The sequence below is a fragment of the Sodalinema sp. genome, assembly GCF_046483825.1.
Lineage (GTDB): Bacteria > Cyanobacteriota > Cyanobacteriia > Cyanobacteriales > Geitlerinemataceae > Sodalinema.
In genome coordinates this window covers 1-54,201 of sequence record NZ_JAWOCL010000138.1, presented here as the reverse complement: position 1 = coordinate 54,201, position 54,201 = coordinate 1, and the positions used below count along the sequence as shown (strand labels likewise).

Here is a 54,201-nt window from a genome sequence, read left to right as displayed (position 1 = left end):
GGTTTGATAGTAGCCATAAAGGCCCGCGAGTTGGGCGGGGGTTTCGGTGGAGAAGGCGTAGTCGTTGCACAGTTGTCGTTGCGCCCGGGCCAGTTCCAGGGCCTCGACGGGGATTTCGCGTAATTGATGAATTTGATGCAAACTGGCTTGTTCGACGGCTTCGAGGAAGGGGACCTCCAGCCAAGCACTGATGGTAAAGAGGCTGGAGTCTCGTTGCAGGGAGAAATAGCTAGTAATGCCCTGGACCCATTGACGCTGTTCCCGCAGTTCGCGCACGAGACGGGAGGAACGACCGCTGGCGAGAATCATGGAGAGGAGATCTAAGCCATAGGCATCGTCGAGATGGTCAATACCGGGACCGGTCCAGGTGAGGTTGAGGCGGGCTAATTCTAGGCGTGGAAAGGCCAGTTCCCGCCGCCGTACGCCGTGAATGGGCGGTTCTGGGGGAATGATGACTTGGGGACAGCCAGGATTGGGCAGAAAGTCTTGGAAACAGTGATCGATGCGATCGAGGGCTTCGAGTTCGGAGATGCCCCCTACGACAGCGATGGTGAGGTTTTGGGGTTGGTAATGGCTGCGATGGAATTGCCGTAAGTCGGCCGGCGATCGCCCTAAAAGGCTTTCTTGAGTTCCCAAGACGGGACGGCGATAGGGATGATGCTGATAAACGGTGTCGAGGGTGGCCTCAAATAGCAAGTCATCAGGATTATCCTGACTTTGGCGGATTTCCTCAAAGACCACCTCCCGTTCCCGGAAAAACTCATCCTCTGGGATAGCGGCATGAAGGAGAAGTTCTGAGAGGAGGGGTAGGGTGTCGCTAAAGTAGGGGCTGGCTGTGGTGATAAAGAAATGGGCGTAGTCGTAACTGGTGGCGGCGTTGGTCAGTCCGCCACAGCCTTCGATGGCGGCGTCAAAGTAACCGGGGGCGAGGCGATCGGTTCCCTTAAAGATGGCGTGTTCGAGAAAATGGGCCATCCCGGACCACTCATCGGGTTCGACTCTGGCCCCGGCCTTAACCCAGACATCGGTCACGACGACGGGACTATGGGGGACATACTGATGCACAACGGTGAGACCATCGTGACGTTCAAAGGTGCGGGCAGGACAGTTACTATCACTGACTACTCGGGAAATGCTGGAAGTTTGAGTTTGGGGCATGGTTCGCAAGCGCCTTATCGCCAATACGCGGGCTGTGGGACGACACACCTGGGAGTGCACTCTCATCGTCGTTCATCGCGAAACCCAACGTTTTTATTTACCCTAACTCGTTTTTGTGCCTCAGTTAGCTATTTTAACTACAAATGATGTAATTCTTTAGGGAAGAAGGGGAAGAAGGCAAGAGGCAAGAGGCAAGAGGCAAAAGAAGGGAATAGGGAATAGGGAAGGGGTATAATAACCCCCCTCTTGCTTCTTGGGAGGGGAGGGTAAGGGGCAAGAGGGGGGTGTTGGGCTTAATGTTAGAGTTTGAGCATGGCCATGAAGGCTTCTTGGGGAACGTCTACGGTACCGATCGCCTTCATGCGTTTCTTCCCTTTGGCTTGTTTCTTCAAGAGTTTCTTCTTGCGAGAAATATCGCCGCCGTAGCATTTGGCTAAGACATCTTTGCGAAGGGCGGGGATGCGTTCGCTGGCGATGATGCGGCTACCAATGGAGGCTTGTAGGGGAACTTTGAACTGATGGCGGGGAATCAACTCTTTGAGTTTTTCGACTAAGGCCCGCCCAACAGGATAGGCTTTATCTCGGTGGACGATGACGGCTAGGGCATCGACGGGATCGCTGTTGACCATGACATCGAGACGCACCAGGTCGTTTTCACGGTAGCCAATCATCTGATATTCCATGCTGGCGTAGCCGCGCGATCGCGATTTGACTTGATCGAAAAAGTCCGTCACCACTTCGGCGAGGGGCAATTCATAAATCAATGTGGTACGGGTGGGGGTGAGGTATTTCATGTTTTTGAACTCGCCGCGACGACCTTGGCAGAGTTCCATGAGGGTCCCGACGTACTCTTCGGGGGTAATCAAATCTACGCGAACGTAGGGTTCTTCGATTTTCTCGCGCTGGACGGGATCGGGCATCAAACTGGGGTTGTCGATGTTGATCATGTCGCCGTCGGTGGTGGTGACGTGATAGACCACGGAGGGGGCGGTGGTGATTAAATCCAGGTTATACTCCCGTTCGAGGCGTTCCTGGATAATTTCCATATGGAGGAGGCCGAGGAAACCGCAGCGGAAGCCGAATCCCATGGCGCTGGAGGTTTCGGGTTCGTAGTTGAGGGAGGCGTCGTTGAGTTTGAGTTTTTCGAGGGCGTCCCGCAGGTCTTCAAATTGGTCGGAGTCGGTGGGGAAGAGGCCACAGAAGACCATGGGTTTGGCTTCGGTGTAGCCGGGGAGGGGGCTGTCGGCGGGGGCTTTGGCGAGGGTGATGGTATCGCCGACGCGGGCATCTTCGACGGCTTTGATGGCGGCGGATAGATAGCCGACTTCTCCGGCGTGGAGGCTGTCGACTTGTTGTTGGGTGGGGCAGAGAATCCCGATTTCGTCGAGGTCAAATTCTTTTTTGGAAGCCATGAAGCGGACGCGATCGCCCTGATTGAGGGTTCCGTCCATGATGCGGAAATAGACGATGACGCCGCGATAGGGGTCGTAGTAACTGTCAAAAATCAAGGCCCGCAGGGGTTCGTCAACGGTATCCTGAGGCGGTGGCACTTGATGAACTAGGTATTCGAGGATTTCGGGGATGCCGATTCCTTCTTTGGCGGAGGCGTGGATGGCTTCGGAACAGTCGAGGCCGACGACTTCTTCGATTTCTTCGATGACGCGATCGGGTTCGGCCCCAGGGAGGTCAATTTTGTTGAGAACGGGGATGATTTCTAGGTCGTTTTCCAGGGCGAGATAGACGTTCGCCAGGGTTTGGGCTTCGACGCCTTGGGAGGCGTCGACGACCAGCAATGCCCCTTCACAGGCGGCGAGGGATCGGGAGACTTCGTAGGAGAAGTCCACATGCCCAGGGGTGTCGATGAGGTTGAGGACGTAGCTTTGGCCATCTTTGGCGGTGTAGTTCATCCGGGCCGCCTGAAGTTTAATGGTGATGCCCCGTTCCCGTTCCAAGTCCATGTTGTCCAGGAACTGTTCTTTCATTTTCCGCTGTTCTACGGTTCCGGTGTAGGACAGCAGGCGATCGGCCAGGGTGGATTTGCCGTGGTCGATGTGGGCAATAATTGAGAAGTTGCGGATGCGGGAAACGGGTACGTCGGTCATATAGGTGTTGGAGTAGCAGAGTTAGGATGAGGACGCAGAACCGGTGGTGTGACCGATTGCTTTACATATTTTAGTCGGTTGCTGGGGCTGTGGGAAATTGGGGCATGAGATCGCGGCTGAGATCATGGCAAAATGAGCTTGAAGAGTTTTGGGGCGATCGCCGCCGGCTCTTTGACCCCTTCATGGTTTCACACGCTTTTACATCATCATTATGACAGGACTCGACGGAGAACTACGCACGACTCAAGAACTCCTCAAACGCTACGCTGCGGGGGAACGCGAGTTTGAGCAGGTACGGCTCAGTGGTGCGGATTTACACAATACGATTTTGCATGGCATTGATTTAAGTGAGGCCATTCTCAATCAGGCGAATCTCAGCCGCGCGGATTTGCGGGGGGCGGATTTGAGTTGGGTGGATTTGAGTGGGGCCGATTTACGGGGGGCGGATTTGCGCGGCGCGATTCTGACTCGGGCGGATTTGAGTGGGGCCAATCTCAGTCATGCGAATTTGTTGCGGGCGGATCTGAGTTTGGCGAATCTTGAGGAGGCGAATTTGAGTGAGGCGATTCTCCCCGATGGCACGATTCAAGGGATGATTACGCCGTTGGAGGAGGAGGACAGCGAGGATACGAGCAGTACGGTCTTGCGGTTGTACTATAACCCGGTGTCTTGGAATGCGCGTCGGGTTTGGATCGCGCTGCTGGAGAAGGGTATTTCCTTTGAGTTGGTGCGTCTGAATTTAGATGGGGATCAGCGATCGCCCCAGTTCCTGGAGGTCAACCCCTTTGGCCAAGTTCCGGTTTTGGTCGATGGTGAGTTTAGGGTCCTCGAATCGTTGGCGATTCTGGATTACGTTGAGGCGATCGCCCCCTATCCTCCCTTATTACCCCGAGAACCGAAAGCGTTGGCGACGGTACGGATGATTGAGATGTTGACGGTGAATGAGTTGTTACCGCGACTGATGCCGCTGATGCGTCATGAGTTTGGGGAAACCCGCCTAGATTCGTCGGCGCTAATGGGCGTGCATGAATCCCTAGATGAGGTGCTAAGGGTCTTTGAAGAGACGTTACAGGGACGACCCTATTTTGGGGGAATTGCTCTGAGTATGGCGGATATTGTGGCGGGTACGGTGATTCCTTGGTTGCCCCGTTTGGGCCATCTGTTACCGAAGTTCCCCCAGTTACAAGGCTGGTGCGATTTATTGCACCAACGGCAAACTTGGACTCAAACGGAACCGACGGAGGGGGAACTGGCTGCGGCTGAGTCTCATCTCCGGCAACTCTTGGCCGCGACCTAGCCGGAAGAGGGCGATCTTAAAGGCACGCCCCCATTTTGTTTCTTCCCCTCTTGGGAGGGGTTAACGGTGGGTTGTCCGGTGTTGGGGGGTTCCCTATCTATTCCCTTTTGCCTCTTGCCTCTTGCCCCTTGCCTCTTGCCCTTCCCCTTCCCCCCATCGGTCCTAAATAGTTCTGGAGGTAGGGGGAAAAGACTTCGTAGATGAGGGTTAGGGGTTGTCCGTGATGCCAAAAGAGGTAGTGACGACCCCAGAAGGGGCCAGACTCGTTAAAGGCCTGTTCTAAGGGCTGGGAATGCCCGTAATAGATGCCTTGCACGTCGCGATAGAGTTCGGCATGGATGCGGGAGAGGTTTTCCCAGATGGGGAGGGAGCGGTTTTGTAGGTAGTCGTCGATATGACGGGTTTCCCACCAGGAGGTGGCGTAGGCTAGTCGTTGCCCGGAGGCGGTGCGTAGCCAAACTTGTCGCCGCAGTCGGGGACTGGGAACGGCTTGGATGAGATCGGGGGCGCCATCTGCGTCTGTGCCAATGGCGGACATATCAATGACATCAACTTCTGTGGGTTCTCCGGTGAGGAGCCGTAGGTGACGGGTGGGGGAGCCGTCGCCAAGGAGCAGCATTTGCCAGGCGGGGGCGAGTTGCTGGTGGGGTAGGCCATTGCGAACCGCGTCTTCTCCCCCATGCCAAATCAAATCAAGGGCGTTCCAAGTTCGGTAGGCATCGGCGCGATCGGGATACTCGAACGTCGCAGTCAATTTCCTTAACATAACTTAACTTGCAGTTTCTATCATAGCGTTGTTCGTTCGATCGCTCGGTGTGTGGCCAGGATAAGGGGCGAAATCTAGGTTAGGCTTAAAGGGGGCCGCCTTTCCTGAGCGCTGTTTTGAGCTGTGACACGGCAGCTGTTCTCGGGAAGTTTCCCCAAGTCATTGGCTTAATCAAAAAGTTCTGAATGTTTGACGCTGACTGGGTTCAACGTTTTTCTAAGTTGATTGCACGTCATACGGGGCTGCTGATGCGTCCCCAAGACGAGCGCAATTTGTGCAAGAAATTAGAGCAACGGCTAACGACGTTGGGATTTTCGTCTCCGTCGCCCTATTACGATTTGCTACGTTGCGCGGTGGAGAATCCCTTAACGGTGGATCGCCAGACGACGGCGAGTCGGCGAGAATGGACGCTTCTGATTCGGCGTTTGGTGGTGACGGAAAGTTATTTTTTTCGCGATCGCGGTCAGTTTGAGTTGTTGCGATCGCGTCTGCTGCCAGAAATTTTAGTCAAACAACGCAATATCGCGGCCCAAACGGGGGAACGTCCTCAGTTAAAAATTTGGAGTGCGGCTTGTGCGTCGGGGGAGGAACCCTATTCTCTGGCGATTGTGTTGTGGGAACTCCTCAATGATCGCGATCGCTGGGATTTACAGATTATCGGCAGTGATATTAATGATGAAAGTTTGGCCCAAGCCAAACGGGGTGAATATAGTGCTTGGTCATTTCGTCAGGTGGAGTCTTCGATCAAAACTCAGTATTTCCGCCAACAGGGCGATCGCTACATCCTCAACCCCGAGATTCGCCGCCTGGTGACGTTCAACCGGGTCAATCTCGTTAGTGATCCGCTACCGGATGCCAATCTAAATCTCTATGATCTCGACTTGATTCTCTGTCGTAATGTCTTTATCTACTTCGATCGCGCTTCGATTGAACGGGTCTTGGATAAGTTCTATCACAGTCTCGGCTTAGGGGGCTATCTGATTGCGGCTCATGCTGAACTCCAAGGTGCGGGCCACCATCAGTTTCATAGCCAGTTGTTTCCTCAATCGGTGGTCTATCAACGCTGCGATCGCCTCGAACGCAACCGCCTTCTCAACCGTCCTCCCAAAGCGACAACGGTATCACGTTGTCAATCGCCCCCCACTCCCACACCGTTGCCGATTCTCCCGAACTCTAGCCAACCTTCCAGCTTCAGAACAGCACCGTTGCCCGTCACCTCCCCCCCTTCCCCAGTGGTTCCCATCCCGCCACCCCGGCCAACTCCCGAGGTGAGTCATCCTCAGTGGCAAGATGCCCGACGCCATTTTCGCACCTCTGCCTATCACAAGGCCATTCACTGTGCTGAGAGGAGTCTCTCGGACAACCCCCGTCATATCGACGCCTATTTGCTGATTGCCCGGGCCTATGCCAATCTAGGAGAGTACCAAAAAGCGGTTTATTATTGCTTACAGGCTCTCGAAATTGATTCGTTGGCGATCGCGCCTCATTATCTCTTGGCTCATCTCTATGAGGCTCAAGGCAACATCAACCGCGCTAAACGCATTTTAAAGAAAATTGTTTATCTTGCTCCCAAAATGCCGTTAGCCTATTTAGAACTCGCGCAAATCTATCGCCTCGAAGGGGATACTCGACGAGCCGATCATATGGAAGGGAGTGCCATTCAAATTCTGCGATCGCTCCCTCCAAACACCCCCATGGACGTTGACTCAAAACTCACCGCTGGCGACCTGTTACAACAACTCAATATCTGTTAATTCCACCCCCCAGGCTCTTCCGATTTTCTGACACTTATGGATTTGTCTCCCTATTTATTATTTGACATTAATCGCAACCATTATGCGATTCACGCCAGTGTTGTCGAGGAAGTCTTTTTTCTCCCGGAACTGACTCCCATTGCCGAAGCTCCCCGAGACATTGTGGGAATGTTCAACCTGCGCGGAACCATTGTTCCGGTGTTCGATCTTCCCCGTCGTTTAGGACACCGCCGTCAGCGTTATCAGTTAAGCGACAGCTTAATCACCATTAACCAAGGAGACACAGTTTTAACCTTTCTCGTCAATCATGTCCGAGAAATTGTCCAAATCAATCCTAACGACATTACCCATAAATTTGCCTATCAGGATGCAGATGAGTCCTCAGGAAATCCAGATTCATCAACCGCTGAATCTTCAACTCTGCCAGCCAAGCATCTGCAACGCCATAAACGTTTTTTAAAAGGAGTCGTTGAATTTGAAAATCGTTTAGTTGCCATTCTCGATGAACAGGTCATTCTCCGCGAAGTCCGTCAAAAAATCCCCCAAGACGAAGAGTTGGCCGATGAATCTGGTAATATCCTTGAACCGGCCGAAGCTGAACCCGACCAGGTTCAATTTTGCCCCGAGGCCACGCTTGAAGAACAAGATATCTTCCGTCAACGGGCCAACAGCTTACGCATTCCCACTGAAACGGCAGACTTAAAACAAGTCTTGTCCTTAGCCGTGGTGGCATTAGAAGGGGAGTATTTTGGCATTGACTTACAGCTTGTGCGTGAGTTTACGGATTTGCGTAACGTGACACCCATCCCCTGCTGTCCCCCCCATGTGGTGGGGAATATGAATCTACGGGGTGAAATCCTCACGTTAGTCCGCATTAACGACTTTCTAAACCTTCAGCCAACGTTATCGGACGACGATCCCAGCCAAATGTCAAGCCAACGAGCGGTGGTGGTACAAGTTGAGGATATGGTGGTGGGGATTACCGTCGATGAAGTTTTCGATGTGACACCTGTTGATCCCACTCAAATCTCGCCGATGCCCACGGCCATTCGAGCGAGTTCGGATGAGTACTTGCAAGGTACAATTCTTTATGAGGCAACAGCCCTGACGATTTTAGATATCTGCAAACTACTCAGTCAGGGTAAATTAGTTGTGGATGAAGAACCCTAGTTGTTTAATTTAGTCGGTTCAGCGGACTATTTCAGCGAATGGGCAAGGCCCGTCTCTCTAGCGACTACCGTTTAAATACCTCAGTGCAGCATCGCCAAACCTATGGGCAATTCTTTACTCCCCCAGCTTTGGCAAAACTCATGTTGAAATGGGTAATTCAGCCGCAACCGCAAATCATCTTAGATCCTGCTTTTGGTTTGGGTATCTTTTACCGACAATTTTTGACGTTGCAAGGAGATAATCCGGCGTTATCTTCACAATTTTTTGGCTATGATATCGACCGGTTGATTCTGTCCTACTGCCAAGATATCGCATCGGACTTATCTTTAATACTTGTCAATGCGGATTATTTAACTGCGGATATTGCTGGGGTAGATGCTATTATTTGCAACCCACCTTATATGAGGTTTCAAAAGTTTTCTGATCGAACGTCGATTCTCGCTAATTTGGAGATGAAGCTGGGCTATAAACTCCCTGGTCATTCTAATCTTGCTTCCCTATTTCTTGTGAAGTCTTTGGCTGAACTCAATCCGGGAGGTCGCCTTGCTTTTTTGATGCCGTTTGAGTTTTTTAATACAGGATATGGAATCCCAGTCAAACAAAATTTAGTGGAAAATAATCTGCTAAAACATATTATTTTAATCAAGAATGAGCGAGATTTATTTCCTGATGCTTTGACGACAATTTGTCTTTTATTATGTGAAAATAATGGTCAAGATGAGTTGATTAAATTCAGTCATGTTACAACTCAGGAAAACCTCGATGAGATTGATGATCTAAGCCAGCTTGAGTACAGTCAACGTGCAGCGGCTCAGTTGCCCTCACAGCAAAAATGGTCACCGCTTTTGGAGTCTCCTCGGGATAGTCATATGATTCCGGAGGGGTTTTATGATTTGTCGAGTTATGGTGCATTTAAACGCGGAATTGCGACCGGAGCCAATGCTTTTTTTATTCTCAAACCTTCTCGGGTTAAAGAGCTTAATTTAGCGGCAGACTGTTGCTCTCCTTGTATTTCTAAAAGCCATCAAATTCAAGACTTTGTTTTAACAGATGATGGCTTTTTTCGGCTCGTTCAATCTGACCAAGCTGTCTATTGTTTGAATGTTCTAACGACGAGTCATCCTGAAGTTAAAGCCTATATTGAGTTTGGGGAACGCTGTCGGTTTCATCAGCGGTATCTGACGAAACGGCGACATCCTTGGTATAAATTGGAAACACGCCAGCCTGCTCCTTTATTAGTGGGCGTCTTTCATCGAGGTCGTTTTAAGGTGATTCGTAATTTTTCGGATGCCCTAAATTTAACCTGTTTTCATGGGTTTTATCCAAATCTGTTGGGACTGAATTGGCTTGATCACATTTTTGTCTATTTCATTAGTGATCTCGGCCAGAAGCTGGTTAAACTCAATCAACGTCAGTATGGGAATCGTTTAGATAAGTTTGAACCGGGAGATTTAAACCAAAGCCGGGTTCCGAACCCGGAGCAGTTGGGGAGTTTGGATAAGGCGGCGGTGGCCAGGGTTCTTAAGCTGGCTGAGGTGGATCGGTTTGGGGCGATCGCCTTAAGTAATCAGCTCATGGACACGATCTCTCGGGGCCATTAGTCAACAAACTTACGGGGACGGAGAATGGCACGACGCAGTAGTAACTTATACTCAGGATCATCAATAATGTGCGCGCCAAAACGAGAGAGATGGGGATTCATCAGTTGTGCGTCGAATAAGTCAAATTCCCGTTGACGCAGATGCTCAACTAATTTCACCATAGCAACTTTTGAGCCATCGGAAATGTTAAAAAACATGGATTCGCCAATAAAAGCGGCACCGATGGCGATGCCGAGGATTCCGCCGGCGAGGCGATCGCCCTGCCAGGTTTCAAAACTATGAGCCCAACCCACTTTATGGAGGGCCAGATAAATCTCTTTGAGTTCCGGGGAAATCCAGGTGGTTTCTCGGTTCGCACAGCCTTCGACGACGGCGGGAAAGTCTCGGTTAATGGCGACGCTGAACCGTTCTTGGTTGAGAACCCGTCGCAGGGATTTAGGATATCGGAAGCGAGAACCCAGGGGAATTAGGGTCCGTTCGTTGCTGCAATACCAACCGAGACGTCCGGCCGCTTCGTCATCGTCGTCATCGTTGGTCATGAGGAAATACCCTTGGGAGTAGCCTCGAATAATATGGGTTAAATCAGTGTTCATTGCTGTTTAGACAGACAGCAGCTAAGGCTTTGGCAAGAGGGGACTGGCTAGTCAGGGGAAACGCGCTACAATGTCTGGAATGATGTGGTCATAACGTCGAAAAAGACGTTCCCAAGCGTCGCTGAATACACAACACAAGTTTACAAATGGTATCAGATTCTCCGACCCCTCAACCAATCCGACCTGTCACGTTGCCGCCTGTGGAGAACCCAACTCAGGAAGGGCGATGGCTCAAAGATAGTCTACACCGCTGGCTCGATGAGGAGTTTATTCCTGAAGCGGTCAATGGTGAGATTGCTGAACGTGCTACTCGTGTGTATGTGCGACAGCGTATTGAGGGTGAGAATGATGTGGGGTCGTTGGTGTTGGCGATTGTGACGGAAATGCAGTCGTTTGATTTCTCGGAAAGCTTTTTTGGGGAGTTTGCGATCGCCAACGCGGTCAGTGATCTACTCCTCGATAGCTTAGGGGTCGATCGCTGTTGCGGTTCGTGAGTCTCGATGGCAAAACCGGGCAAGATTTGAGGTGATCTCAGCAAAAACGGCAAAAAAAACAGGGGTACGGCAGACGATATCAACGCCAGCGTCACCCCCATCTTGACGGTCAAACGATTACCAACTGGATTTGACGAGTCCGGGGAGGAGTCCTTCGTGGGCCATTTCCCGCAGTTGGTTGCGACAGAGACCAAAGTCCCGGTAGTAACCCCGAGGACGACCGGTGGCCCAGCAACGGTTACGAACCCGAGTGCGGGAACTGTTGCGAGGGAGCTGTTGTAGCTTGCGGTGAATTTCCATTTTCTCCCGCTGGTTGGGCGCGGTGCGGAACTGTTCTTTTAATTCAGCACGCAGGTCGGCGTATTTTTCGACGAGTTGTTTGCGCTTCTTGTGACGCTCGATGGAGCTTTTCTTAGCCATGAAAAAATTGTTCTCTGCTTCTGTGCAAGACACCAAACTACCATTATAGGCGATCGCCCCCGGAATGGGAATGGGAGCGCTCGCCTCTCGATCAGGTAATGATGGCTGAGTCACGACTCAAACGACTGACAGGAGTGAGGGCCTAGTCATAGAGACGCAAGCGGTCACAGCCAATCACTTGTCCAGTTTGGCCGTTTTCGTCTGCATAGGCCGTGACATTAAAGTTATAGGGGCCTGGCATTCTAGGATTGCGATCAGGACTCAGGGCCAGGGTGACTGTTTCTCCAGGGGAGACTGGGGTGTCAAAGACGACGCTAACCATCCCTTCATCGAGGTTGTGGGAGACGGAAGCCAGGTCAACGGAGTCACCGGGATTGTCCTGGGTTCCGAGGAAACTCTCAGTGTCATCGGTTTGATACTCCCAGGACATTTCGGGGGACATTTCGGGGCCTTGTAATTCGATGTCAACTCGGGCTAAGGGTTCCCCGGCGTCTTCAGGCAGGCGGATGGTGAAGAAATGGGTATCATGCCAACTGCCGGTTGTATGGGAACTGCTGCTAATGTTCTCTAAGGCCGGTGGATGCTCAAATTGGTGACTGCCATCACCGACTTCAACCGCTCGGGCCATACCGCCCAAGGCCATTGACCCCAGCCAAATCCCCGAAAGTCCTGCAATGATGATGTTTTTGGGGTTGTTGGGTTTGGTGAAAATCATATGGATAATTTATTGCTCGGTTGTATTCGCACTAATCCTAGTTTAGGTAAATCGAGCCGGCAGGACATCTTCCAAAATAGAGAGTTTAAACGGCGGATTAGAGAACCTTAACCTGGACTTTACCTAACGCTCGTCTCTCTAATCGTCTATCCAAAGTATGAACAAACGTATCTTAATCTAAAGCTTGATTGCGATTTGGGGCGGTAGAGCGGGATTGGGCAGAGGTGGATGATACCGTTGAATCCATGGTTAGCCGTCTCAACGGCGCCTCGGTTGCAAGCGGCGTTTTAATCATTCGGAATTATGTATAACAAAAACACGAAACAAGATCCCTTGGTGGCAGCAGTGACGGCAGCGTTGGGAGCGGGAGTAGCCACCTCATTTGCGGTCAGTCAAGGTCAAAGTCCCTGGCTGGCGTTGGGGATTACCCTTTTTGCAGCGGCTTTGGCGCTGGTTCTCGATCGCCTCGGTGTGGTGTAGCCTCGTGGTGTAGCCTCGTGGTGTCATCTCGGGGGTGTTATCTCGCGGATGGGCGATCGCTCTCAATCTTGTTCGATCAACCTTGCTAGGATGGAAAGATGTCAAATTCTGGATCTTCGCAGACGACGAGTTCGTCATCTGGATCTAGGATCTGACATCTTTCTACTTTGCTTTCGTCCTAGGATTTTCCCCTACAGCGTTCTCGGCGTGTCACCTCAAATCACCATGTCTCACTTTCCTCTCCTGAGTCACCGGTTCTCCTCGATACCGGGGCCAACGGTTATCGTCCTGATGAGTTTAATGCTTTGGGGGGGAACTGGCCGATCTCAGGTGGTACGAGCGTCGGTTCCTGGCCTGGATGGGTCGGATCTCGGACGCGAGGCGATCGCCCAACCCCTAGCCCAAACCACAGAGATTCTACAATTCGCCGATACTGGGGATGATGTGGCTGAAGTGCAACTGTTGCTGACCGAATTTGGTTACTTCACAGAACCCGTCAGTGGCTTCTTCGGTCGAGAAACCCGAACGGCGGTGGCGGACTTTCAGGAAGATGCGGGACTCCCCGTGAATGGACGTGTTGATCGCGAGACGCGACGAGCCTTATTTGGGGAGTCAGTCTCTGAGAGACTGTTTTCATCCAATCGCTGGTTGTCGTATGGAGATCCGGTTCTCATGCGCGGCGATGAGACCGCAATTGTGGCCGAGTTACAGGCCGCCCTCAATGAGATTGGTTTAGGACCGATTCCAGAAGATAGCGTTTATGGCAATCAAACGGCGGCGGCGGTGCGGGACTTTCAGCGTCGTTATGGGATTGATGCGCCGGTGTTGGGAGAACTCGATCGCCGCACCGCGTTGATTTTATCGGGAGTCCTCGAAGGTCGTATTCCCCCCCCTGAGGCTCGGATCGAACTGAGTCGGGGAGATATGGGCTTTGAGGTGCATGAGTTGCAACGGGTGTTGACTCAAACACGACGCCCTCAAGGAGATACCTATTTTGCGGACTCGCCAACGGGGTTTTATGGTTCGATTACGGAAGGGGCCGTCCGGGCCTATCAGCGGGATAATAATCTGGCGGCGACTGGGATCGCTACGGAACGGACGTTAGAGCGCTTGTTTGCGGGACATCGCTATGTGGTGGTGGTTCCTTTTCGTCCAAATCGCTCCCGGTTGGGAGAGATGAATCGGGTTCGCAGTGCGATCGCCCGTCTCGATGATTTACCGGGACTGCGGCCCCAGGCGTTGCGCTTCTATGATGATCGCCGGGGTCCCTATATTGATGCGGGTTGGTATCGTCAGCGAGATGAGGCTGAGGCCCGAGTGGCGGCATTGCGCGATCGTGGCCTGATGAATGCTCGGGTTGAACACTTTAATGATCTCTTTGCTCGGATGCGTTTGTCTCAGGCAGATTTGGGAACCCGATAGAGGAAATTGGATCGCAAGAGCTCGAAGGTAAGGAATTTGGCTGCTTTCGTACTACGTCTAAAGCCTGTGTCATGGCTGGAACGATGACACAGGCTTTGACATTTTAGGGATTTGAGGAATTGGCTTTTTTCGGGCGGCCGCCTTTTTTGCCATTTTCACGGGCGGCTTGGCGTTTAGCCGTAGAGGTGTTTTGACCACCTTTACGGCCCAGTTCGGCCATCCAGTTACGAGTCCCGAACATACCTTGAACCAGAGCAGGTAGGCTGAAGTCTGCATCCAGGCTCTCCCAATGCAAACTTTGACCATTACCGCCAAGCCATACATCGTCGAGTTGTTCCGGTGTGGCGGTGTCTAACCCTTGAGCCAAATGGGGCGGAAAAGCAAAAATTGCCCCATTTTTCAGGTGAACTTCCACGAGGTTACGCTCTCGGTTATATTTCACGCTCTCAGCACGAGGGCCGTCTTCCGCTAAGGCGGCCTCGGCTTCAGCTTCGGCAATTTCTGCGGCTAATGCCTCTTCGGTGAACTCAAAGTCCCAGGTTTGTTGCCATTGGTTAGCCATGGATATCCTCCCACCTGCTTAAAAATTCCTGTTGATGTTGGGCGACGAGTTTGAGGGCAGCGATCGCATCCTTATTCGTGATGCTGCGATCTTTTTTGATGAGTCTCGGGCGTTGCTCCTCATTTCCAATTGTGATTTTCATGTCTGGCTGATTCCCCTTCCGTCCGGGGAAGACGTGAACATGGGCTGGTTGATGGTCATTAGTATAGATATATACAGTGAACTTGGAGTCGTTATAGATTTTCGGCATAGTGTTTTAATTTTCATAGCTAGATAATCAATAAGTATTAGGTGCTTGGTTTAGCTTGGATATTGAGAAAAGCTTACTCAACACTTTAAATGAGCTTCCCCCGTAAACTATAACCCATCGCTTGGGTTTCTGTGACGGCCACAATCAGACGTGAACCCGGCTCGAATAATCCTGCCCACCCCCCCAACCCTCAATATGTCTTTGCTCGCAGGTCTTCGTCCCAGGTAGAGTTGAGACATCATTCATTTAACGGAAGAACCGTCACCATGTCTCGTGATTTAAATCCCGCAACTCCCTATCGAGGCGCTGAAGCCATCGAAGGCGCGATCGCCCGAGGAGTGGATCTCGATGGAACCCCCATTCCCAACTCCCAACTCGAACTGTATCGAACCGTCATGGAACTCGAAGCTGGGCGGCCTCGCAGTGGTGTCACCAAAACCCTGCGCGATCGCATCGTCCGCATCGGCTGTAAACACTTCCCTCCCAGGGAACTCAACCGACTCCTCCAGGATGCTGAGTTTGTCCCCCTCACCCCCCAAGAGACAGACTTTTTTTATCCCAATCATGCCAACTCACCCCAAAAAAGCTCTCTCTAAAGATGGAGTGAGACCTCGCTCGTCACTGATTAGGCTACAGGTGGCTTAATGATTCGTTAAGTTTCCAGTGTGATCGCGATCGCACCCTCCATTCAAATTCCTGACTTCGTTGATTTGTAAATTTTATTTGCGGTTTATGAAGTTAGGTTGCAAAATGGAACTAATCGGTTGACAAAAGTAGAGTAACTACCATGGCTTACGCCACTTCTTCCAACTTCACCTCAACTCAAGCCAACGCACTCTCGACCGTCGAACCCACCTCCCTTGTTCCGGAAGTGTCGGCTCGTATCCAACGCCTCACCACAGATGACCAGTTGGCACTCCTGTGGTTTATCTATCTCGAAATGGGTAAATCCATCACCCCCGCCGCTCCTGGGGCTGCCCGTCTTCAGCTTGCTGAAGGCCTCCTGGCCCAAGTCAAAGCCCTCAGTCCCGAGGAGCAGATGAGCTTCATGCGCGATCTCGTCGCCAAACGCAACAGCCCTCTCAGCCGCGCCTATGGGGTCTTCAACGCCAACACCAAACTCGGGTTCTGGTACTGTCTGGCCCAAGGTATGGATGAGGGAACCGTCGTGCGCGTCCCCCAAAGCTACAAACCCTCTCGTCCGGTTAAAGACTTGCTCAATGTCCTGATGACTCAGGCCAACTTCAGCCAACAAATCACCATTCTGCGTAACGCCGTGGTGAACATGGGCTTTGATGCGCTCCGCTAGAGTCCCCTAGGACAACACCAAACCCTAATCCTGAATCGAAACAGCGGAGTGGAGGTCAACTCAACCCCTTCACTCCGCCTTCCTTTTAGACTCATCGAAGTCAATTATGAGGTCAATCATGACAACCACGACCTATCAGACCCCCATTCTGCCCGAGCTAAATGTCCCTGTCGTGATGGGGTATTTCCAGTCTCTCAATGCTGGAGACTGTTCGCAGACGGCTCAATACTTTGCCCCTTACGGCGAACTGCACCCACCCTTCCAAGGGGGAATTGTCGGTGTTGACGCCATCAAGGGCTATCTCGAAGCCGAAGCCCAAAGCCTAACCTGTTTCCCTGAACAGGCCACGGTGCAAACCGCCAGCGATGGCTGTCAGCTTGTGCAAGTTCAGGGCCATGTCAAAACCCCTTACTTCTCGGTCCCCGTGGCTTGGACGTTTAACCTCAACAGCGAATCTCAAATTGAACGGGTTGAGATTCGTCTGTTAGCCTCTCCCCAGCAACTGCTGGAGTTGCAACAGTTCAGCTAGAGTCTCCAGCTACCCCCTAGACGGCGACAGAGTGGAGGAACATCTGTTCCATCCACTCTCGTCCTAAGTCCACATCCTTGGCGGAACATTGCCAGTCGGGATGGGCGGTCATGAGTAAACTTTCTAAGGTTTCGTGATCAAATAGATGCCAGACTGGAGCGTTTTTGTAGGTGGTGGCGATCGCATAACAGTTACTGCTAATGCAATAAATGCGGGGCGCGTCCACAATGCGACCTAATTCCAGACTATCCCCCGGTTGCAACCCCCGAAACCGCAAAATGGTCTGTTTGAAGTGATCAAAATCCGCTGGGGATAACCCCGGAACCGTCGTACACCAGTCTTGATCCCCATTGACCCATAACCAATACCGTCGGTTGGGATCAATTCCCCGTAACCAAGGCTGTTCATCATCGAGGCGATAGCGGGGGGCGAGGGGAAAATGGGCGTTTATCATGGGGATGACTGTTAGCTAGGCTACATTAACCAATTTGTCAAGTGATCCCCAAGCTTGTCAATTTAACGTTGAAAATCTTATAGATTATATGTATTTATGTAACATCGGGGGCGGCCTCACAGGGCTGTCCCCGATTTGTTTAGCCTGAACCGCGAATAAAGGTCGTTCCGCCAGGCTGATCGACCAGCGTTACATTCTGACGCTTCAACTCCTCCCGAATGCGATCGGCTTCACTAAAGTTTTTCGCCTTGCGGGCCGCCTGTCGTTCCTCAATCAAGGTCTGAATCGCCGCATCACTTAAACCATCGAGTCCAGAAGACTCCTCGGGGCTAGATTCCAATCCTAAGACCGCCGCTAACTCCACTAACGTGGTCCATTGTCGTTGCAGGTGTTGCGAGTCCTCCGAGATCTCACCAGCATGGGCCAAAATATTTCCCACCCGGCGTAACTCTTTGGCCAACTCAAACACCACCGCCAAGCCGCCCGAGGTATTAAAATCATCATCCATCGCCGTTTGGAAGGAGGCTTTAACCTGGGGAAGCGACTCAATGGGGGCGTCACTGGGCCAATTGAGTTGTTTCCCGAAGCGATCGCCAAACCGCAGGCCATCCTCAAGCGTCGCCCAGCTATTCTCAGCCGAGGCGATCGCCTCATCCGTGAAGTCCAACGGCTTACGATATTGGGCCTGAAGCACAAACAGCCGCAACACCATCGGGTCAATCTGCGTTAACAACTCGCGAATGGTGGTGAAATTGCCCAAAGACTTGGACATCTTCTCCCCATTGACGCGAACCATACCGTTATGAGTCCAGTATTTAGCCAAAGGTTGACCGTGAGCGCCCTCGGATTGGGCAATTTCGTTCTCATGGTGAGGAAAAACCAAATCCCCACCACCGCCATGAATATCAATCGTCTCGCCAAGCTGTGAACGAATCATGGCCGAACATTCAATATGCCAACCAGGACGACCTCGACCCCAGGGCGAGTTCCAGCCAGGTTCGTCCTCTTGGCTACCTTTCCACAAGGCAAAATCGAAGGGATGGCGTTTGCGGTCATCGGCACTCACGCGACCACTCGCCCCTGACTGCATATCCTCAGGTTTGCGTCCTGAGAGTTTACCGTAACTCGGGAAGCGTTCGACACTGTAATAGACATCCCCGGCTGCTGCATAGGCGAGATCGCGATCGATCAGAGTTTGGATGAGGTCACAGATTTCGGGGATATGGTCCGTGACGCGGGGATAATCATCGGCATCGGCCACATTGAGTTGGCGGATATCCCGGAAATAGGCCTCGATATATTGCCGCGAAATCTCCGCCATAGACACGCCGCGTTCCTTGGCCCGTTTGAGGATTTTGTCGTCAATGTCGGTGAAGTTTTGCAGATAGCGAACACGATAGCCGCGCCATTGCAGATACCGACGCACCGTATCCCAGACAATATAGGAGCGTGCATGACCCAGGTGGCAGTCGTCATAGACGGTGACACCACAGCAGTACATTTTGACCTCGCCGGGAACTGTCGGTTCAAAGGGTTCTTTGGTCCGGGTTTGAGTGTTGTAAATGCTGAGGGTCATTGGGGGCAAGCGGGTTGCATGAGTAAAGGTCTGAATGGTTTTAGTTTAGCGGATTGGGGGAGGAGGGGGGGGAAGGGAATAGGGAATAGGGAACACCGGAACTGGGAATAGGGAACAGGTTAGGCCCAGATGCGATCGAGGAGATCGTAGAAGGGTTGCCAATCATCGGCAGTGGTGATGGGGTCCCAAATGGCTTCAATTTCGGGACGGACGGGGATCAGGTTGGGGTTGGCGGCAGCGATCCGGGTTTGAATCTCTGTCAGTTCGCTGTTGGAGTAGGCTTGTAGGAGGCGATGATAAACACCAGTCCAGGGTTGGAGAACTTGGGGGGGATCGGCTTTGGCAAAGATGGCGTTTTGGTCATCTCGCCATTGGGGGGAGAATTGTTGACGCAGTTGGCTGAAGAAGTCATGATAGCCGACGTCGTTCTCTTGCAACAGTTCTACGGTGAGTTGGACCAGTTCTCGGCCCTCGGCTTCGTTGATATCAACCAATCCTAGGCGGCGTAGCATTCCTTGACGGTAATGTTGTTCGTAGTGGCGATCGAAGTCACTGAGGGCCTCGGTCATGGCTTCGGGGGTTAAGTCGGGGGTTACGCCGGCGAGGGGTTGTTGGAGGAGTTCTAGGTTGAGTTTACAAACTAAGGGCTGGTTGCCGTAGCTGTAACGGCCGTAATAGTCGAAATAGGCGGCGGTGAATTTGGGATCGTAGCTGGGGATGAAGGCGTAGGGGCCATAGTCGAAGCTTTCCCCAGTGATGGACATATTGTCGGTGTTGAGAACCGCATGACAGAAGCCAGCCACCATCCATTGGGCCGCGAGTTTGGCGGTGCGATGGACGAGATCTTGGTAAAACTGAAGGGAGGCGTTGGGTTGGCGGCGATCGATGTGAGGATAGTAGATCTCAATTACGTGATCGAGGAGGGTTTTGCTGAGATCTTTGCGGCGTAGGTAATGGAGGCGTTCAAAGGTGCCAAAGCGAATATGAGACTGACTCAGTCGTACCATGATGCAGGACCGAGTGGGGGAGGGTTCGTCTCCCCGCCAGAGTTGTTCGCCGGTTTCGATGACGGTCAGACAGCCGGAGGTGTTCACTCCGAGACGGGCCAGGGTTTCTGAGGCGATGACTTCTCGCACTCCTCCTTTGAGGGTGAGGCGGCCATCTCCTCCTCGTGAATAGGGGGTTCTGCCACTTCCTTTGGTGCCAAAATCGTAGAGTTGGCCATCGGTTCCTCGTACTTGTCCGTAGAGAAATCCTCGCCCATCGCCGAGTCGAGGGTTATACTCGCCAAATTGGTAGCCATGGTAACAGAGGGCAAGACAGGGGGCTGAGCCGCGAAATTTTGCGAAATATTCGATAAAATGGTCGTCAGACACCTGTTTGGGGTCAAGTCCGACCTTGGGAAGCAGGCGATCGCCGCGAAAGCGTAAGATATGGGTGGGAAAGTCCGCTGCTTCGACTCGGTCGTAGTAGTCGTCTCCCAAGGCTTCCAAGGCAGTTTCATACTCTAAGTTGAGAAACGGATTATGAGATAGATGGGACTGCGAACTTTCAGAAACGGTCATTCGGTAAGATATCGTGAAATTAGTTGGGACGGCTGCGTCCGTGAACGCACAGTTGCGCTTTCATTCTCGCAAACTTTGTTCAATGGATGCAAGCGAATTTTGTGACTGGTTTTGGGTATCGCTTCAATCCCGTCCGCCACGTGAACTGAGGAATGGCTGATGTTTGTGAGATGCGGTGAAGGCCTCGGCCATTTTTTTGACCTTATTTTTTAGTCTGAATTACTCAAACAATGCTAGATTATCTACCTGAATATTTGCCAAACACGTTGGATCTCAATGAGCTATTTCAATGGAGTTCAATGGTTGTTGGGGCGGGACTGACCTTAGTCCTAATTTTTGTCCTGCGTCCCATTGTTAATTTTTTGAGTCGCCCGCAAGAAAATTCATCTCAATTGTCCAGGCTTTATCAGGTTTTGTTGCAGCCGAATTTACAGCTTTTGGGGATTGTTCTGAGTTTAGGGACGTTGGAGTTTGCGGCGTTACGGTTTGAGGTTAGACCTTGGCTAGAAACTCCCTTAAGTCTGGCATTAACGGTGGCGATCGCCTGGTTTTTATCTCGGGTTGCGGCTCAGCTTTTTGATGTCTATTTGCTGGACATTGTTCTCAGGAAAGGCAGCAAAATCAATGAACTTTTAAATCTCGGAAAGCTGGTTTCTAATCTGGTGATTATTGTTGCCAGTATTTTTGTTTTTGCCCAAACCCATCAAGTCAATTTACTGGGATTACTAGCAAGCTTGGGAATTGGGGGTTTAGCCGTTGCCTTCGCCGCCCAAAAAACTCTGGAACAAATTTTAGGCGGAATTGTATTATATCTCGACAAACCCTTTACCATTGACGATTATGTTGGACTCCCCGACGGGACATTCGGACGAGTTGAATCCATTGGCTTACGCTCAACCAAAATCCGCTGTTCTGGCAAAGGAACCTTAATGATTATCCCAAACGGGAATCTCACCCAAATGACGGTGGAAAACTTCACCGGCGGTAAAAAAGTGATGGCGATTCTCTACCTCAACTTTGAACAAGAGATCCCCGAAGATGAGCGAGCCTTAATTCGTCAAGTGATTATCCGAGGAACCTCTGACATTTTTGGCATTGATTCTCGTAATACAGATGTCACATTCAAGTCAATACGAGAAAAAAGTAGCCCCATCAAAACTCAAGCCCAAACCACCTTTTTTATCCTGGGTTCAGGAAGCGTCTCGATGGAAATTCGCCGTCAAGTCCTCGATGTTGCCAACCAAAAAATCGCCAAACAACTGAAAGAGTACGGTGTTATTTTTGATATTGATGAGCCAACGATTTATGTTGATTCTCCCATCACAATTTAATATAAACATGAAGACCGTCCTGAATTCCCCCTAGTTTTAACCGAGCCACCCTAGAGTTGTCTAGGGTTAGCTAACCCGCTTCAATCACGACAACGTCAAGCCTAACACCAATGGATATTAGTAACGTTTTAGGACCCATTGAAACTGTAATTTCCTGGCTCGTAGAAGCCAATGTGCTACGTTTAATTATTTTTTTGGGATTTCTCTTAATCTCATTGCTACTCGGACAGTTTACTCCTCGCTTTGTTCGGTCTGTTATCCAACAGTTCTTGAGTGAATCAGCGGTTACAACCTACGATAGCTTGATTGAGCCTGTTAAGCAGCCTCTTCAAGTGTCAGGGACATTGCTCTTGATTTATTGGTCATCCATTTGGCTCAAAGGCTATGAGATTTTTTATGAGTTTTTCATTCCACTTTTAGACTTTGCTATTATTGTGAGTATCGCTTGGCTGGCGTCAAGGATATTCCGTCAGATTGTGCGGATTTATGGAATTGACCTATTAAAAAAAATGGGGTTAGAGGTTGATGAATTGCTACTCGTTTTTGAGACAATTGCTAATTTAATTATTGGTCTATTAGCCGTTTTTGCCTTTGCTCAAACTCGTGATTTTGACCTATTTGCGCTCTTTGCGGGTTTAGGGATTGGTGGTTTGGCGGTGGTTGCTGCGTCTCAGCGGATTTTGGAGCAATTCCTCAGTACCGTGGTGTTATACCTCGATCGCCCTTTTATCCCCGGTGACTATATCCGCCTCAAAGATGGTCAACTCGGACGGGTTGAATCCATTGGTTTACGCTCAACTAAAATCCGTACTTCAGCCAAAAGTACCTTATTTATTGTCCCGAACTCTATTTTGGTCAATGTCGAAGTCGAAAACCTAACGCGGGCCAAAAAAGTGATGTCGATGATTTATCTCGATTTTGCTAAACCTCTTGATGACCAAGATAAAGCTCTAGTGCGGGAAGTGGTCACCGAAAGCACCAACTCCGTGTTCGGGATTGACCCCGGAAGTACCAGTTTGAGTTTTAGCGAGAATGAAAATCGTCCAGGAACTCAGGCTCGGGTGACGTTCTTTATTTTAGGGTCTAATGAGAACTCGATTCAATTACGCAAACGCCTGTTGGAATTAGCCAATCAGACGATTTCTGGCAAACTGAGTCAGTTTGGGATTACCTTCTCGTCTCAGGAACCGACGGTGTATGTGGAATCGCCAATTACGCTATAAAGAACTATGATTTGGAGTACCCGTTAATTATGTCTGTTTGGCAACTCGATTTTTTCCGTCGTCCCCTGCGTAATGAGGAGGGAGAGGTGTTGTGGGAGTTACTGGGGTGCGATCGCGCCTTCGAGTTTCGTCTACAACGCTGGTGTCCTCAATCTCAGGCGAACTCCGACTGGATTGTCGAACAGTTGCAAAGTCTCGATCGCCCCCTCCCAGACTGTTTAGCGACGTTTCGGCCCGAATCCCTGAGTTTAATCCGTGAGGCGGCTAAAAAACTGGGGATTCAGGCCCTGGCGACGCGACGGACCGAAACTCTCAAACGCTGGTTGTTGCAACGAGCCGAGTTATATCAGCAGCTTCAGGGCTATACAGCGGATGCGTATCAACCGCTGGCGGTTCCTCGTCCGGCCCCGGTTCCCGTGTCTGAACAGTTATGGGGCGATCGCTGGCGCTTTGCAACCCTTCCTGTGGCTGAGTTAGATAGTTTTGCGGCTCATCCGATGCGGGTGCGATCGCTCCCCCGAGAACTCCATCCCCTAGAATTAGGATTAGCCTCAACCCAGTCTCTTCCCGGCTTAGTCATTGATGGAGGACGACAATCGTTGCAGTTGGCTCAATGGTTGGAGACGGTGACGCCTGTATCGGTCAATTATATCCCCGGAGCGCCTGACGGACTGATTTTAGAAGCGGGACTAGCGGATCGCTGGGTTCTGGCCACCTTTGATGATTCGGAAGTCCAAGCCGCTGCGCGACTCTATCATCAACGCCAACAGGAGGCGAAGGGACTGCATTTTCTCGTGATTCAGCCGGATGACTCGGGACGAACTTATACGGGATTGTGGCTGTTGCAACCGGCTTGAGGTTCACAACCCGTCACGATGGCTTGACGACTTAATTATCCATGATCCAAATATGACCCTCGTGAATTCCGTCGAAGACGCGGTCAACGAGGGTTTGTTCGCGCCGTCCGAAGTAGGAGCGGTTGCTGAGGATGTCATTGAGTAGATGGCGATCGAGGGGGGTGATTTGGCGAAACGTGCAGATCCGCTCAACCACGTTTTCGAGAGAATAACTCGGGGTGGGAGGGGCAAAAGACATCGTTTTTAAAGATTGTGTGAAGCCTACGCTCCAATTATAACTTTGTATATAAAGATTATGTAAAGTTACCGCGTGATTATTGACACAAGTACGTGTGATAGTGTAGTAATTTGTTGGTGATTTAGATCGTTGACAAATTGTCAATGTTTTTGCTAAGGACGCTATAGCAATCTCGATCGATTTGGCTAAACCGGCCAAAAAAAATCCCCAGTCAAAGATGGGGAAATCGGGGATGGATTCAGGCTTAGGGGCGATCGCCGTGGCGGTTACAGAGAATACACTTGACCATCAAAAAAGACGCGGGTAATCCCCTTAGCCTGTAAGTGGGACCCTGTTTTCTGCAACACCTGGCTGTCAGGAACCTTCATCACTCGCTGATTGCGATTAGCAAAGCGGCGGGCCACACGGTGATTATCAAACACAGGTAGCGTTTTCGAAGAAATCTCAGCAGCGGGAATCTCACCGAGATCATTAAACTCCCGTAGGGGGCGTGAAATCAGTTCAGAAGAGCGGTCTACCACCAGATAGCAGGTTTTGGGCATCAAGGCGTTGGCCAAGGGTTCAATCGTTAACAGACTGTTCTCAGCGCCATTCTCAGCGCCATTCTCAGCGCCATTCTTAGCGCCATTCTTAGCGCCATTCTTAGAGGACTTGGGCGAAGACTCGGCGAACTTGATATCGCTGCGAGGCCCTGAGTTCGTGGAGTCTTCGGATGTCTCCGAGGACTCCGAATCGGAACTAGGGGTTGAACCGACCGATTTACGTCGGCGGCGATTGGAGTTATCTTTCGGTAAATCGAGCTGTAACTGTTCCCCAGAATCGCTCGCTGACTCATCATTGGGTCCGGACGAGTCGCGCAAAATGGGCTTGCGTCGTTGAGATTGGCGATCGCGACTCCCCGAACGATTCGCCCGTTTCTGGTGTACGAGCTGATCATACTCCTGGGGAGAAAAGCTACTCTTGAGCAGGCGGCTAATCGTGGAATTACTCACCCCATAGCGTTGAGCCAAGGTTGAGGTGGTTTCACCGGGATGCCGGTACTGCTCAATGATCTCGAGTTTGTCGGCATCTGATAGTTTTTTAGCACTCATTCGAGGGTTGTGATCTTGCAGAAATTGAAAAACGGGGGCAACGAGTCAGTCCAACTAGGACGAGGAACCCCGACGGCGGCGACTTCCCCGAGAGACGGCGCGGGTTGACACATCAAATTCGAGTAATGCACCAATGGCAAAGAAGACCCCAGTGAAGGTGAAAAAGACTTCGAGTAAATCCCCACTTTCATAATTAGGGATATTCTTATCAGCATACTTAAACCACATATCGGCGATGTACTGAGAGAACGCCGCTGCGGCAATCATGCGCCAGGACTGAGAAAACCGTCCTCCCCAGAAGGCCAACAACAAGATGGCCGCAATAATCAACAGAAACACATCGAGGAGGACATAGAGTAGGTTCAGAAGCGGTCCTAGGGGTTCGAGTTGTCGTTCTAGGCTAATCACCCATTCAGGGGCAGGACGTGCCGTCTCAATCACCTCCGTGGTTTCAGCCGCCGCACTCGCACTCTCAAAATCGAAGCTAAGGTCAATGGGAGAGGAGAGCCAAAAGGCAAAGGCCAGGCCCGCCAACCCGATCGCCACGATAACACCCCATTGCCATAATTCCAGATTCAGTCGTCGCGACAGTACCGCTAAGACCATTCCCACAGTCAGACATAAATAGCTGGCCACATAAAACAGATCCCCAGGAGAGACCGCCGGGTCAAGTTCCCAGTAGAGTTCCCACCAACTAAAAAAGAGATTGCCGATAAAGAAGGAAATCATCCCAAAGCCGAGAGCCAGCCAGACATTACGACCACTAGCAATCTTGTTACTCAGGCCATTGCGTAAACAGAGGATTCCAGCAAAGGCGAACGCCACCTGTTCCGATAGCAACGTCCCAATCCCATACCAAAAGGGACGGCCTTCACCGGGAACCGTGACACTAAACAGCAAGAAAAACAGCAGGGCCAAAACACCCCACATGACGGACAGTAAAACTAAGTTCGAGGTTGAAAACCAGGATTTCAACCCATTCTTATTGGTTTTCTCAGAGGTGCTACTCATAAAACATTTCAGAGGCTAATAGCGTGCTGGCAGTGATCTAGGCAAGAATCCCCCGACGACCCTTATTAACCCAGAACGAAGAAGCGTACAACGGTTTCAGGACAAGGGGGGCCGCCAACGGTTACTCCCCGGACCAGAGTTTCCCGAGGGGGGATTGATTGATCCAAGTCATAAATTGGACGCGATCGCCATCGGGTAAGTCTTCGAGAGCATCAATGGCACGTCCGGCAAAGTTCGGATTGCCAAAATAGTCTTTCCCGATGCGATACAGTTCTTGAAGTAGGGTATTGAGGTGATGTTCCTGCCAAGGGGGAACCTTACCACCATCGAGGGGATCTTGTTCCAAGAGGTCTTCGACTTCCCCGGGGGCGATCGCCTGTGGAAAGTTCCATTGTTGGAACACCTTGGCAATTTCCTTTTCAAACGCACTGGCCTGTCGAGTCCCTAGGAGGTCTTCGACATCGAAGTAGACCGCTTGCAGGAGGAGCAAAGACGCTTGTGTGAAGGAGGTTGCCGCCGCAACGGAGACATCGTCGCTGGCGGACTCCCCACTGATTTGTTCCAAACGAACCTTGCCCCAAACACTATAGCGATCGGGTTCTTCGAGCAGAACACAGGCTTTGCCCCGATTGTCGGTCAAATCCCGCCAAAACGAGCGAGCCTCTTCAGCTTGATTGGCATTAAAAACACTAATCAGGCGAAAGGTTTGCCCTTGATATTTAAGAACCGGAACCGGTTGACCGGATTTAGGGTGCTGGACACTGGTAATTTCAACATCCTGCCTTTTTAGAATAAACATGACACTGCCAATTGACTCCGATCGGGGTCGATGGATGGTGTGGGACACGACAGGTGGGGTGTCGTCAGAGTCGCGACACAGCAAACCATCATATCAACGATGGTACTCGCGGACAGGCATCTGCCCCAAGGGGATCACAGGGACGACGCTTACGTCCCCCGACGTCAACCCTATCTCAACTACTGTCGGATGGTTTAGATTTTAGTGTACCCCGTAATTCGCCCTCAACGGACGCGGATGGCATTGTTCACTGTTTTTGCCCGGTCAGACTTTTCGATTCCGAGGGGGGTGTGATAGGCTGGGAAGATAGGTTTCCCGAGTTTTCAGGTCTTACAAACTGGGTGCGTAACTCAGGTGGATAGAGTAGCTGCCTTCTAAGCAGCGAGTCGTAGGTTCGAGTCCTACCGCACCCGTTCGGTCTTTACTACATGGCATCTGCGGGCCGTCAGCCCACTTCAGGGAATTTGAGGTGGGCGGCGGCCGCTTTTAGGGGAGCCAGCAGACTCATGGGCAAGGCAAAACTATTGAGGGCTTTGGCTCCCAGGCCTGGGCCGTGATAGTCTGTGCCGCCGGTGATGAGCAGTGAGTACTGTTGGCACAGTTGCTGTAACCGCTCCTGTTGCGATCGCCGATGATGAGGATGATACACCTCAACCCCCATCAGTCCGGCCTCAACCAAATGAGGCAAAACCTCCTCCACCGGTCCCCCAGCAAACAAATAGGGATGCGCCCAAACGGGAACCGCACCGCAAGAGCGCAACAGAGCAATCCCGTCCTCGGCGCTAAACTTGGCATAGCCAACATAAGCGGGCTTTCCCTCCCCGAGAAAGCGATCAAATGCCTCTTCCCAGGAATTGACATATCCGGCCGCCAACAAGGCCCGGGCTAAATGAGGGCGACTCGGGGCCACCCCTTCCCCCAACTGGGGCAGTTCCAGGGCATACCCCAATCGATGAAGTTTGTCAAGCATCTGTTGCGCCCGTTGCTTGCGGCCCTGCAAGCGTTCTCTCAGGGGAGCTTCGAGGCGATCGCCGTCAGGATAAAAGCCGAGAATATGCATCGATCGCCCCCGATACACCGTACTCAACTCCACCCCAGGCACAAGGGTCAAATCGTACCCCTGAGCCGTCTCAGCCGCCTCCAGACAACCCGACATCGTATCATGGTCGGTCAGGGCCAGGACTTTCACCCCAGCGGCCGCCGCCGTCTGGACCAGTTGCGTTGGGGTCAGGGTTCCGTCAGAATACTGACTGTGACAATGTAGTTCCAGCATGATGTAGGGGCCAACGCCAAATGTCCGTTGTTGTTTCTCTAGGGTAGCTCGATTTAGCCGTGGCACAGTCTTCACAACCATCCGCCTCCTGTATTATTTCCCCCAACCTTCCAGCAGCGCCATTGAGAGGGTCGAAACCCATACAATTAGGGGTTCTGGCTTCGGGGAATGGGAGTAACTTCGAGGCTCTCGTTCAGGCGATCGCCGACGGGAAACTGCGGGCTGAGATCCCCGTCCTGATTTACAATAATCCCGGAGCGGCTGTTGCTGCCCGCGCCCAGCGTTGGGGGATTCCGGCGGTTTTACTCAATCATCGCAACTATCACAGTCGCGAAGCCTTTGACTTTGATATCGCCCAAACCCTCCGCCAATCTGGGGTGGAATGGGTGGTGATGGCCGGCTGGATGCGCCGTGTCACCCAAGTCTTGATCGACCATTTTGGCGATCAGATGCTGAACATTCACCCGAGTCTGCTGCCGAGTTTCCCCGGACTCCATGCCATTGAACAGGCCTTAGCCGCTGGGGTCAAAATCACCGGCTGTACGGTCCATATTGTCCGTTTAAAGGTCGATAGTGGCCCGATTATCATCCAGGCCGCTGTTCGGGTCCTGCCCGATGATACCGCCGAGAGTCTGCACCAACGGGTACAGGTCCAAGAACATGAGATCTTACCCCGAGCCATTGACTTAGCGGTGCGACGACAGGCGCAACTGACGGCGGATAATTCCCCTCGTTCCTAATTTCTTCCCATGTTTTGCGACACTTTGCCCCTATGACCTCGTATTCTGTCTCCAAGACGCTGGCTAGCTGTGACCTAGCGCAACTCGAACACCATCTGCTCGGGCTTCTGGCTCGTTTAGCCTATCGCGAAGGGGATTTTGTTCTCTCCTCGGGCCAACGCAGTTCCTACTATATCAATGGGAAACTGGTCACCCTCGATCCTGAGGGGGCGTTATGTGTGGGCCGCTTGATGCGATCGCGGCTACCGGAGGATACGGCGGCGGTGGCCGGCTTAACCCTCGGGGCCGATCCCATTGTCAGTGCGGTTACCGTCGTCTCAGCCTATGAACAACGGCCGCTACCGGGCCTGATTGTCCGTAAAGAGGCCAAAGGCCATGGAACCCGAGCCTATATCGAGGGGCCGACGTTAGAGAAAGGGGCCAAGGTGGTGGTCTTAGAAGATGTGGTCACCACGGGCCAGTCGGCGATGAAGGCGGTGACACGGCTACGGGATGCTGGCTATACCGTTGAGCGTGTGGTGTCTCTGGTCGATCGCCAACAGGGTGGAGGTCAGTTTTATCAGGAGCGAGGGCTGGCCTTTGATGCCTTGTTTACAATTCCTGACATCCAAGCGATCGCCCGGCAACAGGACACCTAATTCCCTCTGGCTGAGGTTGGGGTCGTTTTGGGGTCGTCATGGGGTCGCTCTCTGGGTTAGGCTGGGGAGGATCCTCGTCTGAGGCTATTGATTATGACCGATCCCCGTTCTCAACGCGATCGCCCAACTGGGAAGGCGTCTGAGTCTCCCGAAGCCAAGGTGAATGTTGTCGAGGTTGATCCGGTGACCTTGTTTGCGATCGTGGCGGCACTGTTGATCGTGCCGGTCTTCCTCGCTGGCTTTTTCTTCCAATGACCGGTCTCGACCCCCACCTTCTCCCGGATGGCCCAGCCATGAATCGCGAAAACCTGCCCCTAGAGGCAGGTTTTGACGTGAAGGGGTTGACCGAGTTTAACCCCCCAAATTTGTAGATCATGCACCATGAACAAGCGAAAGTATGGTCAACCTTAACACGCACCGCTTCCTTTGAATACAACCAGAATCGTTTTCAGAATTAGTTGTAAATCATAGGTCACAGACCATTTTTCTTGATACTGAAGATCCATCTCAACGATGTCTTCAAAGTTTTTCACCGTGGAGCGTCCGTTCACTTGCCATTCCCCAGTTAAGCCGGGTTTGACATCGAGCCGCCGCCAATGGTGAGGGTTGTAGCGTGCCACTTCGTCAGGAGTTGGAGGACGAGTTCCCACCAGGCTCATATCACCTTTGAGAACATTCCAAAACTGAGGTAGTTCATCGAGACTGGTGCGACGGAGGAAACGACCGATCCGGGTAATCCGGGGGTCATTCTCATTTTTGAAGATGAAGCCGCTGGCTTGATTTTGTACTAAATGTTTTTTCTGATCAGCATCGGTCACCATGGAGCGGAACTTCCAGATCCGGAAGGGTTTTCCTTTATAGCCACAACGGATTTGGCTATAAAAGATACCGCCCGAGTCAGAAACCGAGGTGGCGATCGCCACGGGAATGGCCACCATCGCGGTGATACATAACCCGACGATGGCGCCGAGGATATCGATGATGCGTTTGACTCGGCTGTGAGCCGAGGGGTGGATTGGTTCGGAAAATACTGCTGCGGTATCAGATTGATACGGATTGAAGGCAGCAAATTGCGAAGTCAGTGTCGTAGTCACGGTTGGCACTCTTCGTTACATTACAGGTCAGCCCTTATGACCCTAATATAGTCAGACTGCCGGTGTCTGTGTAGATGTTCCCCCCCAAGTTTGCTTAATCTTCATCATTGAGGCGACTTTTTTAAAGTTACGATGAGGAAATGCCACAAAATGACGAGATTTCAGTGGTTTGAGAAGTGATATGGATCACGAACTGGGTCGGGTTTCCCGCTAATTTGCCGCGAATTTCAGTGATGGCGTGCCAACTGGCGGAATAAGTCTTCAACTTTATGTAAATCTTTGTCTCCTGGCGATCGCTCGACGCCACTGGAGAGATCAACACCGTCGGGATGAAGTTCAGCTAAGGCCTCGCCAATGTTCTCGGGGGTGAGGCCCCCAGCCAGAAACCAGGGAATGGCGGGATTGAACGCTTGTAACGCTTGCCAATCCAGGGTTTTACCGGTTCCCCCGAGTTGTTTGGGGTGATACGCATCTAAGAGTAGACCATCGATCGCATCGTGATAGCGATCACTCATTTCTAAGTCAGCGGTTTGGCGAATCCGCAAGGCTTTAATGAGTTCGAGTTCAGGTAGCGCGGCCCGCAACGCCTGACAAAAGGCGGGAGATTCGTCGCCGTGGAGTTGAATGCCGCTGAGGGGGGCAATCTCAAGCACGTGGCGGATCTCCTCGATGGAGGCATTCGCGACGACTCCGATGCGATCGCAGGGGGGAAGAGTCTGACAAATCTCGGCAATCTGTGCCGGCGTCACATAACGGGGAGAGGCTTTCACGCAAATAAACCCCAACGCCGTCGCGCCAGCTTGCACAATCGCGCGTCCCTGTTCAGCTTGGCTGATGCCACAAATTTTAACCCGCATTGGCGATCGTCCTGAACTAGCCGGGCGTTACAACGCCCTTCAAGTCGTTTAGCATATTTCAGCCGCATTGTCAACCCATCGTGATCCCAATTGAGCCTTAACCCTGAACCGCTCAACCCGCAGCACTTTGTTAACTATTTCAACGTTCACGAAGATTCCTAGGGATTTTTGCCTATAATCTAGCCCAATCCGCTACTTTTTTATCTTCATTTACAACCATGCTTTTTATCAACAGCACCTTAACTCTAGCTGCCTCGGGTTTGACAACGCCTTGGTCAACCGACGTTGCCATCATTATGGTCGCGTCTAACCTATTTGCCCTGGCCATCGGACGCTATGCCATTCAAAAACGGGGGGTTGGCCCAGCACTGCCAATCTCGGTTCCAGGGCTGTTTGAGGGCTTTGGTTGGTCGGAACTGCTGGCGACGGCGAGCTTTGGCCATATCCTCGGTGCCGGTATTATCCTGGGTCTGGGTGGTTCTGGGGCTTTATAGGCGTGAACAACAGTTGACGTTGACGGCGATGACGTTGACGGCGAACGAGTTAAAGTGGGCAACCTTAACGGGTTGCCCTTTTTGCTGGGAAGGCGGCTGGAAACGTTGCTAGGACCAGTGCCATTAACCCAAACGTTGGCGAATCCAGAGAGCGAATAGGGGCAAAGCGAGACGGTAGCCGAGATCGGGACCATAGATAAGGCCTTTATGTTGTAGGCCTGCGATCGCCCCTTGTAAAGAGCCACCCCGCGAGAGATGGTGTTTTTGGATATAGTCTCGGCTTTGCGGTTTATCGGTGGGATCGAGGGCCAAGGATTCGAGGAGTTGTAGTTGTGAGGCGGGTAAAAGCACCAACAAAGACTCAAAGATATTGCTTAAATCGGCCAATAGGTCTTGTAGCGTCTCTGCGATCGCCGCATCATCTAAACGACCGTGATCCCAGCGGCGTTGACGTAAACGACCCACCAACATCGACGCATCGCCGATATGCCCTTGAACCGCGTTGAGGAAGGTTTCTAGGGCCGGCGATCGCGGATCAAAACTCAAGCCAACTTGCTGTAAAACCAATTGCGCCCAAGCGGCCACCACATCATCGGCTAGGGGAGTCAGACAGATGGTTTCGAGGCAACGATGCTCGTCATACAGGGTGCGGCTTTCGGCGAGGGTGGCGATGAGGACATAGTTGGCGGTGGTGTGACGGGCGATCGCCTCCTGCAAACCCGTTTCCCATTGAGCCGTGCGATCCCAAGCTCGGATATGGGGAAATCCCTGAAAAATCAGGATCACCTGTCGTTCGATGGCGATGGCCAACTGTTGAGGAAGTTGCAACAGAACCTGATAGGCCTGCCAGAGTTGTTCAGCCGTGAGGACTGGCTCCCGTTGTAGTGATAACTTACGAGGGATTGTGGCATTGAACTCAAACCACGCTTGTCCCTCCCTCGCCGTCCAATCTTGCAAGAAGGCGATCGCCTCGGGGCTTCTGACACCCTGAGAAATGCCCTCACAGAGCAATTGCACAAACCGCCGTCCATCGGTGGCCCGAATACAATCAACTTCCATCACCTTTGCCCCCACATCCCGGGCCGCTCGTCGGACGAGGGTTCGACGGCCACTTCCGGGAACTCCCGCAATCAATAAATCGCGACCATTGGCTAGAGTCTGAGTAATCTGTTGAAACTGAGCCTGTCGGCCAAACAATTCCAGTACCGACTCTTTCTCTGGAGAGATCCTCGGTACTGTCTCACCTGGTGTTGGTCCTAGCATCCTTCAGTTCTTCGCTATTGCATCAACATCGACGTTGTCATCTCGCACGATAAGCCAGATCAGACCCAAGCACAACAAAAACTTATAGTGCTACATCGTGACAACACTAAAAAACCGTGCTAGTCTAATTCTAACACAAACAATTTCCAGTTCAGCCCTTAGCCCCTGACAACCTCCGTGTTAGAAGCCTGCATCTTAGCAACCGTCCTTATCGGATTCATCGGCATCATCGTCAAGCAAAACCTGTTGATGAAGATCATCGCCATGGATGTGATGAGTACAGGCGCGATCGCCTACTACGTCTTCATCTCCTCACGAGATGGACTCTCATCACCGATTTTCAATCAAGAGACTCCCCTCCAATATGCCGATCCAGTTCCTCAAGCCGTTATCCTAACTGCTATTGTCATTGGCTTTTCCATACAGGCGTTAATGCTCGTCAGTGCGATGAAACTCGCACATCATAACCCCACCTTAGAAACCAATGAAATCGAGGATCACAATACGCCATGATGTCTCTGACCATTATTTGGATTGCTCTACCACTATTTATTGGACTAACTATCTACCTGTTGCCCAAACTCGATCGCTATCTCGCCTTGGCAACTGTCCTGATGTCTTTCGGCTATGGACTGAATCTATTTTTAACAGCAGATTCTCAGGAATTTCAGCTTTTAGATAACTTTGGTGTCAGCTTTTGGGCAGATCAATTAAGTAGCCAGTTTATTCTCACCAATGCCTTAGTCACAGCGGCGGTTATTATCTATTCGTCTTTTCAGAACAAAACCGCGTTTTTTTACAGCCAAGCGGTCATCCTCCATGGAAGCGTCAATGCTGTTTTTATTTGCGCGGACTTTATGAGTTTATATGTTGCCCTAGAAGTCATTGGGGTTGCCGCGTTTTTATTGGTTTCATATCCAAGGAGCGATCGCGCCCTCTGGGTGGCCTTACGCTACTTATTTGTCAGCAACACCTCAATGCTGTTTTACCTCATTGGGGCAATTTTAGTCTATCAAGCGAATCATTCTTTTGCCTTTACAGGTTTATCCAATGCTCCTCCTGAAGCCATTACCCTAATTTTTCTGGGTTTGTTAAGTAAAGGTGGCGTGTTTGTCTCCGGGTTATGGTTACCTCTAACCCATTCCGAATCGGAAAGTCCCGTCTCGGCACTCCTATCAGGATCTGTCGTTAAAGCCGGTGTTTTCCCCCTATTGCGCTGTGCTTTACTCCTGGATGATTTGTTGCCCGTTGTGCAAATTTTAGGCATCAGCACCAGTTTTTTCGGCATTATCTATGCCCTGTTTGAGAAAGACGCAAAACGAATTTTAGCCCTGAGTACAATTTCTCAATTAGGTTGGATGATGGTTGCACCAATGGTGGCTGGAGTTTATGCCCTCGCTCACGGATTAGTCAAATCACTTCTATTTTTGGCCAGCGGTGCATTACCCACTCGAAATTTAGATGAACTTCAGGTCAAGCCAATGTACAGTGGATTGTGGCTAATTCTACTCGTCGGTGGTTTATCCATGTCTGGCTGTCCCGGCTTCCTGGGTTTTGCCGCCAAAGTGTCAACGCTCAAAAGCTTATCGGATTGGCCAGATATCTTAATGAATCTATCCTCAGTTGGCACGGCGCTAATTTTTGGTAAGTTCATTTTTCTTCCCCACAAATGGCAAGGAGGACATCTCAAGCCTGGTTTAGGCTTGGCGGCCTTGCTTTTAATCGTCAGCTTGTTAGTGGGGAATGTCTTGTATCTACAAGCCTATAGCTTAGCCAATGCCGGAAAAGCCTTGGCTGTGATTGGGCTAGGTTGGTTAGGATATTGGCTGTTCATTAAACGTCAGGACTGGAAATTTCCCCGAATGTTTGAACAGTTCGAGCATCTGATTGGAAGCATGAGTTTGGTGTTAATTCTCTTATTCTGGATGGTGTTTACATGATTGGCTATCTCAATCTAATCTTACGCTTAACGATTTGGTTTTTACTAACCGATGATTTCAGCCTCGCGAATATCGTGATTGGACTGGTGGTCTGTTTTTTTCTGCCTGGATTACACAAAACCTCCAGTTCACTCCAGGATTGGCTGCGCGTCTTCGGTGAAATCATCGTCGCAATCCCTCAAGCTTACTGGGAAGCCTTGGAAATGATTTTTAGTCCTCATATTGAGGAGGAATTTACGTTAGAACGAGTTAAGCCACAACGAACATCTGGCTTGATTTTTTTGGATATATTCTTAATTACCTTTACCCCGAAAACGATTGTCACCAAATACCATGAACATGGCTGGTATGAAGTTCATAAAATAAAACGGAGTTAACAGCGATGGATGGTTTAATTTTTGGGATGATTGTCTGTTTATTACTGCCCATTTATGAGGCGTGGAAAGCCGATGATATTTGGCAAAAAATGCTGGCATTTTCAAGCATTGAAACCAAATCATCAATTATCATTTTGGCGATTTCAGTCTCTCGTGATGATTGGATGATTGGTCTAGTTGGGGTAATTATTCTCAGTGTTGGCAATGCGGCCTTAATGCTATTAGCCAATGTTATAAAACGGGCAAATCGTGCATCAAGTCGAGGGTTTTATGGTTGATTTTTTGAGCTATTTCTGTCTTGGATTTGGACTTATTTTGTGGTTTTGGGGAACCTTTCCCCTTCTGGGTCGGCGCTCGGTACTCTTTAAACTCCATAATCTTTCTATCTCCGATATTCTGGGGTCAATGAGTATTGTTGTGGGACTGGCGTTAAAGATTCCTCGCGAGTTACCCCTGTTAATTTTAGCCCTACTTTCCTTGGCAATTTGGAATACAATTTTGGGCTATGTGTTGGCCTACTGCACTCGGAGGACTGTTGAGGATGATTGAGTGGTACATTTACATTATTGTGGCCTTGCTGCCGTTGACGGCGGTCATGTTGGTGCGATCGCAAAACCCCTATCACGCTCTCGTCATTCGAGGCATTTTAGGAGCGATCGCCGCTTTAGTCTATGCCGTTTTGGGAGCCGCCGATGTGGCTTTAACAGAAGCCTTAGTCGGGACAATGTTGGCGATTACCCTCTATGCGGTGGCGGTGCGTTCATCTCTGGTCTTGCGATTAGGGGTGCAGGAATCTGAGTTTCAAGGAGATAGCTGCGATCGCTTTTGGGGCTTACTCTGGCGTGAATTGAGCGGCATTTTTGACAGCTACTACTTACGATTAGAACTGGTCACCTATGCCAGTCCCGAAGAGTTACATCAAGCCTTGCACAATGAAGACATTCATGCGATCGCCGAAACCACCAACCCAGAACCTCCCGTCGAGGGGACCCTCGAAGCCGAAACCAAACCCTTCATTGTCACAACCCGAGTTCGCCGAATTTATGAGTTGATGCAAACCGATCTAGCCCTAACGAATCCTCGTTTGCTGTTGTCCTCTGACCGATCCGATGAGCGATCGGATGACCGATCTGATGTGGGAGTGAATCAAGTATGAAATGGCTCTACTTAGCCGCCGTGGCGGCGATTTATCTAAAGTTTTTACTACTCCCCAATCTCAGCTTAGACTCCCTAGACCCATCGGCAGTGGAGTTGGTTGTCGCTGATAGTGGCGTTCCCAACGCCGTAACGGGGATTATCTTCCGCAATCGTCTCTATGACACCATTTTTGAAGTGGTGGTGTTCACCATCGCCATTATGGGGTCAAAATTCCTGCTGGCCAACGAACATCCCCTGAGTGAAGTCCATCAATTTCGCGATCGCCCCTCCATCGTCTTAGCACGACTCGGCGCCCTCATTTCGGCCCTGGTGAGTATCGAGTTAGCGATTCGTGGACATCTCAGTCCCGGAGGCGGCTTTGCGGCCGGGGTCGCGGGAGGAACCGCCATCGGCTTGGTGGCCATTACCTCCAACGCCGAATGGATGGAAGGAATTTATAAACGCTGGCGAGCGGCCTTAGCTGAAAAACTCTCGGTCTTAGTGTTTATCCTCCTAGCGACACTCACCTTAGTCGGATTTGCACTCCCCCAAGGAGAATTAGGAGGCTTAATCAGTGGGGGAATTATCCCAATGATGAATCTCCTGGTGGCCTTTAAAGTGGCTCTCGGGTCTTGGGCCGCCATTTTACTGTTTATCCGCTACCGAGGCCTATTTTGAGGGTCAGGTTCAGACTGGACGACTGACCGGCCTAGGGCGGGTTACAACCGCTACAATGGAGAGGTGAGATCTTGGGTGAAGTTGTTTGTTGCCAGAGTTACAGGCGGTTCAGCCATCCACCAAAGCTGTTTAGCAGATTAAAGGGATAGTTTCATGCAATCAGGTGCGCGAATTGGCTCGCTGTTTGGGATTCCGCTCTACATTCATTCATCTTGGCTCCTGATTTTGGCCTTATTCACCATTGCCAAAGGCGTTGCTTGGCAAGAAACCTATAACTGGGGTGGAGCCATCCCCTTCGTAGCTGGCTTTATCAGTTCCCTGTTGCTGTTTGTCTCAGTGGTCCTGCATGAACTCGGCCATAGTTTAACGGCTCAAACTCAGGGCATCAAGGTCAACTCCATTACCCTGTTCCTATTTGGCGGAGTTGCGGCCATTGATCGGGAATCGAAAACCCCAGGACAAGCCTTTCAGGTGGCCATCGCCGGGCCAGCCGTGAGTTTTGCCCTCTTTGTGCTGCTGTCGCTCCTCGTCTCGATATTACCGAGTGGCTCAACACCAGCGGGAGTGTTGTTGGGCAATTTAGCCACAATCAACTTAGTGCTGTGTCTGTTTAATCTTATCCCTGGCTTACCTCTTGATGGGGGACAAGTGCTCAAAGCCGCCATTTGGAAAGCAACGGGCGATCGCTTCAAAGCCGTCCGTTGGGCTGCCCAATCCGGGGTTTTTCTGGGAACCGGGGCGATCGCCTTTGGTTTATTTGTGGCCCTAACCGTTCCCGGGTTCACCGGAGGCTTCTGGATGGCCCTGATTGGTTGGTTCATTCTGCAAAATGCCAACAACTATGGCCGCATCACCCGCTTACAAGAACTGTTGATCAATACTCCCGTCAGCGAAGCCATGACACGACAGTTTCGGGTGGTCGATGGCCAGATGACGATTCGTGAGTTTACGGATCGCTACCTGCTTTCGGAACTCTATGACGGACAATCTCAGCATCAACCCTATTTTGCCGCCTCCAATGGACGTTATCGTGGCGCGATTGACCCCCAAGATCTGCGGACGATTGAACGATCGCGCTGGGAGATGCAAACCTTGGAAACCATCGCTCATCCAATCTCGGAATTAGTGACCCTCCGCGAAACCGCAACGGTGTTGGATGCGATTTTGCAATTGGAGCGATCGCAGCTTCGGGAGTTGACCATTTTAACCCCAGCCGATGCCGTTGCTGGGGTCGTGGATCGAGCGGGGATTGTGCAGACGATCGCCCAGAAAACGGGTCTGGCGATTCCCAAGGCTGAGGTAGAACGGATTAAAACGGAAGCTCGTTATCCGGAGAATTTTCCCTTGGTGGCGATCGCCAAATCGATCCCCTTGGATTCCTAATCTTGGCTACCCTGTTTTGGACTCGTTATGACCTTTGAGCCGCTTGAGTCTAATCCGAAAAATGTGGACGAAGATGTAGACGACAATCTGGACGAAGGGGGAGACTCACCCGCCAGCCATCCTTGGTTTGAGGCGGGCCGCTTGTCCTCACCCGCGTCTCCACCCGCGTCTTCACCCGCGTCTGAGGCCACCTCCAAAGCCTCGCCACCGCCCGATGACTCCTTACGCCAACGGCTGACTCGCTGCTTATCCCTGGAGGCTGAGTTAGCCAATCTCGCCGCCTTGCGAGAACCGGCGCCCTTAGAGGGACGCACTCACTCGGCCGCCACAATCGCTCCGGCCTCGATCGCGGGCGATTTACAGGAGTTGGCCCGTCAGTCTCTTGAGGCTTCCTCACCGGAGAAGCATCAGGCCTTAGCGGCCGCCATTGCTCTCAAGGAAACGACTCTCGAACGTCAATTTTGGCATCAGGTTCCGCCGGCCTTGAGCCATCGCCGCTCTCTGGCCCCCCTGATCGAAGCGATGAGCGATCGCCAATTACAGCAAGAAGCGCAGATGCAGCAGGGGGCGATCGCCCTATTAGTCGAACAACTACCCCAAACAGGTCTCAACAGCCGCGAGTTTGACCTATTCAGCCATGAGGCCCAATCCCTCCTGGGAACGCTTCTGGAGATCGAACGCCGCCAGGGAGTGATTGAGTCGTTGCTGGTGCGCGATCGCACCCTCCCTGGGGCCATTATCACCTTCTCCATTCTCTACATCCTGGCCGCCGTAGCTCTCATTGTTCTCTTCGTCGTCTTTTGGGGCCATGGATTTGTCGTCGAGAGCGTGAGCCAGCAAACATTACCCCTGATTGGCATTCCCTGGCCCGTCTTTGTTTGGAGTTTATTCGGCAGTCTGGCGGCTATTCTGGCCCGTTTCCTCTATCATCCCTTTCGCCGCTTGCGTGAAATGACGCAATGGATGCTATTACGCCCCATTCAGGGGGTTGTCTTTGGGGGAGCGAGTTATTTTGTCTTGGATGCGCTCTTGTCGTTGCTGACGCCATTCGAGTCGGAAACCCCACTGTCAATGACGGATGAGGCGATTTTGCTCTTGTCATTTGGGGTGGGGTTCAGCGATCGCTTGGCGATGATTGTCTTCCGTTGGATGTCGCAGACAGAGGCTCAAACCCGCTGATTGTAGGGGAGTCTAGCCAGCAACCGGGCCATCATGCAGGTGTTGGAGACGCCCGCAAACAGCAATCCGGCCCCGACAAAACCACTGAGGAAGAGGAATCCCGGAGCGACAAACGCCCCGAGTAAGGTTCCAATCAGCACCAAGGAGCCGGCCACGATTTGCACCTGGCGCATGATGCTAATGGGGGCATTTTTGTTAACGAGGGTAGGATGTCCGGCTTGTTTCCAGGCGTTCAAGCCGCCATCGAGGTGGCTCACTTGCTCAAAGCCAGCCGCGAAGAGCTTTTGCGCCGCTTGAGCGGAACGATTGCCACTTTGGCAATATAAGACAAAGGCGCGATCGCCGGGAATGTCCGCTGGATTGAAGCGAGACAGCGGCATCAGTTGCGCACCGTCAATCTTCTCTCCGGCGTGTTCGGAGGGTTCACGGACATCAATTAAGAGGGTTTCGCCGGCCTCCAACTGCTGTTTGAGCTGGGTTGGATGGAGGGAATTGAGTTTATCGGTGGGGTTAGACGAGATGAAGGTCATAGATTTAAAGGCAATAGAGGGAACATTGAACAACAGGAAAACCCTGATCTTGATTGTCGTGGTTACCTGGGTCTGAAAGCATCTACCTACAGCTAGAACAACCGTTAGGCGATACAGCCACTCTAGCTCATTCTATCATATGGTAATAAAACTCCGCGACAAAACCCCTAACCGGCTGGTTAGGGGTTGACAAAGCATCGGAAGTGTGCTATAGGCTAGAGGGATCTAGTCAGCGGGAACCAAGAGGTCTTCTTGAGGTTCTTGGCTTTTGATCACCACTTTACCCTCATCATCCACATCCACGAGAGCGCCGTCGCCATCTTGAATCCGGCCCGAGAGGATTTCCTCCGCGAGACTGTCTTCGAGGAGGCGCATAATGGCCCGACGTAGGGGACGCGCACCGTAGCTGGGGTTGTAGCCTTCTTCGACGAGGCGATCTTTGAATTTCTCCGTCACCTTGAGATCAATGCCTTGTTCCAAGAGACGGGCAAAGACTTCCTTGAGGAGAATATCGCTGATTTCCTTGACTTCCTCTTTGGTGAGTTGACGGAAGACAATGATTTCATCGAGACGGTTGAGGAACTCGGGACGGAAGTATTGCTTGAGTTCTTCGTTGACGAGGTTGCGGATACGGTTGTATTGCGCTTCCGTCTTGTCGTCGTCGAACTCGAAGCCGAGACTGCCGCCACCTTTCTCGATGACCTTAGAGCCAATGTTGGAGGTGAGGATAATCAAGGTATTCTTGAAGTCCACCGTGCGCCCTTTGGCGTCGGTGAGGCGACCATCTTCAAGGATTTGCAGCAGCATATTGAAGACATCGGGGTGAGCCTTCTCAATCTCATCAAAGAGAATCACCGTGTAGGGACGACGGCGCACCGCTTCGGTGAGTTGTCCGCCTTCGTTGTAGCCTACATAGCCGGGAGGGGAGCCGATGAGTTTGGAGACGGTGTGACGTTCCATATACTCAGACATATCCAGGCGAATCATGGCTTCTTCTGAGCCGAAGAAGTAGGAGGCCAGGGCTTTGGTTAGCTCAGTTTTACCCACCCCAGTCGGTCCAGAGAAGATGAAACTAGCAATGGGACGGTTGGGGTTCTTCAAGCCAACGCGAGCGCGGCGAATGGCGCGGGAGACGGCGCGGACGGCTTCATCCTGACCAATCAGTCGCTGGTGCAGGGTTCCTTCCATATGCAGCAGTTTCTCGGACTCGGACTCGGTGAGTTTGTTCACCGGAACGCCGGTCCAACTGGCGACGATATGGGCGATGTCTTCCTCGCCGACGGTGGGAGAATCTTCGTTGCTGCTGGCGGTTTCGTTTTTGCGGCTTTGGGCGATGGCCTTGATTTCGGCTTTGATTTCCATTTCGCGATCGCGCAGGCCCCCGGCTTTATCAAAGTCCTGAGAGCGCACCGCGTCGTCCTTGTCCTTGAGGACTTGGCGCAGTTCCTTGTCGAGTTCCTTGGCGGCGGGGGGAAGTTGCGATTCGAGCAGGCGCACCCGCGAGCCAGCTTCATCGATGAGGTCAATGGCCTTGTCGGGGAGATAGCGATCGCTGATGTAGCGATCGGACAATTTCGCGGCGGCTTCTAGGGCCTCATCATCAATTTTCAGCTTGTGATGCTGTTCGTAGCGTTCCCGTAAGCCGTAGAGAATTTCGATGGTTTCATCCACCGTCGGCTCACCGACCATCACCGGCTGGAAGCGCCGTTCTAGGGCAGCATCGCGTTCAATATGCTTACGATACTCATCCAGGGTGGTGGCACCGATACATTGCAGTTCACCGCGAGCCAGTGCCGGTTTAAGGATATTCGCGGCGTCGATGGCTCCTTCAGCGGCCCCGGCTCCAATCAGGGTATGCACCTCGTCAATGACGAGAATGACATTGGAGGCTTGGCGAATCTCATCCATGATTTTTTTGAGGCGTTCCTCAAACTCACCCCGGTATTTGGTCCCGGCGACGAGCAACCCGATATCAAGGGTGACGACCCGCTTTTCTTCCAAGATATCGGGGATATCATTGGTGCAGATGCGTTGGGCCAGACCTTCGGCGATCGCCGTTTTTCCGACCCCCGGCTCTCCAATCAGGACGGGGTTATTTTTAGTGCGGCGACCCAAAATCTGAATCACGCGCTCAATTTCTTTCTGACGACCCACAACGGGATCGAGTTTTCCTTCACCGGCCAATTGGGTGAGATTGGAGCCAAACTCATCCAGGGTCGGGGTTTTGGTGCGGCCTCCACTCGAACCGGCGGCCACTTCAGCCGTCTCACCGAGCATCCGAATCACCTGAGTGCGAACCTTGGAGAGATCGACGCCGAGGTTTTCGAGAACCCGAGCGGCGACGCCTTCTCCTTCGCGGATCAGGCCCAGGAGCAGATGTTCAGTGCCAATGTAATTATGACCGAGTTGGCGGGCTTCTTCGAGGGACAGTTCCAGAACTCGCTTGGCTCGGGGCGTGAAGGGGATCTCCACGGCGACGAAGCCCGAGCCTCGACCGATAATTTTCTCGACTTCGATGCGAGCGTCTTTTAAGTTCACACCCATCGATTTGAGGACTTTGGCGGCGACGCCGGTCCCCTCACCGATTAATCCGAGGAGGATTTGCTCCGTACCCACGAAGTTGTGTCCCAGGCGGCGGGCTTCCTCCTGGGCGAGCATGATGACTTTAATGGCTTTTTCTGTAAATCGTTCAAACATGGCTTACTTCCGATACCGAACAGTGTTTAAGGCGGGGGACCCGTTCCACAGGCGCTAGTTGTCGTGCTTGAATTAGCATAGCAAACCTGACTCAAGTCTTGCTACAGACTTCCTCTTTCAATTTGATCGATGAGGCTTGCTCCAGTGTTTTGACGGGATTTAACAACGTCTTAAGATTTTTCCGCCCCAAGCTTGAATCCGCTGTTGAATTTGCTGATCCCATTCCTCTAATTTTTGTAAGAAATTGCGATTTTGTAGCCCACTTAACCACAAAATTAACGCATCATCCCCATTGGCATAGTAACGCCGTCGCCGTCCGGCTTCTTGAAAGCCAAATTGTTGGTAGAGCGATCGCGCGGCCCGGTTCTCGGCGTTGACTTCTAGGGTGGCCCGGGCCAGTTGGCGATCGCGGGCGGCCCGCAACAGTCCCCAGAGGAGTAACTGTCCGAGTCCCCGGCGGCGCTGTTCGGGGTGAACGGCCACAAGGGTTAGATGGGCTTCATCGACGATGGCCCAAAGACAGCCTAGGGCCAGCAATGAGTCGGGGTGATCGCGGTCTTCGATCCCCAGAAGAATACTATTGGGGCTATCGAGTTCGCGTCGATAGCCCTCTTCGGTCCATAATCCCCCGAAACAGAGATGATCGAGAGCCAGGATTGGGCCGAGATGAGCTTCAGTGAGGGGATGGAGCGCCAGACGAGTCACAACAGCAAAGGACGACACAAGACGATAGAGAAAACAATAGCCCAACCAACACCTAAACCCACAAAGGATTCAGCATTGGTAGCCCTTGATCGTACACTAAGAAGGGATGGGTTGAGCGATTGCCCTCGATGTCGCCGGCAGCACCCTCGACGTTCACGGATCCCTTAACCCTCATTACAGTATTACTTGTCCCTCTCTCACTTCTATGGTCTCGACTCCTTCTCTTGACAAACCCCAATCTGGTCGCAGCTTTCTGGACCAGGCGATCGCCTCATCTTCTCCTAATCAAAGCCTTGTCCCCCTCACCACCCGTCTCGGTGACCATGAGTCCTTAGAAATTGGGGGCTGTGATGTGCCGACGCTGGTGCGTCGCTTCGGCTCTCCTCTCTACATTTTGGATGAAACGACCCTGCGGACGGCCTGTCGTCAATATCGAGATGCTTTTGCTCAATACTATGACGGCGAGAGTCTAGTGCTGTTTGCCTCGAAGGCTTGGAGTTGTCTAGCCGTCTGTGCCATCGTCGCCAATGAAGGATTGGGAGTCGATGTGGTCAGTGGTGGGGAACTCTACACGGCCCTCAACGCCGGTGTGGCTCCCGATCGCCTGTATCTGCATGGCAACAATAAATCGGCTCAGGAACTCAACTATGCCATCGAGGCGGGGATCACGGTGGTGGCCGATAACTGGCAGGATTTACAGATCTTGGTGGAGTTAATGGGCGATCGCCGCGATCCCGTGCGGCTGATGTTACGCTTCACCCCCGGCATTGAATGTCATACTCACGAGTACATTCAAACGGGCCACATTGACAGTAAGTTTGGCTTTGACCCCGACTCTCTCGATGCGGTGTTGCAGTTTGTCTCGCAACAGCCGAGTCTCAACTGTGTCGGTCTCCATGCCCATATTGGCTCGCAAATTTTTGAGTTGCAACCCCATCATGATTTACCTGAGGTGATGGTGTCCTGGCTGCAACGGGCGCAATCGTATAATCTACCGGTGACGGAGTTAAACGTCGGTGGAGGACTGGGGATTCGCTATACCGAAGATGATGATCCCCCGAGTATTGATGCCTGGGTTAAAACCATCTGCGATCGCCTCACCCGGGCCTGTCGCGAGGCTAATCTCCCCCTACCGCGCTTGCTGTGCGAACCGGGGCGATCGCTCATTGGCACCGCCTGCGTCACCGCCTACAGCATTGGCGCTCGTAAAACCGTTCCTGGGGTGCGAGATTATATTACGGTAGATGGAGGAATGTCGGACAATCCTCGGCCCATCACCTACCAATCCCGGTATCGTGCTGTGGTGGCGAACCGCATGAGCGCCGCCGCCACCGAAACGGTAACCATTGCCGGGAAACATTGCGAATCAGGGGATGTCGTCATCGCCGATGCCCAACTTCCGGCGACCGAAGCTGGAGATATTCTCGTCGTAATGGGAACCGGGGCATACAATTACAGTATGTCGTCGAACTATAACCGACTTCCCCGCCCCGCAGCGGTCTTGGTCTGTGACGGAGAAGCGAACCTGATTTTACAGCGAGAAACCTACGCGGATCTACTGCGCCAGGATTGCTTACCCGAACGGTTAGTCGCAAAGACTCCTAGACCCTAACGCTTCGGCTGGTAACGGGCCGTTAATCCGTTATCCCGTCCCGAGTCACCCACTCGGGAACGGGCCGTTGACGATGGACTTGGGTAGCGAGCAGTACGAGGAATATCCAGAGTTCAATGGAATCTCTGTGGCAGCAATGGTTAGCAAATTCGAGCGAAACTCAGCCCGCGCTGTGGCGCTTGATTCAACAATCCTGGGTCATTATTGACATCGGGTTGGTCTTTGTGCTGACCTATACAATTCTGGTGGTCGTCAGCGAGCGGCGGACCCTCTGGATGGTACAAGGGTTAGTGTTTTTGATTGTGGCAGCAGCGGTCGGTAATGCCCTCAACCTCAGTTTGCTGCATTTTGTGTTAGATAAAATTGCCATTATTTCAGCGGTCGCGATGGCGGTGACCTTGCAATCTGAGTTTCGGCAACTCCTCGAACAACTTGGCCGGGGCGATATCTCGGGATTATTTCAATCCTCTCGGGATAGTTTGCCCAAATCTGACAGTATTGTCGATGAGGTGGTTGATGCCGTCAAAGAACTCTCGCAAAATCGCACCGGTGCCATTATCGTCATGGAGACTCGGCAACCGATTGACGAACGAGACTTTTCAGTGCCAGGTGTTAAACTGAATGCCGAGGTCTCCAAGGAACTCCTACAAACGATTTTTCAAACCAGTACTCTGCTCCATGATGGTGCGGTCTTGATTCGGGCCTCGCGCATTATTTCGGCCGGTGCTATCCTACCGCTGTCGGAACGGAAGGCGTCACGCCAGTTGGGAACACGCCACCGGGCGGCTATGGGGATTACAGAACGGGTCAAAAATTGTGTCTGTGTGGTAGTTTCAGAGGAAACAGGGTCAATCTCTTTAGCGGAGCGAGGGACCCTCAATCGTCCCTTGACCAGTAGTAAACTCAAGGAACTCTTAGAGGCTTACTTTTCAACGAAAGGTGATGGGGAAGTGGTCGCCCCCAACTGGCGCAACTTGACCCGCCAGTTAAGTCATAAAGGGGGGTCGGCCATCTCTCGATTTTTCGGAGTTGCGCCTTCGACGCCCAAGGATAAACAATAACGACCGTTTTAACGAGCAAGCGAGCATATACAATGCAGGGGTTAACGTCCGGAATGCGATCGAGTTCATGGCTGATGAACGCGGGTTTGCGGTGGTGATTGAGGAAAATAATATGAGTGCGAAGCCAACCCTTTTAGGAACGTTACCCACTGACCTCGATCCGACGCGATTGCCCAAACATGTTGCTGCGATTATGGATGGCAATGGACGTTGGGCGCAGCGTCGGGGATTGCCACGTCTGGTGGGCCATCAACGGGGGGTTGATGCCTTAAAAGCCTTAGTCCGCTGTTGTGATGATTGGGGGATTCAGGCGTTAACGGCCTATGCGTTTTCGACGGAAAACTGGGGACGACCTCTCGAAGAAGTGGATTTCCTGATGATGCTGTTTGAGCGGGTGCTACGACAGCAGTTGAAGGAGATGATGGAGAAGAATGTCAAAATTCGCTTTGTGGGCAATTTAAGTACGCTTCCGGCCTCACTCCAGCGGGAAATTGAAGCGGCGATGAGTCAAACGGACGGAAATTCAGGGATTCAGTTTACGGTAGCTACAAATTACGGTGGCCGCCAGGAAATTCTGGCGGCCTGTCAGGAGATTGCTAGGCAGGTGCAGCGGGGGGAACTGGCCCCTGAGGAGATTGATGCGAGTCTGTTTGAACAGCATCTCTATACGGCTGGGGTGGGTGACCCGGATTTACTGATTCGTACCAGTGGCGAGATGCGGATTAGTAATTTTCTACTCTGGCAAATTGCTTATGCTGAGTTGTATGTGACGGATACGCTTTGGCCGGAGTTCGATCGCGATGCGTTCCGTGAGGCGTTGCTGGCTTATCAACGACGCGATCGCCGGTTTGGGAAGGTGAAAACGCCTTCGATTTAGGGGGGGAAGAAGGGAACAGGGAACACCGGAACTGGGAATAGGGCCTAAAAAAAGCCCGCTGGGGGCGGGCTGAGGATGAAGGACTGAGGAATCGGTTATAGGCTTCGATTAGCTGTCGCTGGTTTCGGCTTCGAGTTGTTGAGGTTCACTGTCACCGAAAACATTGACTTTGACTACCCGATGGACAGCTTCAGGGGCTTTGGGAAGGGTGAGCGTCAGTACTCCGTCTTGGTATTCGGCTTTGGCGTCACTGTTGGTGACAGGAAGGGGTAGGCTGAGGGTACGACGGAATTTGCCCACCGGGAACTCGCTGTAGAAGCGTTTGTTGTCTTCACCGGGTTGGGGCTTGTGGTACTCGCCGGCGATCGCCACGCTTTCACGGGTGACTTCAATGTCTAAGTCTTCGCGGTTGATCGCCGGGAGTAACGCCCGCAGAATGAAGGCATCTCCTTCTTCTTCGAGTTGGATGGGAATTGACCAGTTGCGAGAGTTGTCTTCTCCGGCAATTTCGTTAAAGGCGCGGTTGATTTGACGTTCGAGGCGTTCGAGTTCGTTGAAGGGGTTAAGCGTGTAGAGTTGCATAATTGATGTCCTCCCGATTTTCTTTTTTGAACTGCCTGGGGGGAGAGGCGTGTTCTCCCTCCGCTGTTGTTTTTATTGTGTCGTTTCTATTAGGAAACTGAAAGGCAGACAACCGTACTGAAAAGATGTTACTTCCCGAATTTCGGTTGACAACACTATGAGATTGGAGAACCGAACAGGGGGAAGAAGGGAGGGAGGCAAGAGGCAAGAGGCAAGGGGCAAGAGGCAAGCTAGCAATAGGGCTATCTGGAGTGGGGTGAGGTTCGTTTCATTACATCTAGGATGAGCGATCGCCCGTACTCTAGTAAGAGCCTATACCTGATCACGCCGATGAATTGGTTTATTACTGATGATGGAGACTGCCAGTCTCTCGAATTCCAGTCCTGGGACCCCTATCGCCCGTACCGCCTCTATCGATTCTTGACGGAACTCGAGGATATTCTGGACGAAATTACGAGCGATCGCCAACGCCTAGAAGCGATCGCCCCTCGGGTCTGTGAGTTCCTGGAAACGGCAACCTGGCTCGATAGCGCCTATGTTCCCCCGGATGCGCAACGGGGTTGGTCTGTATCCAAACTCTATACTGAACAGGACTACCCTCTCACCGTGCAACTGGTGTCTTGGAAACCGGGGGCAAAATCCACGATTCATAATCATGCCACTTGGGGCTTGGTGGCGATGTTGAGTGGTTGTGAACGGAATCACTTTTGGCGACGGACTGAGGGGGACGCCATTGAAAAAGTGGGCGATCGCATCGTCTGTGAAGGGGAAATGATCACCTTTAGCCCCGGTGCGATTCATTCGATTGAAGCCTTAGGGGATGAACCGACGATTTCCTTTAACCTCTATGGGGAAACCGATTTCCCGAAACGCTTTAAGTTTGATGCGATCGCCCAAACGGCGGAACATTTTTGAGGCGGTTTAAGCCATCACCATGCCACCATCGACATTTAGGGTTTGTCCGGTCATATAAGCGGCCGCCGGATCAGCCGCCAGGAAACGAATCAGGCCGGCCACTTCTGTGGCTTCGCCAAAGCGTGCCAAGGGGATAAACTTGAGGATCTCATCGGCTTTGATGTCATGAGTCATGTCGGTGGCAATAAACCCCGGTGCAACAGCGTTCACGGTAATGCCTCGGCTGGCCAGTTCCTTGGCCACGGTTTTGGTGAAACCAATGACCCCGGCTTTGGCGGCACTATAGTTGGCCTGTCCGGGATTGCCCATTTGTCCGGCGACGGAGGCGATATTGATAATGCGTCCTGATTTTTGTTTCAGCATCAGTTTGGTGACGGCGCGGGTACAGAGAAACACTCCTGTTAGGTTGAGGTTGATCACCGCTTGCCAGTCGGCGGGCTTCATGCGCATTAACAGGGTATCGCGGGTAATGCCGGCATTGTTGACGAGGACATCGACTCGTCCCCAGGTGTCGGTGGCGGCTTTAATCAGGGCGTTGGCCTCGTCTTCTTGGGAGACATCGGCTTTGACGGCGATCGCCTCGCTTCCCATCGCCTGAATCTCCGCGACCACCTCCTCGGCGGCGGCACTGGAACTGGCATAGTTCACCACCACATTGGCCCCTTCGCTGGCCAAGGCTAAGGCGGTGGCCCGGCCGATACCTCGGGACCCACCGGTGACGATCGCCACGTTCTCGTTGAGGTGTTGCAAATTTGCGGGTAAAGCGTCCATAGCGTGTTGAATGTCCTTATTCTCGGCAAGAGTCCCTATTTTAAGGTCTGACGGTCTTTTGAGAAATTCCTCGGCTCAACCTCCCTCGTCGCCTTGCCCACTTAGGTCAGCTGAACCGCGACAACTCAACTCCGGGACATCAATTGGCGAAATGGTGGCGAAATGGGGCGAAATGGGGTTGACAAATTCAATGACATCCTAAATAATGGTAAATCGCGGACGAAAAAGCCGCACCATCTAAATATGCGGAACTGGCGGAATTGGTAGACGCGCTAGATTCAGGTTCTAGTGTTCGCTTAGGACTTCCGGGTTCAAGTCCCGGGTTCCGCATTCTGGAAAACAAAACAGATCTGAAGAAGGGACCACCTCGATTGGGGCTGTCCCTTTTTTTTGAGGTTCTCAAAGGTAACGGGAGCGAAAACCAAGCCAGATCCATACAAGCATGGCTTGATTCTCCATGCCATTGATCTGCGGGACGCGGGGTCAAGCGGATCGCCAGAAGGTAAGACGGGTCACTCCGAGGAGTCGAAAGCACTTCTTTGGGTAGGAAGCCGACACGGTAATCTTTGATGAGCGTGTTCGGTCGTTCACGACTGGACTTTGAGCCAACCTCGTCGGACAGCGTAGAGAAGGCGGTCAATGGTGGCTTGCTCATCTTGGGTGTAAGCTTCTTCCAATAGGAGAGTTCGGAGAACATGACGGGCATGAAGGCTAACATACCCAGATTGCCAAATTTGAGCAAATAGATCGTCAACGGAGTTTTGGGGAAGTTTAAACTGAGTGGGCATCATCTTAGCCGATAGTTCAATGCGGTCAACACTACTATCGATGATCTGCCAGGCAACGACCGTGACGCATTTCGCCTGAATCCGTGATACTGCTGAGGCGGTGAGAGTGATGGCAACATTCCCTCTCGTGTGAGTCATTGCCCCCAGCCTCGGTGATTGAGATCACATTAAGGAGTCGGGTTCACTCGGCCGCTTCTTGTTGGAGACAAGCGTCACAGAGGCCGAAAAACTCTAGGGTATGGTAGAAAATCTTGAACTGATGCTTGTCTTGTAGGCGATGTTCGAGATCATGGACGGGACATTCCCCGATGGGAATCGATGTCCCACATTGGAGACAGGTGAGGTGGTGTTTGTCTTGCTGGCGGGAACTGTAGAGGGATTCCCCGCTGGCGAGGGTACGAACTTGGACTAACCCTTCAAGTTTGAGGGACTCCAGAGAACGATACACCGTCGCTAACCCCATACTTTGATTTTGCTGACGCAATTTGACATAAATATCTTGGGCGGAGAGCGATCGCCCTTGAGTATTGAGCAAGGTGATAATTTTTTCTTGGGAACGGGTGCGACGGGTTTTCATGAACAAGATCTCAGGAGCTAAATGTGGATCGTTGGGGGACGCGATACGGTAACGTAGATTAGGTAGCACCTCCACTACCATTGTGCCAAGCATTTGATCATTGCCGTGAGTCAAACTTATCAAGCTCAAATTTATGTCACCCTGCGCCCTTCGGTGTTAGATCCGGCCGGGACAGCGGTGCAGTCGGGACTGCAACAACTCGGGTTTACGGGAGTTGAACGAGTCCGCATCGGGAAGTATGTCGAACTGACGGTTACGGCGGTCGATGACGCTGACGCGACGCAACAGGTGGATCAGATGTGCGATCGCCTCCTGGCCAATCCGACTATTGAAAACTATCGCTTTGAGGTGCAGGCGGTGACCGAATCAATATCCGAAGGAGTAACAGCATGAGATTCGGTGTCATTGTCTTTCCTGGCTCGAACTGCGATCGCGATGTTGTCTACGTCACCCAAGATATCCTCAAACAGCCCACTCGCAAAATCTGGCATCAGGATACGGATTTGTCGGATATTGATGTGGTGGTGGTTCCAGGAGGATTTAGCTATGGGGATTATCTCCGCTGTGGGGCGATCGCTCGCTTTTCGGCCATTATGCGATCGGTTCTCGATCATGCCAAGGCGGGTAAGCCCGTTTTAGGCATTTGTAATGGTTTCCAAATTCTCACGGAAGTGGGGTTGCTTCCGGGGGCGTTAGTTCGTAATCGGGATCTGCATTTTATCTGCGATCGCGCCCCCCTCACCATTGAACGTCATGATTGCCCCTGGACACAAGGCTATGGCGATCGCCGTGAGATCAACTTGCCCATCGCCCATGGGGAAGGACGCTATCATGCTGATGCCGAGACCTTAGCTCAACTCGAAGACCAAGGCCGGGTTCTCTTTCGCTACTGTAGCCCCTCGGGAGCGGTGGATGAGGCAGGAAATCCCAATGGTTCGTTAAATAATATTGCAGGGATTTGCAATGAAGCGGGAAATGTGCTAGGCATGATGCCTCACCCCGAACGAGCCGCCGACGCACAATTGGGATCAACCGATGGCTTAGGGCTATTTGAAGGGCTGCTTCAGAGTCAACGGGTGGCCGTCTCATCTTAAGATGGTGTTAAAGATGGTGTTAACGAAGATTTGGAGTTAGTGAACGATGGCAATCGAAGTAAAAGTCCCAGACATGGCTTGTGCGGCTTGTGCCAGTACCATTACCGAGGCGATTCAGAAGTTGGACGCGACGGCCGAAGTTCGCGCCAATTTGGAGACAAAGTTGGTTTCGATTGAGACCAAACAGCCTGATGAGACGGTGAAATCGGTGATTACTGAGGCTGGCTATACGGTAGAGTGAGGGAATCGGGAACAGGGTATTGACTGCCGGAAGGGGGCGACCATCAAGGTACGCCCCCACATCTTTTTTTACCTTTTTTTGCCGGGTCGCCCCTGTTCTTCTGACCTCAATTTATGTTAACAAGGTGCGAATCATACTTTGGGCTTGACTGCCGTAGCCGCCGCCGAAGAGATTGTAGTGGTTGATGATGTGATAGAGATTATAGAGGGTTTTGCGGCGATCATACCCTTCATCGAGAGGCCATTCGGCGTTGTATCCCTGGTAAAACGCAGCGGGGAAACCGCCAAAGAGTTCAGTCATGGCGATGTCGACTTCGCGATCGCCATAATAGGTGGCGGGGTCAAAAATGACCGGTTCCCCATCGGCGGTCACCGAAGCATTCCCTCCCCAGAGATCACCATGAACAATCGAGGAAATCGGATCATGGCCGGCTAAGAGTTGAGGAATCCTCTCAACTAACTCATCCGCCCCAGTAAAGTGCATTCCTTTGCGGGCCGCCAGACGCAGTTGAAAGCCGATGCGATGTTCAGCGAAAAACTCAGCCCAGTCATCAGTCCAGGGATTCATCTGAGTGGTGGCCCCGATGGTGTTGCTGCGATCCCAGCCGAAGCGATCGCGGGTTCCCGTGCGGTGCATTTGCGCCAGTTTGCGCCCCATCTCCTGCCACACCTGAGATCCCCCGCCCCGGCCTTGCAAGTCCAGATATTCCATCACCAGATAGGCGGAGTTTCCGGCTGTTCCCCAACAAATGGGTTTAGGAACGCGAATCGTGTGCGTCTCCCACATTTCCTTGACACCCACAGCCTCAGCAGCAAACATCTCTAAGGCTGAAGCCTGGTTGAGTTTAATAAAAAAGGTGCGGTTCCCGTCGGATAGGGTACTACTTTGATTGATGCAGCCACCACCAACAGAGCGGTTTTGAGAGATGTTAAAGGGTTCTCCGGTGGCTTGGCTAATCTCGGCGGCAATTTGCTCCCACATTGGCATTCCGGGTTTGGCGTTCCAGGGTGATAGTCCAGCTTCAGCCTAGGATATTCACGGGCTAACTTGCAAACCCAAATAGGTCAATACCAGTTCACTGTCGCCGGGATTGGCGATTTCATGGACTTCGCCCACATCCACGGCGATACAGGTTCCCGGTTCGAGGGGATAGACTTGTCCGTCAATGGTGATGGTTCGTGACGTACTCCCGACGCCGATCGCTAAGCGGTACGGCGCGGGCTTCTCCTCCCGTTACGGGATTCGCGTTTTATAGTGAGGCGAACGCCCAACCCCACTTTTTTGATGAGTACCCCAGAATTAACGTCCCGTGGCATAGACGCACCGCAATGCGGGCATTCATGCCAGCGGTCAGACAACTCCTTGGGAACTCGGTTGAGGCAAATTGCACAATGTTGGGATGTGCCAGCGGGGTTAACCTTCACAACCAACCGCCCAGCTTTGGCAGCTTTGTACGGAAGGATTTCGTTCAGGAACCCAGCTATCCCAGCATCAGCAAAACTTTTGTTTAGTCCCGACTTAGCCGATTGACCGTTGGGGAGGAAAGCTCCATCCTCACCCTGTTTTGGCTTATTGCGTCGGGCCAGATTGGAAACTTTCAAATCCTCCACAAAGATTACGTCAGCTTTGGCCACCAACTCGCCAGCCGTTTCAAAATGCCATTGCCGCCGCTGCCTCGCAATGCGTTGATGCAGCTTGGCAATACGCTCATTGAGCTTGCGACGTGGTTTTGAGCCTTTAGCCCTCGCATCTCGTTTAGCCTGGAGCTTAACCAACTTATCTTCGGCTTGCCGATAAAACTTTGGCGGCTGCTTCCTGGTGCCATCTGAGCAGGCGATGAAGTATTCCAACCCTGCATCGACACCAATGCTATTGGTTTCGGTGGGATGTATCTCGATCGCTGGCAAGTCAGGAACGCTCTTGTCTTCAAG

Annotated in this window: 62 protein-coding genes and 2 tRNA genes (1 of these 64 only partly in view); 35 read left to right on the top strand and 29 right to left on the bottom strand. The window is 52.0% G+C overall.

What is annotated here, in order from left to right; all coding sequences use genetic code 11:
* Window positions 1–1,158, bottom strand: the 5' portion of a protein-coding gene (locus R6U67_RS08955; protein ID WP_410252224.1) for a M16 family metallopeptidase. 135 nt of this gene lie to the left of the window's left edge; 1,158 of the gene's 1,293 nt are visible here — the first part of the coding sequence; its start codon is at window positions 1,156–1,158; its stop codon lies beyond the left edge, outside the window.
* A gap of 299 nt (window positions 1,159–1,457) precedes the next feature.
* Entirely contained in the window at window positions 1,458–3,260 is a 1,803-nt protein-coding gene (lepA, locus tag R6U67_RS08950; protein WP_410252223.1) for a translation elongation factor 4, read from the bottom strand.
* Between the two features lie 211 nt (window positions 3,261–3,471).
* On the opposite strand from lepA, the gene R6U67_RS08945 reads away from it, so the two are divergent.
* Window positions 3,472–4,557 carry a pentapeptide repeat-containing protein gene (locus R6U67_RS08945; RefSeq protein WP_410252222.1) on the top strand — a complete coding sequence of 362 codons (1,086 nt, stop codon included), beginning with the start codon at window positions 3,472–3,474 and terminating at the stop codon, window positions 4,555–4,557.
* Window positions 4,558–4,654: 97 nt separating this feature from the next.
* Here R6U67_RS08945 and R6U67_RS08940 read toward each other — a convergent pair whose 3' ends face one another.
* On the bottom strand, window positions 4,655–5,311 hold the full coding sequence (locus tag R6U67_RS08940; RefSeq protein WP_410252221.1) for a chorismate lyase: 657 nt from the start codon (window positions 5,309–5,311) through the stop codon (window positions 4,655–4,657).
* Between the two features lie 197 nt (window positions 5,312–5,508).
* Between R6U67_RS08940 and R6U67_RS08935 the strand changes: the two genes are divergently transcribed.
* The 3 genes from R6U67_RS08935 to R6U67_RS08925 are packed head-to-tail and all read left to right on the top strand — an operon-like array spanning window position 5,509 to window position 9,848.
* The gene (locus R6U67_RS08935; RefSeq protein WP_410252220.1) at window positions 5,509–7,077 is read left to right on the top strand and encodes a CheR family methyltransferase; all 1,569 of its coding nucleotides are present in this window, start codon (window positions 5,509–5,511) and stop codon (window positions 7,075–7,077) included.
* Window positions 7,078–7,113: 36 nt separating this feature from the next.
* Entirely contained in the window at window positions 7,114–8,247 is a 1,134-nt protein-coding gene (locus R6U67_RS08930; RefSeq protein WP_410252219.1) for a chemotaxis protein CheW, read from the top strand.
* Between the two features lie 38 nt (window positions 8,248–8,285).
* Entirely contained in the window at window positions 8,286–9,848 is a 1,563-nt protein-coding gene (locus tag R6U67_RS08925) for a class I SAM-dependent DNA methyltransferase (protein WP_410252218.1), read from the top strand.
* On the opposite strand, the gene aat is transcribed toward R6U67_RS08925, so the two are convergent.
* Window positions 9,845–10,441, bottom strand: coding sequence for a leucyl/phenylalanyl-tRNA--protein transferase (gene aat / locus R6U67_RS08920; protein WP_410252217.1), 597 nt, complete (start codon window positions 10,439–10,441; stop codon window positions 9,845–9,847). The two genes, R6U67_RS08925 and aat, sit on opposite strands and share 4 nt — an antisense overlap.
* Window positions 10,442–10,587: 146 nt before the next feature.
* Between aat and R6U67_RS08915 the strand changes: the two genes are divergently transcribed.
* Window positions 10,588–10,935, top strand: a complete 348-nt coding sequence (locus R6U67_RS08915; protein ID WP_087708439.1) for a hypothetical protein — start codon at window positions 10,588–10,590, stop codon at window positions 10,933–10,935.
* A 117-nt stretch (window positions 10,936–11,052) separates the two neighbouring features.
* Here R6U67_RS08915 and rpsN read toward each other — a convergent pair whose 3' ends face one another.
* Complete coding sequence (gene rpsN, locus R6U67_RS08910; RefSeq protein ID WP_068787654.1) at window positions 11,053–11,355, bottom strand: 30S ribosomal protein S14; 303 nt, start codon at window positions 11,353–11,355, stop codon at window positions 11,053–11,055.
* A 142-nt stretch (window positions 11,356–11,497) separates the two neighbouring features.
* Window positions 11,498–12,070, bottom strand: coding sequence for a DUF2808 domain-containing protein (locus R6U67_RS08905; RefSeq protein WP_410252216.1), 573 nt, complete (start codon window positions 12,068–12,070; stop codon window positions 11,498–11,500).
* Window positions 12,071–12,373: 303 nt separating this feature from the next.
* Here R6U67_RS08905 and R6U67_RS08900 point away from each other — a divergent pair, with 303 nt between their 5' ends.
* Both R6U67_RS08900 and R6U67_RS08895 read left to right on the top strand, forming a co-directional pair.
* Window positions 12,374–12,550, top strand: a complete 177-nt coding sequence (locus R6U67_RS08900; protein ID WP_410252215.1) for a hypothetical protein — start codon at window positions 12,374–12,376, stop codon at window positions 12,548–12,550.
* 225 nt (window positions 12,551–12,775) lie between these two features.
* Complete coding sequence (locus R6U67_RS08895; protein ID WP_410252214.1) at window positions 12,776–13,972, top strand: peptidoglycan-binding domain-containing protein; 1,197 nt, start codon at window positions 12,776–12,778, stop codon at window positions 13,970–13,972.
* A gap of 103 nt (window positions 13,973–14,075) precedes the next feature.
* Here R6U67_RS08895 and R6U67_RS08890 read toward each other — a convergent pair whose 3' ends face one another.
* Window positions 14,076–14,534 (bottom strand): DUF2442 domain-containing protein, encoded by a 459-nt coding sequence (locus tag R6U67_RS08890; protein ID WP_410252213.1) that lies wholly within the window; start codon window positions 14,532–14,534, stop codon window positions 14,076–14,078.
* Entirely contained in the window at window positions 14,527–14,784 is a 258-nt protein-coding gene (locus tag R6U67_RS08885) for a DUF4160 domain-containing protein (RefSeq protein WP_410252212.1), read from the bottom strand. Before R6U67_RS08885 ends, R6U67_RS08890 begins: the two co-directional genes overlap by 8 nt.
* A 266-nt stretch (window positions 14,785–15,050) precedes the next feature.
* Between R6U67_RS08885 and R6U67_RS08880 the strand changes: the two genes are divergently transcribed.
* From R6U67_RS08880 to R6U67_RS08870, 3 genes are all read left to right on the top strand, one after another.
* Window positions 15,051–15,380 carry a DUF4090 family protein gene (locus R6U67_RS08880; protein ID WP_410252211.1) on the top strand — a complete coding sequence of 110 codons (330 nt, stop codon included), beginning with the start codon at window positions 15,051–15,053 and terminating at the stop codon, window positions 15,378–15,380.
* 191 nt (window positions 15,381–15,571) lie between these two features.
* A complete protein-coding gene (locus R6U67_RS08875) occupies window positions 15,572–16,093 on the top strand; it encodes an orange carotenoid protein N-terminal domain-containing protein (protein ID WP_410252210.1) in 522 nt (173 codons plus the stop codon).
* Between the two features lie 118 nt (window positions 16,094–16,211).
* Window positions 16,212–16,622 carry a nuclear transport factor 2 family protein gene (locus R6U67_RS08870; RefSeq protein WP_410252209.1) on the top strand — a complete coding sequence of 137 codons (411 nt, stop codon included), beginning with the start codon at window positions 16,212–16,214 and terminating at the stop codon, window positions 16,620–16,622.
* A gap of 16 nt (window positions 16,623–16,638) precedes the next feature.
* Here R6U67_RS08870 and R6U67_RS08865 read toward each other — a convergent pair whose 3' ends face one another.
* The 3 genes from R6U67_RS08865 to R6U67_RS08855 all read right to left on the bottom strand — a co-directional run bounded on the left by R6U67_RS08865 (window position 16,639) and on the right by R6U67_RS08855 (window position 20,217).
* Window positions 16,639–17,076: a hypothetical protein gene (locus R6U67_RS08865; protein WP_410252208.1), complete on the bottom strand. Its 438-nt coding sequence runs from the start codon at window positions 17,074–17,076 to the stop codon at window positions 16,639–16,641.
* A 139-nt stretch (window positions 17,077–17,215) separates the two neighbouring features.
* A complete protein-coding gene (gene cysS, locus R6U67_RS08860; protein ID WP_410252207.1) occupies window positions 17,216–18,652 on the bottom strand; it encodes a cysteine--tRNA ligase in 1,437 nt (478 codons plus the stop codon).
* Between the two features lie 119 nt (window positions 18,653–18,771).
* Window positions 18,772–20,217 carry a protein adenylyltransferase SelO gene (locus R6U67_RS08855; protein WP_410252206.1) on the bottom strand — a complete coding sequence of 482 codons (1,446 nt, stop codon included), beginning with the start codon at window positions 20,215–20,217 and terminating at the stop codon, window positions 18,772–18,774.
* 230 nt (window positions 20,218–20,447) lie between these two features.
* On the opposite strand from R6U67_RS08855, the gene R6U67_RS08850 reads away from it, so the two are divergent.
* The 3 genes from R6U67_RS08850 to R6U67_RS08840 all read left to right on the top strand — a co-directional run bounded on the left by R6U67_RS08850 (window position 20,448) and on the right by R6U67_RS08840 (window position 23,628).
* A complete protein-coding gene (locus R6U67_RS08850) occupies window positions 20,448–21,548 on the top strand; it encodes a mechanosensitive ion channel family protein (protein WP_410252205.1) in 1,101 nt (366 codons plus the stop codon).
* Between the two features lie 110 nt (window positions 21,549–21,658).
* Window positions 21,659–22,771 (top strand): mechanosensitive ion channel family protein, encoded by a 1,113-nt coding sequence (locus R6U67_RS08845; RefSeq protein ID WP_410252204.1) that lies wholly within the window; start codon window positions 21,659–21,661, stop codon window positions 22,769–22,771.
* Between the two features lie 29 nt (window positions 22,772–22,800).
* Window positions 22,801–23,628: a Tab2/Atab2 family RNA-binding protein gene (locus tag R6U67_RS08840; protein ID WP_410252203.1), complete on the top strand. Its 828-nt coding sequence runs from the start codon at window positions 22,801–22,803 to the stop codon at window positions 23,626–23,628.
* A gap of 31 nt (window positions 23,629–23,659) precedes the next feature.
* On the opposite strand, the gene R6U67_RS08835 is transcribed toward R6U67_RS08840, so the two are convergent.
* From R6U67_RS08835 to R6U67_RS08820, 4 genes are all read right to left on the bottom strand, one after another.
* Window positions 23,660–23,866, bottom strand: coding sequence for a hypothetical protein (locus tag R6U67_RS08835; protein WP_410252202.1), 207 nt, complete (start codon window positions 23,864–23,866; stop codon window positions 23,660–23,662).
* Between the two features lie 266 nt (window positions 23,867–24,132).
* Window positions 24,133–24,957: a helix-turn-helix domain-containing protein gene (locus tag R6U67_RS08830; RefSeq protein ID WP_410252201.1), complete on the bottom strand. Its 825-nt coding sequence runs from the start codon at window positions 24,955–24,957 to the stop codon at window positions 24,133–24,135.
* A gap of 54 nt (window positions 24,958–25,011) precedes the next feature.
* On the bottom strand, window positions 25,012–25,968 hold the full coding sequence (locus R6U67_RS08825; protein WP_410252200.1) for a hypothetical protein: 957 nt from the start codon (window positions 25,966–25,968) through the stop codon (window positions 25,012–25,014).
* A 121-nt stretch (window positions 25,969–26,089) separates the two neighbouring features.
* On the bottom strand, window positions 26,090–26,767 hold the full coding sequence (locus tag R6U67_RS08820) for an Npun_F0813 family protein (protein WP_410252199.1): 678 nt from the start codon (window positions 26,765–26,767) through the stop codon (window positions 26,090–26,092).
* A 339-nt stretch (window positions 26,768–27,106) separates the two neighbouring features.
* Between R6U67_RS08820 and R6U67_RS08815 the strand changes: the two genes are divergently transcribed.
* Window positions 27,107–27,180: transfer RNA gene (locus R6U67_RS08815), tRNA-Arg, on the top strand.
* 32 nt (window positions 27,181–27,212) lie between these two features.
* On the opposite strand, the gene R6U67_RS08810 is transcribed toward R6U67_RS08815, so the two are convergent.
* A complete protein-coding gene (locus tag R6U67_RS08810; protein WP_410252198.1) occupies window positions 27,213–28,106 on the bottom strand; it encodes a PHP domain-containing protein in 894 nt (297 codons plus the stop codon).
* On the opposite strand from R6U67_RS08810, the gene purN reads away from it, so the two are divergent.
* The 3 genes from purN (at window position 28,100) to R6U67_RS08795 (ending at window position 29,673) form a co-directional block, all read left to right on the top strand.
* Window positions 28,100–28,780 (top strand): phosphoribosylglycinamide formyltransferase, encoded by a 681-nt coding sequence (gene purN / locus R6U67_RS08805; protein WP_410252197.1) that lies wholly within the window; start codon window positions 28,100–28,102, stop codon window positions 28,778–28,780. The genes R6U67_RS08810 and purN overlap by 7 nt on opposite strands.
* Before the next feature lie 32 nt (window positions 28,781–28,812).
* Window positions 28,813–29,418 (top strand): orotate phosphoribosyltransferase, encoded by a 606-nt coding sequence (gene pyrE, locus R6U67_RS08800; protein WP_410252196.1) that lies wholly within the window; start codon window positions 28,813–28,815, stop codon window positions 29,416–29,418.
* A 93-nt stretch (window positions 29,419–29,511) separates the two neighbouring features.
* Window positions 29,512–29,673 (top strand): hypothetical protein, encoded by a 162-nt coding sequence (locus R6U67_RS08795; RefSeq protein ID WP_410252195.1) that lies wholly within the window; start codon window positions 29,512–29,514, stop codon window positions 29,671–29,673.
* A gap of 152 nt (window positions 29,674–29,825) precedes the next feature.
* Here the strand turns inward: R6U67_RS08795 and R6U67_RS08790 are convergent, their stop codons facing one another.
* Together R6U67_RS08790 and R6U67_RS08785 are read right to left on the bottom strand one after the other, a co-directional pair.
* Window positions 29,826–30,434 carry a sugar transferase gene (locus tag R6U67_RS08790; protein WP_410252234.1) on the bottom strand — a complete coding sequence of 203 codons (609 nt, stop codon included), beginning with the start codon at window positions 30,432–30,434 and terminating at the stop codon, window positions 29,826–29,828.
* Between the two features lie 305 nt (window positions 30,435–30,739).
* Window positions 30,740–31,369 carry a phosphoribosylanthranilate isomerase gene (locus R6U67_RS08785; protein WP_410252194.1) on the bottom strand — a complete coding sequence of 210 codons (630 nt, stop codon included), beginning with the start codon at window positions 31,367–31,369 and terminating at the stop codon, window positions 30,740–30,742.
* A 218-nt stretch (window positions 31,370–31,587) separates the two neighbouring features.
* Here R6U67_RS08785 and psaK point away from each other — a divergent pair, with 218 nt between their 5' ends.
* Window positions 31,588–31,863 (top strand): photosystem I reaction center subunit PsaK, encoded by a 276-nt coding sequence (gene psaK, locus R6U67_RS08780; RefSeq protein ID WP_068787672.1) that lies wholly within the window; start codon window positions 31,588–31,590, stop codon window positions 31,861–31,863.
* A 123-nt stretch (window positions 31,864–31,986) separates the two neighbouring features.
* Here psaK and R6U67_RS08775 read toward each other — a convergent pair whose 3' ends face one another.
* Window positions 31,987–33,126 carry an ATP-binding protein gene (locus R6U67_RS08775; RefSeq protein ID WP_410252193.1) on the bottom strand — a complete coding sequence of 380 codons (1,140 nt, stop codon included), beginning with the start codon at window positions 33,124–33,126 and terminating at the stop codon, window positions 31,987–31,989.
* 177 nt (window positions 33,127–33,303) lie between these two features.
* On the opposite strand from R6U67_RS08775, the gene R6U67_RS08770 reads away from it, so the two are divergent.
* The 9 genes from R6U67_RS08770 (at window position 33,304) to R6U67_RS08730 (ending at window position 39,820) form a co-directional block, all read left to right on the top strand.
* On the top strand, window positions 33,304–33,639 hold the full coding sequence (locus tag R6U67_RS08770) for an NADH-quinone oxidoreductase subunit K (RefSeq protein WP_410252192.1): 336 nt from the start codon (window positions 33,304–33,306) through the stop codon (window positions 33,637–33,639).
* Window positions 33,636–35,066: a cation:proton antiporter gene (locus R6U67_RS08765; protein WP_410252191.1), complete on the top strand. Its 1,431-nt coding sequence runs from the start codon at window positions 33,636–33,638 to the stop codon at window positions 35,064–35,066. The genes R6U67_RS08770 and R6U67_RS08765 overlap by 4 nt, the downstream gene beginning before the upstream one ends.
* Complete coding sequence (locus tag R6U67_RS08760) at window positions 35,063–35,443, top strand: Na+/H+ antiporter subunit E (RefSeq protein ID WP_410252190.1); 381 nt, start codon at window positions 35,063–35,065, stop codon at window positions 35,441–35,443. Before R6U67_RS08765 ends, R6U67_RS08760 begins: the two co-directional genes overlap by 4 nt.
* Window positions 35,444–35,448: 5 nt before the next feature.
* Window positions 35,449–35,721 carry a hypothetical protein gene (locus R6U67_RS08755; RefSeq protein WP_410252189.1) on the top strand — a complete coding sequence of 91 codons (273 nt, stop codon included), beginning with the start codon at window positions 35,449–35,451 and terminating at the stop codon, window positions 35,719–35,721.
* Window positions 35,714–35,992, top strand: a complete 279-nt coding sequence (locus tag R6U67_RS08750) for a monovalent cation/H(+) antiporter subunit G (RefSeq protein WP_410252188.1) — start codon at window positions 35,714–35,716, stop codon at window positions 35,990–35,992. Before R6U67_RS08755 ends, R6U67_RS08750 begins: the two co-directional genes overlap by 8 nt.
* A complete protein-coding gene (locus R6U67_RS08745) occupies window positions 35,985–36,599 on the top strand; it encodes a DUF4040 domain-containing protein (protein ID WP_410252187.1) in 615 nt (204 codons plus the stop codon). The genes R6U67_RS08750 and R6U67_RS08745 overlap by 8 nt, the downstream gene beginning before the upstream one ends.
* Window positions 36,596–37,258 (top strand): Na(+)/H(+) antiporter subunit B, encoded by a 663-nt coding sequence (locus tag R6U67_RS08740; protein WP_410252186.1) that lies wholly within the window; start codon window positions 36,596–36,598, stop codon window positions 37,256–37,258. The genes R6U67_RS08745 and R6U67_RS08740 overlap by 4 nt, the downstream gene beginning before the upstream one ends.
* A gap of 153 nt (window positions 37,259–37,411) precedes the next feature.
* On the top strand, window positions 37,412–38,641 hold the full coding sequence (locus tag R6U67_RS08735) for a site-2 protease family protein (protein WP_410252185.1): 1,230 nt from the start codon (window positions 37,412–37,414) through the stop codon (window positions 38,639–38,641).
* A gap of 27 nt (window positions 38,642–38,668) precedes the next feature.
* Complete coding sequence (locus R6U67_RS08730) at window positions 38,669–39,820, top strand: hypothetical protein (protein ID WP_410252184.1); 1,152 nt, start codon at window positions 38,669–38,671, stop codon at window positions 39,818–39,820.
* Here R6U67_RS08730 and R6U67_RS08725 read toward each other — a convergent pair.
* The 3 genes from R6U67_RS08725 to rimI form a co-directional block, all read right to left on the bottom strand.
* A complete protein-coding gene (locus R6U67_RS08725; protein ID WP_410252183.1) occupies window positions 39,808–40,350 on the bottom strand; it encodes a rhodanese-like domain-containing protein in 543 nt (180 codons plus the stop codon). The genes R6U67_RS08730 and R6U67_RS08725 overlap by 13 nt on opposite strands.
* Before the next feature lie 225 nt (window positions 40,351–40,575).
* Window positions 40,576–43,047, bottom strand: a complete 2,472-nt coding sequence (locus R6U67_RS08720; RefSeq protein WP_410252182.1) for an ATP-dependent Clp protease ATP-binding subunit — start codon at window positions 43,045–43,047, stop codon at window positions 40,576–40,578.
* Window positions 43,048–43,206: 159 nt separating this feature from the next.
* Window positions 43,207–43,752, bottom strand: coding sequence for a ribosomal protein S18-alanine N-acetyltransferase (gene rimI / locus R6U67_RS08715; RefSeq protein WP_410252181.1), 546 nt, complete (start codon window positions 43,750–43,752; stop codon window positions 43,207–43,209).
* Between the two features lie 205 nt (window positions 43,753–43,957).
* On the opposite strand from rimI, the gene lysA reads away from it, so the two are divergent.
* The 3 genes from lysA (at window position 43,958) to R6U67_RS08700 (ending at window position 47,302) form a co-directional block, all read left to right on the top strand.
* The gene (gene lysA, locus R6U67_RS08710) at window positions 43,958–45,364 is read left to right on the top strand and encodes a diaminopimelate decarboxylase (protein ID WP_410252180.1); all 1,407 of its coding nucleotides are present in this window, start codon (window positions 43,958–43,960) and stop codon (window positions 45,362–45,364) included.
* Between the two features lie 116 nt (window positions 45,365–45,480).
* Window positions 45,481–46,425, top strand: a complete 945-nt coding sequence (cdaA, locus tag R6U67_RS08705; RefSeq protein WP_410252179.1) for a diadenylate cyclase CdaA — start codon at window positions 45,481–45,483, stop codon at window positions 46,423–46,425.
* Between the two features lie 112 nt (window positions 46,426–46,537).
* The gene (locus R6U67_RS08700; protein WP_410252233.1) at window positions 46,538–47,302 is read left to right on the top strand and encodes an isoprenyl transferase; all 765 of its coding nucleotides are present in this window, start codon (window positions 46,538–46,540) and stop codon (window positions 47,300–47,302) included.
* Between the two features lie 108 nt (window positions 47,303–47,410).
* Here R6U67_RS08700 and R6U67_RS08695 read toward each other — a convergent pair whose 3' ends face one another.
* On the bottom strand, window positions 47,411–47,884 hold the full coding sequence (locus R6U67_RS08695; RefSeq protein WP_410252178.1) for an Hsp20/alpha crystallin family protein: 474 nt from the start codon (window positions 47,882–47,884) through the stop codon (window positions 47,411–47,413).
* Window positions 47,885–48,214: 330 nt separating this feature from the next.
* On the opposite strand from R6U67_RS08695, the gene R6U67_RS08690 reads away from it, so the two are divergent.
* Window positions 48,215–48,799, top strand: a complete 585-nt coding sequence (locus tag R6U67_RS08690) for a cupin (RefSeq protein ID WP_410252177.1) — start codon at window positions 48,215–48,217, stop codon at window positions 48,797–48,799.
* A 6-nt stretch (window positions 48,800–48,805) separates the two neighbouring features.
* On the opposite strand, the gene fabG is transcribed toward R6U67_RS08690, so the two are convergent.
* The gene (fabG, locus tag R6U67_RS08685; RefSeq protein WP_410252176.1) at window positions 48,806–49,570 is read right to left on the bottom strand and encodes a 3-oxoacyl-[acyl-carrier-protein] reductase; all 765 of its coding nucleotides are present in this window, start codon (window positions 49,568–49,570) and stop codon (window positions 48,806–48,808) included.
* Between the two features lie 245 nt (window positions 49,571–49,815).
* Here fabG and R6U67_RS08680 point away from each other — a divergent pair.
* Window positions 49,816–49,900, top strand: a tRNA-Leu gene (locus R6U67_RS08680).
* A gap of 257 nt (window positions 49,901–50,157) precedes the next feature.
* Here R6U67_RS08680 and R6U67_RS08675 read toward each other — a convergent pair.
* Window positions 50,158–50,496 (bottom strand): hypothetical protein, encoded by a 339-nt coding sequence (locus R6U67_RS08675; RefSeq protein ID WP_410252175.1) that lies wholly within the window; start codon window positions 50,494–50,496, stop codon window positions 50,158–50,160.
* Window positions 50,497–50,539: 43 nt separating this feature from the next.
* Entirely contained in the window at window positions 50,540–50,935 is a 396-nt protein-coding gene (locus R6U67_RS08670) for a Fur family transcriptional regulator (protein ID WP_410252174.1), read from the bottom strand.
* Between the two features lie 105 nt (window positions 50,936–51,040).
* Here R6U67_RS08670 and purS point away from each other — a divergent pair, with 105 nt between their 5' ends.
* Genes purS through R6U67_RS08655 form a run of 3 tightly spaced genes read left to right on the top strand, consistent with a single transcriptional unit; the run spans window position 51,041 to window position 52,270 of the window.
* Entirely contained in the window at window positions 51,041–51,328 is a 288-nt protein-coding gene (purS, locus tag R6U67_RS08665; protein ID WP_410252173.1) for a phosphoribosylformylglycinamidine synthase subunit PurS, read from the top strand.
* Window positions 51,325–52,029 (top strand): phosphoribosylformylglycinamidine synthase subunit PurQ, encoded by a 705-nt coding sequence (purQ, locus tag R6U67_RS08660; protein ID WP_410252172.1) that lies wholly within the window; start codon window positions 51,325–51,327, stop codon window positions 52,027–52,029. Before purS ends, purQ begins: the two co-directional genes overlap by 4 nt.
* 46 nt (window positions 52,030–52,075) lie before the next feature.
* Window positions 52,076–52,270, top strand: a complete 195-nt coding sequence (locus tag R6U67_RS08655) for a heavy-metal-associated domain-containing protein (RefSeq protein ID WP_410252171.1) — start codon at window positions 52,076–52,078, stop codon at window positions 52,268–52,270.
* Window positions 52,271–52,381: 111 nt separating this feature from the next.
* On the opposite strand, the gene R6U67_RS08650 is transcribed toward R6U67_RS08655, so the two are convergent.
* From R6U67_RS08650 to R6U67_RS08640, 3 genes are all read right to left on the bottom strand, one after another.
* Complete coding sequence (locus R6U67_RS08650) at window positions 52,382–53,251, bottom strand: fructosamine kinase family protein (RefSeq protein WP_410252232.1); 870 nt, start codon at window positions 53,249–53,251, stop codon at window positions 52,382–52,384.
* A gap of 54 nt (window positions 53,252–53,305) precedes the next feature.
* Window positions 53,306–53,437 (bottom strand): hypothetical protein, encoded by a 132-nt coding sequence (locus R6U67_RS08645; RefSeq protein ID WP_410252231.1) that lies wholly within the window; start codon window positions 53,435–53,437, stop codon window positions 53,306–53,308.
* Window positions 53,438–53,472: 35 nt separating this feature from the next.
* Window positions 53,473–54,201: RNA-guided endonuclease InsQ/TnpB family protein (locus R6U67_RS08640; protein WP_410252170.1), on the bottom strand; the 729-nt coding region annotated here is incomplete at its 5' end.

What these genes read in the sequence shown, in the direction of transcription:
- lepA (WP_410252223.1), bottom strand. Translation starts at nt 3,260, where the DNA reads ATGACCGACGTACCCGTTTCCCGCATCCGCAACTTCTCAATTATTGCC.
- R6U67_RS08945 (WP_410252222.1), top strand. Translation starts at nt 3,472, where the DNA reads ATGACAGGACTCGACGGAGAACTACGCACGACTCAAGAACTCCTCAAA.
- R6U67_RS08935 (WP_410252220.1), top strand. Translation starts at nt 5,509, where the DNA reads ATGTTTGACGCTGACTGGGTTCAACGTTTTTCTAAGTTGATTGCACGT.
- R6U67_RS08930 (WP_410252219.1), top strand. Translation starts at nt 7,114, where the DNA reads ATGGATTTGTCTCCCTATTTATTATTTGACATTAATCGCAACCATTAT.
- R6U67_RS08925 (WP_410252218.1), top strand. Translation starts at nt 8,286, where the DNA reads ATGGGCAAGGCCCGTCTCTCTAGCGACTACCGTTTAAATACCTCAGTG.
- aat (WP_410252217.1), bottom strand. Translation starts at nt 10,441, where the DNA reads ATGAACACTGATTTAACCCATATTATTCGAGGCTACTCCCAAGGGTAT.
- R6U67_RS08915 (WP_087708439.1), top strand. Translation starts at nt 10,588, where the DNA reads ATGGTATCAGATTCTCCGACCCCTCAACCAATCCGACCTGTCACGTTG.
- rpsN (WP_068787654.1), bottom strand. Translation starts at nt 11,355, where the DNA reads ATGGCTAAGAAAAGCTCCATCGAGCGTCACAAGAAGCGCAAACAACTC.
- R6U67_RS08905 (WP_410252216.1), bottom strand. Translation starts at nt 12,070, where the DNA reads ATGATTTTCACCAAACCCAACAACCCCAAAAACATCATCATTGCAGGA.
- R6U67_RS08900 (WP_410252215.1), top strand. Translation starts at nt 12,374, where the DNA reads ATGTATAACAAAAACACGAAACAAGATCCCTTGGTGGCAGCAGTGACG.
- R6U67_RS08895 (WP_410252214.1), top strand. Translation starts at nt 12,776, where the DNA reads ATGTCTCACTTTCCTCTCCTGAGTCACCGGTTCTCCTCGATACCGGGG.
- R6U67_RS08890 (WP_410252213.1), bottom strand. Translation starts at nt 14,534, where the DNA reads ATGGCTAACCAATGGCAACAAACCTGGGACTTTGAGTTCACCGAAGAG.
- R6U67_RS08885 (WP_410252212.1), bottom strand. Translation starts at nt 14,784, where the DNA reads ATGCCGAAAATCTATAACGACTCCAAGTTCACTGTATATATCTATACT.
- R6U67_RS08880 (WP_410252211.1), top strand. Translation starts at nt 15,051, where the DNA reads ATGTCTCGTGATTTAAATCCCGCAACTCCCTATCGAGGCGCTGAAGCC.
- R6U67_RS08875 (WP_410252210.1), top strand. Translation starts at nt 15,572, where the DNA reads ATGGCTTACGCCACTTCTTCCAACTTCACCTCAACTCAAGCCAACGCA.
- R6U67_RS08870 (WP_410252209.1), top strand. Translation starts at nt 16,212, where the DNA reads ATGACAACCACGACCTATCAGACCCCCATTCTGCCCGAGCTAAATGTC.
- R6U67_RS08865 (WP_410252208.1), bottom strand. Translation starts at nt 17,076, where the DNA reads ATGATAAACGCCCATTTTCCCCTCGCCCCCCGCTATCGCCTCGATGAT.
- cysS (WP_410252207.1), bottom strand. Translation starts at nt 18,652, where the DNA reads ATGACCCTCAGCATTTACAACACTCAAACCCGGACCAAAGAACCCTTT.
- R6U67_RS08855 (WP_410252206.1), bottom strand. Translation starts at nt 20,217, where the DNA reads ATGACCGTTTCTGAAAGTTCGCAGTCCCATCTATCTCATAATCCGTTT.
- R6U67_RS08850 (WP_410252205.1), top strand. Translation starts at nt 20,448, where the DNA reads ATGCTAGATTATCTACCTGAATATTTGCCAAACACGTTGGATCTCAAT.
- R6U67_RS08845 (WP_410252204.1), top strand. Translation starts at nt 21,659, where the DNA reads ATGGATATTAGTAACGTTTTAGGACCCATTGAAACTGTAATTTCCTGG.
- R6U67_RS08840 (WP_410252203.1), top strand. Translation starts at nt 22,801, where the DNA reads ATGTCTGTTTGGCAACTCGATTTTTTCCGTCGTCCCCTGCGTAATGAG.
- R6U67_RS08835 (WP_410252202.1), bottom strand. Translation starts at nt 23,866, where the DNA reads ATGTCTTTTGCCCCTCCCACCCCGAGTTATTCTCTCGAAAACGTGGTT.
- R6U67_RS08830 (WP_410252201.1), bottom strand. Translation starts at nt 24,957, where the DNA reads ATGAGTGCTAAAAAACTATCAGATGCCGACAAACTCGAGATCATTGAG.
- R6U67_RS08825 (WP_410252200.1), bottom strand. Translation starts at nt 25,968, where the DNA reads ATGAGTAGCACCTCTGAGAAAACCAATAAGAATGGGTTGAAATCCTGG.
- R6U67_RS08820 (WP_410252199.1), bottom strand. Translation starts at nt 26,767, where the DNA reads ATGTTTATTCTAAAAAGGCAGGATGTTGAAATTACCAGTGTCCAGCAC.
- pyrE (WP_410252196.1), top strand. Translation starts at nt 28,813, where the DNA reads ATGACCTCGTATTCTGTCTCCAAGACGCTGGCTAGCTGTGACCTAGCG.
- R6U67_RS08795 (WP_410252195.1), top strand. Translation starts at nt 29,512, where the DNA reads ATGACCGATCCCCGTTCTCAACGCGATCGCCCAACTGGGAAGGCGTCT.
- R6U67_RS08785 (WP_410252194.1), bottom strand. Translation starts at nt 31,369, where the DNA reads ATGCGGGTTAAAATTTGTGGCATCAGCCAAGCTGAACAGGGACGCGCG.
- psaK (WP_068787672.1), top strand. Translation starts at nt 31,588, where the DNA reads ATGCTTTTTATCAACAGCACCTTAACTCTAGCTGCCTCGGGTTTGACA.
- R6U67_RS08775 (WP_410252193.1), bottom strand. Translation starts at nt 33,126, where the DNA reads ATGCTAGGACCAACACCAGGTGAGACAGTACCGAGGATCTCTCCAGAG.
- R6U67_RS08765 (WP_410252191.1), top strand. Translation starts at nt 33,636, where the DNA reads ATGATGTCTCTGACCATTATTTGGATTGCTCTACCACTATTTATTGGA.
- R6U67_RS08760 (WP_410252190.1), top strand. Translation starts at nt 35,063, where the DNA reads ATGATTGGCTATCTCAATCTAATCTTACGCTTAACGATTTGGTTTTTA.
- R6U67_RS08755 (WP_410252189.1), top strand. Translation starts at nt 35,449, where the DNA reads ATGGATGGTTTAATTTTTGGGATGATTGTCTGTTTATTACTGCCCATT.
- R6U67_RS08750 (WP_410252188.1), top strand. Translation starts at nt 35,714, where the DNA reads ATGGTTGATTTTTTGAGCTATTTCTGTCTTGGATTTGGACTTATTTTG.
- R6U67_RS08745 (WP_410252187.1), top strand. Translation starts at nt 35,985, where the DNA reads ATGATTGAGTGGTACATTTACATTATTGTGGCCTTGCTGCCGTTGACG.
- R6U67_RS08740 (WP_410252186.1), top strand. Translation starts at nt 36,596, where the DNA reads ATGAAATGGCTCTACTTAGCCGCCGTGGCGGCGATTTATCTAAAGTTT.
- R6U67_RS08735 (WP_410252185.1), top strand. Translation starts at nt 37,412, where the DNA reads ATGCAATCAGGTGCGCGAATTGGCTCGCTGTTTGGGATTCCGCTCTAC.
- R6U67_RS08730 (WP_410252184.1), top strand. Translation starts at nt 38,669, where the DNA reads ATGACCTTTGAGCCGCTTGAGTCTAATCCGAAAAATGTGGACGAAGAT.
- R6U67_RS08725 (WP_410252183.1), bottom strand. Translation starts at nt 40,350, where the DNA reads ATGACCTTCATCTCGTCTAACCCCACCGATAAACTCAATTCCCTCCAT.
- R6U67_RS08720 (WP_410252182.1), bottom strand. Translation starts at nt 43,047, where the DNA reads ATGTTTGAACGATTTACAGAAAAAGCCATTAAAGTCATCATGCTCGCC.
- lysA (WP_410252180.1), top strand. Translation starts at nt 43,958, where the DNA reads ATGGTCTCGACTCCTTCTCTTGACAAACCCCAATCTGGTCGCAGCTTT.
- cdaA (WP_410252179.1), top strand. Translation starts at nt 45,481, where the DNA reads ATGGAATCTCTGTGGCAGCAATGGTTAGCAAATTCGAGCGAAACTCAG.
- R6U67_RS08700 (WP_410252233.1), top strand. Translation starts at nt 46,538, where the DNA reads ATGAGTGCGAAGCCAACCCTTTTAGGAACGTTACCCACTGACCTCGAT.
- R6U67_RS08695 (WP_410252178.1), bottom strand. Translation starts at nt 47,884, where the DNA reads ATGCAACTCTACACGCTTAACCCCTTCAACGAACTCGAACGCCTCGAA.
- R6U67_RS08690 (WP_410252177.1), top strand. Translation starts at nt 48,215, where the DNA reads ATGAATTGGTTTATTACTGATGATGGAGACTGCCAGTCTCTCGAATTC.
- fabG (WP_410252176.1), bottom strand. Translation starts at nt 49,570, where the DNA reads ATGGACGCTTTACCCGCAAATTTGCAACACCTCAACGAGAACGTGGCG.
- R6U67_RS08675 (WP_410252175.1), bottom strand. Translation starts at nt 50,496, where the DNA reads ATGACTCACACGAGAGGGAATGTTGCCATCACTCTCACCGCCTCAGCA.
- R6U67_RS08670 (WP_410252174.1), bottom strand. Translation starts at nt 50,935, where the DNA reads ATGAAAACCCGTCGCACCCGTTCCCAAGAAAAAATTATCACCTTGCTC.
- purQ (WP_410252172.1), top strand. Translation starts at nt 51,325, where the DNA reads ATGAGATTCGGTGTCATTGTCTTTCCTGGCTCGAACTGCGATCGCGAT.
- R6U67_RS08655 (WP_410252171.1), top strand. Translation starts at nt 52,076, where the DNA reads ATGGCAATCGAAGTAAAAGTCCCAGACATGGCTTGTGCGGCTTGTGCC.
- R6U67_RS08650 (WP_410252232.1), bottom strand. Translation starts at nt 53,251, where the DNA reads ATGTGGGAGCAAATTGCCGCCGAGATTAGCCAAGCCACCGGAGAACCC.